This is a genomic window from Pelagibacterium sediminicola (genome assembly GCF_003390885.1).
Classification (GTDB): domain Bacteria; phylum Pseudomonadota; class Alphaproteobacteria; order Rhizobiales; family Devosiaceae; genus Pelagibacterium; species Pelagibacterium sediminicola.
In genome coordinates this window covers 113,856-164,019 of the sequence record NZ_QMEL01000006.1, presented here as the reverse complement: position 1 = coordinate 164,019, position 50,164 = coordinate 113,856, and the positions used below count along the sequence as shown (strand labels likewise).

Genomic DNA, 50,164 nt, shown 5'->3' with positions numbered 1-50,164 from the left:
TTTACCGCGGCGGAACAATGCACCCCGCGTTGGCCCCAAAGCCTCGTCCTGTACACTGGCAGGCTGTTTGCGCAGCCATTCTCCATACGTCATCGAGGCTGGGACCTGCCCGTTCATACTCGCCCGCGTCGATGGTTCGAGTTCGTCGATATCAAAGCCAAGCTCGCGCCAGCTCTTGGTGCGCGGAATCCTGATGCACCGACATCCGATGTGAAAGGGCTCTTTCGGCCCCTCACCTACCGGGAAGCGCTTTCCATCGAGCGCCTGGCACTGTGGGCAAGTCCGCGTGTCGAGTGTGGCGACGATCATTTCCTCGGCTATGAGAGCAGAATTGGCCTCGTAAAGCTCAGTCCGCGCCACTGCCGTTGTGTGCGAAACCGCCGTCCTCACCATCGCCTCGGCACCGCGGCGCGAAATCGCCATGACGCCATCGGCGTAGTTCTGTGCGCGCGTGCCCCTGATGCGACGAACGATCTGGTCAACCGTGTCACCCTGCACCACACCTAACCTCACGGCGTCCCGCACGCGACGGGCAGCATTGGCATCGAGATCGGTCAGCCACTCCTTGAGCAAACGCCCCTGAAACGGGCGGGCTTGCACCGCGGCGTAGAGCAGTTCCGTGCTCGGCGTTACCACGTCGAACGCAACGGGCATCGCGCCGGTCAAAAGCCTGCGCTGAAACTCTGCCTCGTAAGCTGCAAGGTTGCGCAGCTCGTCCCGCAGTTCGCGCCCAACAATCACATGCGCGTCGTGATTGATCCGCCGGATCGCATCAAGCAGCCTTTCAAGCCGCCTGGAGGTGAACGATCCCTCCAGAACGTCGCCTCTGGCCAAAAGCCTCGCGACAATCTCGGCGTCGGCGCGGTCGAGGATCGGCAGGAGCTTGCGCAGAATGCCGGTCCCAAGACGATGCACGCCGACCATGTGCCTGACCTCGAGGTCGGCAACCATGTCGTTGACGGACACCATCGGTTATTCCGTCACAACCGGGAGGCCGGGCTCGTCCTCGGCAATTTCCTCCTGCTCCTGCTCGAAGGGCTTCCCTTCCTGCACCACACCGCCCCGCTGGAGGTTCCAGTGCAGGGTGCGCTTGCTAAATGCAGCGCTCTGCCACGCTGCAACAAGCGCTGTAACATCCTGCGCCGAAAGCTCGTTCTCGAAGAAATCCAAATTCGGCGCGACCTTCACCTTATCAGGGTTCGCCCCGATCCAGATGGCCGCGTTCTTCAATGCCCGCTCAAGACCAGCCGCCGAGGTCATCGCAATGCCCTTCAACGTGCTGTGCTGGCTGTCGAGCCTCACCCGTTTGGCCTCGCCCGATTCCGCGGCGTTCGACCGATTGGTGAGGATTTGAGCACCGAACATCACCGCGTCGGCTTTCGCGTCCTCGATGGCCTTTTGTTGGGCCGAAAGCCCGGCGCCGGTAAACTCAAGCATCCCGGCCTGTGCGCCATCGGGCAGCACCCACAACCGCGCCGCGCCGATGGTAGAAGGCGGCTGGCGCGTGGCGTCCTGTTCATCGAAATGGCCCGATACCCAAGGCGTCGGCTCACTCGTCATGTAGAGGCCGGACTGGTAGTTCGCGTCCATGCGATAGATGCGCAGCGAAATCTTGGCCAGACCGAACAGCGGCACGTCATCGGGCGAAGGCGTCAGATCGGACGTGTTCACAAAGACAAAGGGTAGAAAATCAAGAGGTTTTTGCTTGCGGTCCCGCGCCTCGACCGGGTCCTCGGGCTGAAGACCTGTACCCGTATCGCTCCACACGCGCGCCGCGTACCGTCCATCCCCAACGAAGCATTCCCGATACTGCTTTACTTCATCCCAGGCGCCGGTCTCCCGATTGCGAACCTGCCCGCTCTCGTCCAGCACCACATAATCAGCGACCTGATCCGTCTCGTCCCAGTTGATGATCGATTCCGCAATGTAACCGGCGAGATACGGCGAGCCATCCTGCGCAATGCCCGGCAGGATGCCGTAACGCCCGGTCAGCATCAGCTCGGTAGCGATCCTGCGATGGAGCGCCTCGAGCGTCAGGCCGTCGCGCGTTGCCCGCTCCCGCAGTGGCTCAAGGTCTTTCGGCAGTTCGATATTGGCCGACTTATCGAGGATCGTCCCGACCGCGCCGCGCGTCGTAAGCGCCACGAGATCAGGAAATTCAGCATATTCCTTGTAAAAGTCATAGGCCCGCGCCTTGACGGCAGGGTCGTCAATCGCCGCGGTGCCCGGCTTCATCGGCAGATAGGTGACGCCCTTGGCCTTGATGTCATCCTCGCCATCGAACGAATCCCGCAGGAGCGTCCACGCGGGCAGGAAGGCGTCATAGAGAGGGTGATGGGCCTCGATATCAAATCCGCTCATACAAAGCCCCTGAGTTCTCTTTGGCCCGAAATACCCGGCTTCCTAATCGGGAAGCGATAGGCAATGAAGTAGCCACCGGCATCGTTGATATGATCGAGGCCAGCCGACTTATCCGGCTCGCCGTTCTTGTCGTAGGACTGCTTTTCGAGCGCTTCCACGAACATCGGGCAGCGATCGAGGTTTACGCCCAGGCCGTCGCGGGCCAGTAACTGGTTCACCGCAAGCACCCTGTCTTTCACCGCCGGGTTCACCGGGTTCACGCAAACCTGAAACCGAGCCTGCTTGAGCAATGCGATATCACTCTCGCTGGCGCTGTTTGACTTCCGGTTCTTTCCCGAAGCGTCGGGGTAGACCATAATCGAATGGCCCTCATGCCGCGCCTTGAGCAAGGCGATCATCGCCGGGGTGTCGAGGACATCGGTATATTCCTGCACGGCGTGCGGTTTGCCGCCTCTCAGTACAAAGACTACCGCGGCCATTCTCTGGACGTTGAAGTCCATGCCAATGTGGAGCGTATCGCCGGCCTGTATTGCCTCGGTGCTGGCGTGTTTCCCCCGATCAAACTCGGGATAGACTGACCCACTGGTCAGATTGACGAATTCGCCGTCGAGATAGGCCGCCAGCAAATTCGCCGGGTAGCTGTCCCGCAATGACTGGATATAGCCGTCCGGCAGGTTCTTGGCGTTGCTCTCGGTCGTCGCCTTGATGATCCGATAGCCCGGCGCCGGGTTCTTCTGCCAGCGCTCATAGACGAAGCGAAACCCTTCCGGCGTTGTGGCGACCGCGACCGTGTTCAGCGAGCCATCCGGCTTCTTCTGCCGATTACGGCTGATGATCTTGTTCCAGACCTCACGCGCCTTCTCTGTTGGCAGAGTGTCCAACTCGTCTACGAGACTATCGGCCACCTCATAACCAATGATGCGCTCGGGTGTATCCATCGTCCGGAAGATCACCCTGCCCCAGCCTCCACCCGGGCCTATTACAACATCCGCATCTGTCTTGTTGATTTTGTGCTGGATGCCCAGCCCGTCGAGTAGTTCGGCAAACCGGGGAAATCCGATATTCCGCACCAGATCATAGGTCGGCAGGTAATAGGCGACGTTCTGAGCCGGATACTGGAGTTTGCGTGCAATGGCTCGATAAACCGCCGCGTGTGTCTTGCCGGCCCCGAACCCCGCCACCATTGCCGGAAACTGATCGGCGGCGGCTGCGAATTCGTGCTGAGGTCCTGATAGGCTAACCTTCATCCTTGACGAACTGGATCACCGGCGGGGCAAGCGGCGCTCCATCCTTTCCGGTCAGTTCGTGACGATCCACCATGAAGCCGAGCATCTTGGCCAGATCGACCAGCGCGCCCTTCTTGTCATGGAGCTTGAACTTCACCCGGCGAACATCGCGGGCGTTCTCGCCGCGCCCGTCCTTGAAGTCCTCAACCGTCACCTCGCCAAGAGCCGCGGCCTGATCGCGGGTCAGTTCGGAAAAGTCGAGGTAAGGATCGCCATCCGGCCCGGCGCGCATGTAATCCTGCATGTTCGAGAAACCGATCTTTGCCAGTTCCTCGACAATGCGTTCCTTGGTGACTTCGAGCTTTTGAGCAGCCTTCGCCTGCCCCGTTTCGACGGCAGCGCGGACCTTAACATTTCTCAACAGGCGCGATGCCTGTTGCTCTGCGGTCTTTGCACTGTACCCGGCGCGGATCGCTGCCTGGGTGGCGTTGAGGTCGATGAGATATTCGTCGACAAACCGCTGTTGCTTGGGCGTAAGGGTCATGCGAAAAGTATCCGCCAAACAAAATGGAGGGGGCAATGTCCGACGAGATCAAACTAGGCGATGTGGTTCAATTGAAGTCCGGCGGTCCGAAAATGACCGTCGCTAACATCGACAGATATGGATACGATTCCACCGAAAGTGCGCGGTGCGACTGGTTCGTTGCGAATAAGGAACCATGGAAGAAAGAGGACGGAATTTTCCCACTTCACTCCCTGAAGAAGGTAGAATAGGCGACTATGAAGGATACCGGCGGTCAGTTTGAAGATCGATCGCCGGTACCCTTGCCGCCACACACCGTACGGCCATCCGCGTTACGGTTTCATTGCCCCGCCGCCCCGGCTCGTCATGGAAGGCGCTATGAACAGGCTACTTCCGCATCACCTGGAAAGGACGGGCGGCGATGAAGGGGTTAGGCGAACAGAATGGCGAGCCAAACCGCCTTGCAGATGATGTGGAGCACCTGATCGAGCGCGAACGAAGTCCAGCCGCGCACCTTCAATTCATCGATGATCGTATGCGCGACCCACTCCGCCAGCCCAAGCCAGACGCTTCCTGTGACCAGCGCGACCCCGCCTCCATGGATGCCAGCGTGGGCAACGAGGTGATAGACGCGCAGCGGGCCCTTCTGTTTAGCTTGCGCAAGGAAGTCGCCTTGCAACGGATAGTCTGCCACCCAATGCACCGCGAGCAGCATCAGAGTGAGTGTCAATGCTGCCTCCATCACCTTCTCCTGCGATTGGTTGTGAGGCATTGAGACGGACGCGGCTCAAGGGTTCACGCAATCGAACGATATGCGCCCGTCTCAAGAAAAAGCCCGCTGGCGTAACCGGCGGGCCAAAAAGACTAGTCGATAGGTCTGCGGATTAGCGCTTACGCAACTCAGCCAATTTGTCCGCCTGCGAAGCAGGAGCGGCCAAACGGAGCGCTTTCAGACGCGCGGTGTTTTCTCTTGTCCGCTGAAGCTCGGCATCAACTTCGCTCATTGCGGCCTCTTCCCGGCGGGTGATAGCGGCAAAGCGAGTTTCGGCAACTGCACGTAAAGTGCTAGTCATATGCATCCTTGGGTGGCGGTAGGGCCGCGCCGAAACGCGACCCGCCTAATCAGCTTGCGAGCTGAAGGTTGATCGCCGACTCGCGACCATCGCGGCCAGTCTCGACGTCATACGAAACCTTGTCGTTCTCGTAGAGACCGTTCATGCCCGAGTTCTGCACTGCCGAGACGTGGACAAAATGGTCTTTGCCGCCGTTGTCAGGCGTAATGAAGCCAAAGCCTTTAGACGCGTTGAAGAATTTTACGGTGCCATTAATCATAGGATAGTCCTTTGAATTGCTCGAACGATAAACGCGAGCAGTTATCCGCTCTGCAACAGCGCAGGTCGGAACGTTCGCAATTATCGAGGGGTAACTAAGCAATCCGGACTGGCCGGTGATCAGAAAGCCAAAGACGGCTGAAAACGTGGATCCACCCTACGCCTTCTTTCCTTCAATGGCAATCAGGAAACAAGAAAGCCCCGCGCTTGGCAGGGCTTTGATCTGGACGCAATGCGTCACCTTCATTTGCTATGCTCGGTGATTTGCTCGAATCTGTCAAGCCGCGCGCCTGCCGGTGATGCGATAGTGGCGGGCAAGAGCGTTGAGCGCTTCCCGCAAGTCACCGACAAGGTGATGCAGTTCCTGTTCCCGCTCCACCAGAAGGTTCATGGCGGCATAGAGGTTGCTGCGAAGCCCGATAGCGTCCTGCGCTTCTCTCAGTGCCTTCTTGCTGGCCTCGAAGCGTTCTACTGCCTTCTGGGTGCGGGCAACGTCCTCGCCATGGGTGCGGCCAGGCGCGCGGGTCAAATCGATCGCCTGATCGCCCGGCGGGCAATCGATGGCAAACTGATAGGCGTGGCGCTCTTCCATCCATTGCTCGGCAGCGGCCAGTTGCGCCTTGCTGATTTCGCCACCGAGGCAAAGACGCCCGACAAATGAGCCCGCGCGCTGGTCCATGGCCTTCTTGGGATCGATGCCGTGCTTGGTGACACGCGCTTCGAGATTGTTCATCAGGGTTTCCTTTTCCGCCGCTTCGTATTTTTTGCCCTCAAGGGCCCGCATAATGGCCTTCTGCTCTTGCTCGCGCGACAGGATGCCGGTCTTGGTGCGCTTGCCCTGCTTACGGTTATGTGCCGGCCTTCCGCGTCTTGCCATGTCTATTCGCCCTTGTTGGGAGGTTGGGGGAGGCCAGGGTCGGCACGAAGCTTTCTCAGCACCGAATAGGCGCGGAACAGGTCGTCGTCGTCGAATACCGAGTAATTGATTGTGACGTCGCCATTGTCATTGAACACGGCGGACGAGAACGGTTGCAGCGCCCGTTCCATGTCATCTATGGTCTTGTTCATCCGCTCTATGAGGTCGGCGGCTTGATCCATCAGCGCCGTGTCCTCGCCCCACCTGATCTTTTCGCCCATGTTGATCATGTTCGAGACGTGGCGCAGCCGCTGCACCAGTTCCTTGCTCACCCTGCTTTCCCTTCCTGCTTTATTGCCTTGCACACCGGCTTGCGCTCTTGAACGTCCCAGCCGCACCACCACCGGCCCGCATATCGCTTGTCACCAGATGAAAGCGCCCGGCGCAGATCAACGTCCTCACCGAAGTCAGCGCGTGCACCGCACCCTTCGCAGGTGGTGACGATGACACGATGGCCGGGGCTGCTTTCGACGGACTGGACGGGCATGTCATGCGAACTTCTTTTCCTGTTCGGCTCGATACTCTTGGATTTTCGCCAGCATCCTTTCCATATGGTCGATGACTTCCCGCAGTTCGTCGTCAAAAATCTCGGTGGAATGGTCCCGGCTATCGACCGCGTGCGCCAACTTCTCTTTGAGCCCGGCGATCACATCATCGGTAAAGCGCTCGCACCTCATCAGCGCCACTCCGGCGCGAACGGGATATTATCGTCCATGCCGCCGTCGCCCCCGCCAGGCGCCGGTTGTGGGCGCGATTGCTGGCGCTGATTGTCCTGTCGGGGCGGCATAAGCAGGAACGATAGTTCTGGCTGCCCGTCGCGCCCCAAGCGTGGGGCAGGCGTTGCTTCAAGCCGGATTTGCCAGCCGCCGCTTCTCGTGGCGAAAGCAACGCCGATCTTTGTGAAGGCGGTTTTCTTCTCGCCATTCACCTCGTATTCCCGCGCCATCACGGCGTCCATGCGGTCAGTCATGCTGACATCCTTTCGTGTTGGGAAAATTCAAGATATCGGCGCGACCCAAGAGGATCGTGCGATGAGCGGTAGCGGTAGCTTTCTTGATCGAACCAAAGGCCGACCTTGCCCTCGAAGTCGCCGTTTCGCTGCTTGGCAACGTTCATGATGACGCCGGGGCGCTCGTCGTAGATGCGGCGCTTTTCCGCATCGCTTTCGGCCTTCTGCACCGCGTCCTCGATGCTTCTGTCGCGGTAGACGGTGACGATATTGAAGGCGTTGGCGCCGATTTCCATTGCGCCTTTGATGTCCTCGGTTTCCGGGGCGGCGGTTGTCTTGTCGCCCTTGCGCGCATGGGCCACCAGATGCATGTGGACATTGTTCTTGATCGTCCAGTCCACCAGCTTGAACACAGCCTTTTCCTGCCCGTTGTAATCGTCGGAGGCGATGCCCAGCCGCATCAGGCTATCGATGACGAACTGGTCGCAGCCGTATTTGGCGCGGGCATAGTCGAACACCTCAAGAAGCGGCTCGACACCGGCCTTCCCCACGCGCTCGTAAAGCAAAATCCCATGATCGAGATATTCGAGGGTAGAGCGGATATAGGGTTCCGAGGGTCGATCTATGCCACCGGCCTGCTTCACCATACGCTTGAGAGTCTGACTGGCCTTCATCTCAAGGCTCGAAACGCAGATGCGGCTGCCCTGGCGAACCCAGTCAACCGAACAGTCCGAAAGAATCTGGCTCTTGCCCGCCCCGCTAGCGCCGCTCCAAAGTGTTACCTCTCCGGGGCGGAATGTCAGTTTGTCGCCCAGCTTGCGGTATGGCGTCGTGTATCCAACATGCGCACCCGGCTCGGGCCAGAACAGGTTTACCACCTCGTCGTGGTAATCCATCGCCCGGCGCAGCCCTTCGGGGTCAAGGGATTTGGCGTTGCGCAGGCAATCCATCATCTGGATCGCGCTAATGCCTTCCATCAAACACTCGTTGGCGTCCTTGTGAGGAAGCTCAACGCGAAGGCAGCGGTGCCGTCCAAGGCGGGCAATGATTTCCTGCGCGGCTTCCTCGCCCGGACCATCCATGTCCATCGAGACGTAGATGCGCTCGAACCGATCAAGACGGTCGTATTCGTTCTCGATCCACTTCTGTTTGGCACCCTTCCCCCCGCCATAGGGCACCGAAAGCGCCGGGACGCCGTAAGCGTACCAGCTCATTGCGTCGATCTCACCCTCGGTGAGAACGACCATCCGGCTTTCGTCAGGGATTGCCTGCCATCCAAACAGGACTGGCTCACAATTGGCGGCTGTCGGGCGCGGCGCTGCGCCGTCCTCGGCCTTCCGGGCCTTGGCCATCGCCAGTTCACCATCGGGCAGGATGAACGGGAAAATGATCGTGTCGCCGTCCTCGCCTACCCGGTAGGTATCCAGCACGGCATCAGGCAAATTCCGGTCCTCGGTGAGATAGTCGCGGACGCGGCCCTTGGGCTTGCCACAAACCGGCCTCGGCGGGCGCGTGTAGCTTGGCCGTGGGTCGCGGGCAGGCTGGGGTCGCTGGACACCGAGATAGGCCCGGATTTGCTCAAGGGCATCGGGCAGCGATACGCTTTTGGCAGCGCACCAAAGATCGATCAGGTCGCCGCGCTCGCCGGTGGCAAAGTCCGCCCAGATACCGGCCTTTTCGCCCGACAGGTGGACGCCAAGGCTTTCGCCCTTCTCGCCCGCCACAGAACCGGCACGCCACTCGTTGCCCAGCTTTGCCCCGCCCGGCAAAAGGTGTTCGGCGACCGCCTGGGCTTTGGCCGCCAGCATCCGCTTGAGTTCGGTTATCTCGGCCATCAGATGTCCACCCCGGCCCAAGTGGGGCTGTTCCGCCAATCGTCATCAGGGACGGGTTTGGCAGGATGGTGCGCTGGCTGATCGCCCCACCGATCCTGATTGAGCCACGTCGAGGGGTTGCACCACGGCCTGTCGTCGGTTTTCCCGGCATAGGCCCGCAACCCGGCCATGATGATCTCGAAGTCCGCTCGCTTCCTCGCCCTTCGCCACGCCTTCATGGCATCGCGTTTCCCCACCTTGTGCGGATAGGCCAGCCAGAACTCCTCGAACTTCCGATCAGCGGGGGAAGGACCGCGCGCATCGCGCGTTTCTTCTTCCCCTTCCTCTTCCATCTTCCCTCCTCCATCCTCCATCTGCGGCGCGATTTCGGAAGCGTTGGGGAAATGTTTCGGAATAGGTTCGGAAGGCACTACCTCTAAGCCCACGTAGATTCGGATTTCGTCGGGCATGGGGTGTATGTCGTTGGGGGATTTGGGGCGCTGGAACTTCCTGAAATTCCGAATGGCCCCGTACCTACGCCCGCCAACTTCGTAAGCGCAGATAGCGCCAATGCCCTCTAATTCGGAAAGAAGGTCATCAACCGACACGTTGTCGGCAGGAAATATCCGCATCTTGATGGTGAGCGGCTTCCACTCGAACGCCCCCTTGTCATCAGCCTCGACGCCCAGTCCGATGAACAAAAGGCGGGCCATGCCGGAGACTTGCACAAGGTCTTCATCGGTGAAGAAACCCGGATGGATTGATCGAATCCTGCTCATACTTCCTCTCCGTTTGCGCGCTTAATCTTTCTCCAGCAAATGCCGCAGAAGTAGGTGAAGCAGGGGTTTGGGCTGTGCTTCTTGTCTGCGGCGATCTCCATCGCTTCCAAGACGTCATAGAAGCTCAGGCGCTCAAGAAACATTCGGATACTGGATAGGCGCGAGCGAAGGATGCTGTCCTCGTTGAACCGCTCCATGAATATGTCGGCCACGGCCCAAAGCTCTTCGTCTTTGCGAGCCCGGCGCTGTTCCAGAACCTCGTAGTATGCTCGTATCTGGGCCTCACGCTCTTGCACGAGAGCCGCTTTCTCCTCAAGGGACTGCGGGACGGTCGTAAGAGGCTCCGCCCCCTTCCCTCGGTTGCAGGCGAAACAGGCGGTTACAAGATTATCTATGTCATTGGTTCCCCCCGCCGCGACTGGATGAACGTGGTCTACTTCGAGCAATACGCTCTCGCTTGGCGTGGCGCCGCAATAGACACACTGAAACTGGTCGCGCTTGAACACATCAAAGCGCAATTTCTTCCCGACAGTCTGCCTCATAGCTTCACCTCACCTTTCACAAGCGCCAACAGCTCGTCGTACGCCCGGACGGCGGCGCGGAAATTCTCAATGGTTGGATAGCCGGTCGCCACGGCATAGGCTTCTCGCGCATCCTCGAAGGCCGCTTCCTCGGCACTAGCTTTTGCGGCGCCACACAAGCGCGTAGCGTCGGGCAACTGGTCGAGCATTTCCATTGGCTGAACCTTCATCTAAGCGCCCCCTGCAATGCTTCGCCCAGGCTCTTGAACGTGCCCGCACCTTTGAGGGCCTTGGGGTTCTGTTGAAAAACGATGGCGGCGTGATCCGCACACCAGCTCTTGCCGGGCACGGTATCCTCGTTGCACCAGCTATGTGGATGCTGTCCGATAGCGTATTTGCATCCTGTCGCATCGATGATGCTGGCAACAGGGTTGGAACCAGGAAGCGGATCGCTGTAATTGTCTCGCGGTATGTGACGCGGTTCGACAGGCGGCGCGGTGAATTTGACTACGGGGGCGCGTCCGGGCTTATTGCGCTTGCGCACCGGCACGTTGGATCGCGGGGCGAGCTTGGGTGACAGGCGATCTGCGCGGCGCTCAATGGATTTGCGGACAGGCGTCCGGCGACCGCTCAAGCCGATACGATGCACCTTGCCAAGAACAGCGTTGCGGGTGCAACCCAGCCTTTGCCCGATCTCGGTTGCGGACAATCCCTCAAGCCATAGCTCGCGAAGGGTTGAAACGCGGTCCTTGGTCCATGAGTGTTTTTCCACCCGTGTCCTCATCGCCCTGCCCTTTCCTTGCTCTTGCCGATTGGCGTCCCAAGGCGCGCCAGCTTCTTGTCGCGAGTGCGCCTGCCGGGCTTCACGGCCTTTGCCCTTTCGTTTGCGGGGCGGCCGTTGGATTTGATGCGGATGGGCTTCATGCGGCGGCCCTCGAGGAAAGGTTCGCGAAACATTCCTGGGCTACTCTCACCTCAGAATTTGGGGGAGAGACATGAGTTGGGGCTTTGAAAAGGGGCGCGTCTACAACCGTCGCCAGGACATTCATGAAAGATTTGGCGGCGAGGGCAGCCGGCAAAGCGGCATCATCACTTTCGCCAGCCATCCACTTGTGATCGCCGTTTCCGGAGAAACGGGCAGCACGCACGGCTACGCTGATCGATGGAGACCGGACGGCGCGTTTGAGTATTTTGGTGCCGGCCAGATTGGTGACATGGAGATGAAGCGCGGCAATGCCGCGATAGCAAATCACTCCGCAGACGGGAAAAGCCTTCTGCTGTTCATCGACCTCGGCAAAGGCAAAGGACTTCGCTTCCACGGGGAAATGGTCTGCGAAGCTTATCACATCGAACGCGCGCCCGATCGGAACGGAGACGAACGAAATGCCATCGTTTTTGAGTTGCGCGACCTGGATTCGGTAGTTGAAGAGGTTGAGAACACAACTCCCGTTGCTGCTTCTCTCAACGTTTTGCGAGCACGTGCGCTCGCCGATGCCAAACTCGTCACCACTGTCCAAGGCGCGATCGTTAGAAATGTGTACGAGCGCAGCCGCGGCGTTCGCGACTATGTCTTGGCGCGCGCGGCCGGGCATTGCGAAGGATGCGGTACACCGGCTCCGTTCAAACGCAAGGATGGCTCCCCTTACTTGGAGCCCCATCATCTTCACCGCGTAAGCGACGGCGGCCCCGATCACCCGGCTCATGTGATCAGTCTTTGCCCGAACTGCCATCGACGCGTCCACGCGGGGCACGACGGAGCCGCATACAATAACGACCTGATCCGAAAGATGGCCGAAATCGACGTCGCTTAGCATCACGTCTTCCCCTTCTGGACGCGGGCGCGGTAGCCTTTGGCCTGCTGTTGCTGGGTCAAAAGGGCGAGCGTTTTGATCTGCCGCCTGATGCGCACTCGCTCGGTCGGGCCCTTGCCCTTGAGTAAGGCGGGGTCGACGTTGCGGACCTGATCAATGAGAAGCGCCGTCATGCTGCCCTCCCCGGCCCGTTATCAGGCCAGCCAAAGAACAGGCGGGCAGCACGGCGACCGGACGGGGTGAACACGTCCAGATCGATGGTGACGCGCGGGGCAGACTTCCGGCGCGTGCGCTCGATGAATGAAAGAAGCGTTCTCATTGCCCGGCCTTCCGGCGAAGCTGAGCCTCATAGCCCTGATATTCGGTAGCCTTGATTGCATCGAGTTCGAGCAGGTCGCCGCGCCGGGATTCGAGCGAGGCAATGCCCTCCGAATACCCCGCGTTCTCGGCCATGAGGGCCTTGATGCGCTTTTCGTTTGCCGCCACCTTGTCGCGCAGGGCCAGCATGTCGGCATTGACGGTTTCGAGCTCGTCGGCAATCGCGGCGCGCTGTTCTTCGCACGTCGCCTGGAAGATAGCCGCATCGACAACCGGGCGGTTTGGGATGCGGGCCGCCACGTCCTCTGCGGCATCGACGGGTTTGAATTTCAATGGTGCGTTCATGTGTCAGTCCTCCTTTGAAAGCGGCAGGCTGGACATCGCTTCGGCGTCATCCATCAGCCGCTTGGTTTCATTGATCCAGTGACGCGCGATGCGATCCCTCAACGCGCTCGGTAAGAAGCGCCTCAAGGCGAGCAACACGGTCCTGTAGGGCTTGGAATTCATGGATATTGGCCTCTTGAAGTGGAGTGAGTTTCAGTCCTTCAAGAGCAGCCATTTCGTCTGCTCGAACGCGGACACCCTGTTCGTTGTTGTAAAGCGAGCGCACACGCCGGAACCCCCAGCGCAGCGTTCCCGCGAGGCGACTGATGCGCCCCTTGTGATTGAGCGTCGGCCACCGGTCGGCGGCGTACTCACGCAATATGTTGTGTGCCGCAACGGTCATGTCGTCCCCGCTCCGGCTGGCTGACTTTTCCAATTTTCTGGCCTCGCTTGCAGATAGATTTTCACCCACTGCGTGAGGACAGAGAGAAGGGATTTGGGATGACCACTGACGCGAAACAGCTTGGCCAATGCTTGCCGGCAGACCTGCTGTTGCGCATGGAAAAGGAATTGATGGGCCAGCCCTGTTCGGCGGGAGGAGTTAACCGCAGGGCTGGCCCTATTCACGCGGGGGAGGAGGAAACCGCGCGAAATGTGATCGATATGATGGAGTGGAAGCGCCGTCATGCCGCCCGCTCCTCGCAGAAGATGCCGCACTCTACGTCCATTGATTTCAGAGGACGGCCTTGAGCCGTTGCGGGCAGCTCATGGAGAAAAATGCGCTTGCCGCGCCAGCGGACAAGGCGCACGCCAAGACGGCGGGATTGCACAGCACGGGCCGCGAACACTTCGGGTCGGGTGCGCCGCACCAGATTCCAATAGGTGGGACTGGTGGCCTTCACGCATCCGATGCAATTGGCGTTTGGATATCCCTCCGCATAGACGCGCGGCGGAAGTATGCCAGCGCTCAGCAGCCGATCCATGCAGTCCTGTTTCGACAGATTGGCGTCGATCAGAACCGGGAGGACATTGGCGCGCTCAGTGAGAACGAACCGCTCGAACCGCTTGCGCTCGTCTGCCGTGAAGCCGAGGACGTGCCAGTCGACAGGATGCTGGCGCTCATAGTCCTGCCGAGCCTCTTTCTTGAGGTGGACGGTGCAAGGTGCGCCATGCGGAAAAACCATCGCTCCGCGCTGGTCCCAGACGTCAACAGCGGAGGCGGAGGGATATTTCGGGTTCCGCCATTCGGTGAGGGGCTGGTCGAGCCACGCGGCAACGTCCCGCCCGAAACGATGATTGTCCTCGTCTTCTTCCGCCACCGGGTTGTTGACAGCGAGCACAATGCAGCGCCTGCCGTACTGCCGGAGCGTTTCCTGCCATGCTATTGCGCTGGCAGCCCCGTGGGAGAACCAGACGACGATAGTGTCACCATCGCGCGGCGCCATGTCACCAGCCCTCCCCGAGAAGCAGGACGAAGGCGGCAAACACTGCCAATGTCAGCCAGCCCCAAGGCCAGCCAGCGTGAAGGAAGCGGAACAGAAGCTGATTCATGCCATCGCCTCCGATGATAGATACCGCGCTCATGGCTCAATCGCCTCCCTTGCGGATGGCGGCGAGAATGTCGGCAACGCCCCAGCACAAGAATGCGGCGACCATCGCCCCGGCGATCTGCGCGTCCGTCTGGCGGTCGGTGAACATCGGCACTACGATCGCTGCGCCGAAGCAAAGGATAGCAAGGGCTCGCCAGCCCATTTCTTTCAACGCGCTCATGACGCCATAGCCCTCCCCTTCTTGGGGGCGGGGGTGGGGGAGCGTTGAGACCCCGGCTCATGGCGCCGAAGGAAGTCCTCGAACGTCAGTTCCGTACCCTGATCCGCTGCCTTCTGGATTATCTCGTCCCAATGATCGGTTGGGATACGCTCACGATCTTTCCAGCCCTGCACGGTGGTTACCGGCTTGCCCAGAGCGCGAGCGGTTGCGCTCAGCCCTCCAAAGAGATCGATCACGTATTCAGCAGAAGAAATCATGGGGCTTTGGCCCTGTTCATCGTTATCCACAAAATCACTGTACGTTTTTTGCGTACGATTTGTCAACGTGGAAAACGTATACGCGAAATGCGTTGATGCGCCATGGACACTTCGCCAGAATCAATTACTCGATATGTCAGGGACTTGCGGGAGCGGGCGGGACTGAGCATGGCCGCGATGGCCAAGGCGCTCGGATACAAGGCTGCCTCCAGTTACCAGCGGTACGAAGACGCCAATACCTACAAGGGCGGCCATCTCAAACGCGACCTTGTGGCGAAGATGGATCGCGCCCTGGCTGGCAAGGGCAATCCGCCAATTACCTCACACGAAATCTGGGAACTGGCCGGGCCTGAATTTGCCGAAGTCCGAGAATTGACCTACGAGCCAATCGACCCCGAAACCGGCGACGATGTGTGGGATGCCGACGCTTCGGGCTACACACGCGATCACTGGCGCCCCAAAACGCCCGGCGCAATTCCAGAACTCGATATTGCGGCTGGCGCGGGCGAAGGCGCGGTCGGTGAAGTGATCGTTCTACCCCTCGGCGGCGGGACAGTCTCCGCCCATGCCGTGGTCGAGGAATGGCCCCTGCCCCAGTCTTGGCTTCGTGAAGCGGTCGAGAGCCCCAAGGATACGCTGGTCGTCCCGATCATCGGGGATTCGATGGTGCCCAATTACATGCCGGGCGACCGCGTGATCGTGGATCTATCCCAAGACACGCTCCGGGCCGATGGCGTCTATCTCATCAGCTACGACATGGGCCCACCTCAGATAAAGCGGCTCCAGCGCATTCCGCTTACGGTCCCGCCCAAGGTTGCCGTCAAGAGCGACAACGAGAGTTACGACACGTTTGAGGTCGATCTGGACTTGCTCCGCATTCACGGTCGCGTCTGCGCATATGTGGGGCGGCGATGAAGCGCCTGGCAATCATCGCGGCAGCTTCACTTATCGCCACACCGGCCCTTGCCGCACTGGCCTCACCCTATCAGCGCGCAGCTGAGCTCAATGCAGTCATCGAAGCCGCCCGGCCCGCCTTTGGCGTCCGCGCAATCGAGCAGATCACCTTCGTGCATGTCGATGCGTACGAGGTTCGCTCGGCGCGGTGCTCGTTGATTGTGGAGATCGTGGATTTGGCGCAGGAGGGTGAGCCGATTACGATCGGGCGGCGGGAGTTCGAGGCGGTTGCGGGCGAACTGGAGTGCGAGGAATAGCCGTGAAGCGGGAGAGGTGAATGGACGAGGACGACTATCCCACTCTGTCGGAAGCGACGGCCGCATCTGACCTGGTGAACGGCGCCGTCATGGCCGCGCTGATGCAGGCGTTCATCAACAAAGGCATCTTCACGCCGGACGAGGTGGGCGAAATCTATGAGATGGCGCTTACCTTCATTGAGGAACAGCAAGGCTCAAGCGAGGGTGACAGTCCGATCTTCGATATGGCGCGGGACTTGATCGAGAGGCAATTGAAATAAGGGTGGAGCGGCAGGAGGGGGAGATGCCGGAGATAGCGTACTCGACGAGAGAGGCCCTCATTGACCTAAAGCGAATTAACATATATGTTTAGCTTCGCTGATGTTCAGGATTGTATTGATTATGGTCGGCTACTCGATTTCACTAGGCTGGCGGAAGGCCTGGAGCTTTTCGACCGCGATCAGGTGCCGAAGAGGTTCCTCCATATTTCCGTCGAGTGTTGGGACGAGGTGGAGGCCTGGTCGGAAGATTTGCACTCGGGCGCCATAGCCGAGCTGCTTAATTTTCTTCTCGGCGAAACCATGTCATGGGGGGACATGAGGGATGGCAACCACCTTAAGCCACTTAATCCGCAGACACGATGGGTCGAATTCAAGAATAGAACGTCCCCGCAAACTCGATTGTATGGCGGCTTCGTGGACATTGACCACTTTATCGTCATGCACGCATGCTTTCGCAACGATCAACCAGACTTAGACGTTTTTCTTGGTGAGCGATGGATAACGCTGTGGGGCCAGAACCTAGAACGCCTGCCCATTGAGGATCCATCGAGCGTCCTTACCAACTATATGACTGTGAGGTAGCACATGCTTGATCCAATTAATCAGAAGAAACTAGCCATTCTAAAGCGAAAGGCCCGCCTTGATGTCGTGGACGCGCTGCTCAAGGAGTATACGGCTGCCAGCGAAAAGTACGGAATGACACGCAAGCAGTTCGCCGAGCGCATTGGCATGAAGCCCTCACAGTTCTCCCGAATTCTGAGCGGCGCTCAGAACATCACGGTGGAGATGGCCGAGGTCATCGCGCGGTCTATGGATGCTCGGTTGTCGACCTCGATCGTCCCCCTAGAAGATATAAACCACGCTGATAGCAATAGGCTGGCACGGACGTCTTCCGGCCACAATTCATTTACGGCGTCCGGCGGAGAGAGGTCCGAAAAGAGGTCACCGCTGAACTACTCAGTGGAGTTCCATCTGTGACTTTACCCGTAAAACCGCTGAGGTGCCTAGTGTGCGACTATGCGGCAACGCAGGTAGATGGGAAATATACGTTTAGCGGCGTTTATTCGGATGACATTCAATTTGCGGGAAATGGACCGCTATCAGCTCTCACGGTTTACCTCTGCATTTTCGCTCAACCCTTAGTGCAAGCGGGAAAGTTAAGTATTGGATTTCGCACACCAGAAAAAATGAGCATTCAAAATGTTGAATTCTCATCCGATTCAAACGTAATTCCTACCGATCGCGATCGCATTGTCTTTATCACGCCAATCACTTTGAAAAGCCCGAAGCTTGGAAAACATGAAATTCTGCTAGGACCGCAAGACGGCGAACCAATTTCCATTCATGAGTTTTATCTATCAAAGATTGGACTTAACGAAACACTTCCAAACGATTGACCCCAGCCCCGCTCCAGCGGGGCTTTCTTTTGCCCTACATGAGTTGTAGCGCTTGAGCTCGCCAGTAGGGCCGACCCCGCTCCGTGGGGGACGGGCAGGATCGGCCCTTAGCCATCAGCGGGGAGGTCCGCCGCAACAGGCAACCATAGGCTTGTGAAGAAATGCGGCAGTCATGGGGCAATCAATGCAGCCCTGGCGTCAGCTCAAACTCCTTGAGCACTTCCTTGATGGCAGGGATAACCCAGGGCTCCAGCGGCTTGCACATATAGACCCGCTCTTTCCCGTCCCCTTTGTCCGCAAGCGTGCCGGTGACCGGGTAGACTGAAAACCCCTCATCATCCGCCAGCGGGCCAAATGCCTCGATGGCGAAATGGTAATCCGGGAACGAGCGCGCCAGCCGGCCCCTGATCCTGTCTTGTGCGTACTCGACCGCCTTCCCCATTGAGGCGGGCGCGACAATCACGAACGTCGATACCTCTTCCATCCCAATGTTCTCCTTTCGTTCTAATTGAAAGCAGAACGCAGGCGGGGAGTCGAGTCCCAGCCGTCAAATTATTTTACGTTTTATGCGTACGTTTTTGCTTGCAATGTACGTTTTATGCGTATACGTTTACCCCATCACCGAGGCACGACGCACACCCGCCGATCTGCCTCACACCAAGAGCGGGAAGCTCAAAGGAGATGGCAGTGATCTACCGCATCTACGTAAGCAACGGATACGACTTCGAGTGGACGCCCCACACAGTCGAGGCCCGCAGCGTATTCGAGGCGCGGAAGATTTGGGCCGGTAAAGGCGCCCCTTCAGAAACTTTGAAGTTCCGCGTCAGCCTAGAGCGCGAAGCCGCCTAACCCCTCAACCCAACGGGAGGCCGGATCATGGCTTTCACAGTCGATAAAGACGGACACGTCACCCACGAGCTTTCCAGCGTCTATGGGATGCTTGTGGTGGAGTTCGATGGGCAGGCGCAGTTCTGCACCAACAGCTTCGATGACCTGTTCGAGAACCTTGAAGGCATCCCCTACGCCAATTGCGGCAAGGTGAGGATCGTTCTGGTTTCGAGCGAGGACTGGTCGCGAGACGATGTGACTGACTTCGTCTGGGGCGAAATGGTCGAGCACTACGCTGGCGACTGCGCCCATGAAGCGCTCGATGACTGGGACGAGCATGTCGGCCACAAGATCGGCTTTTGCCGCTGGGGTTATGGCGAGTTCGACCCGCTTCAAGAGAGCCTGCGGCGTATGAGCGATGCCGAGAAGCGCGCCCGGTTCATCAGCGTTCCGCGCCCGGCATACGTCGATCCTGTTTATGACGAGCCGATGTGCTCGATTGCAGCCGAGTAACCGCCATGACCGCACAGAAGCATACTCCGGGGCCTTGGGTGGTTTCACCATTAAGCGAAATGATCTTCAGCGCATACATGGGCGATCACCAGAGACCTATCGGCTTCATCTACGGCCCAGCATTTGCCGAAAGGTCAGAAGTTGGCCGTACCGCCATAGCAAATGCAGTTCTCTGCGCCGCCGCCCCTAACATGCTGGAAGCGCTCTACGAGGCCGAGGAATATTTCGACAACCGAGCCGACGCTGACCATGACGGAACCGGCTTTGTCCCGAACGAGGAAATGAAGCTGTTGACGGTTGTTCGCGCCGCCATTGCCAAGGCGACCGGCCAATGACCTCGATCATCCACACCACCAAATGGACGTGTGATCGGGATGGCAACTGGCGTCGAGTGCCAGCGATCCTTGCCAAATTCGGCAGCGGATATGTCGAGGCCATTCCCGCCGCCCCTACCCCATCAGACCCTGAAATGAGGCCCGTCAACATCGACCGGCTGATCGAAGCAACGCGGGCAAAGAGCCTGCTCAAGGAGGACAGCCCCGATGCTTAGCGACACCGACCGCCTTTTCCTCTCCGAACTCATTCGCGGCCTGCCGACTGCATTGTGGGTTGGAGGGGTATCCTTTTGCCTTGGGTTTCAACTCCGGTTCGAGTGCTGGCCGTGGGAGGCACTGTGATGGACGCCCGCCGCTTCCGCAACATGTTCGCCATTCTTCACAACCTCGACCTTTGGGTTCTTGAAGAAGCTGGCGTTATCACCCCTGGCGCGAACGGAGGTTCGGACTGGACGCGCTTCAATCGCGACCTGACCACCTTCGTTCTCAAGCTCCCCGATGATCGCCTCGAAAAGCTCTTTGCGCTTGTCGAGAGCCGTCAGCCAAACCCCCAATCAATCGAAAGGGCACTCTAATGAGCGCAGTCCCGACTTACGACTATTGGCAGAACGCCTTGCAGGGCAATTTCGGCCCTGTCCATGACGGCGATGCGCAACCGGGATTTTACCGCCGCCGCTTGGTGCGGGGCGGACCATTCGTCCCGGTCGCGATCTGGCACGATGGCGACAAGATGGTGGCGCTGGTCGACGGCAAGCCCGCTGATCCAATCGACATCTGGACATGGGTTTGCCAAGCCCCGATCACCGAGCAGGCTTACCACAGGGCGATGGGTGGCGGCGGCTGGGCTGACGAGCCGCGCGCACCGGACGCGCCAGCATCCGGCAACATGCCTTCCGATCCGCACGAGGCCCTGACCGTTGAGTGGCAAGGCGAGAAGGAAGTGGGCGATGAAATCCTGTCCAAGCCCATCACAACGCAGGAGCAGGCGAACCAGGCCGCAGTCTACGCCAAGCGCGTTGCCGGTGTCGCCAAGAAAGCCGCTGACCACCACAAGGTGGAAAAGCAGCCGCACCTCGATGCTGGCCGTTCCGTCGATGACAAATGGCGCGACCTCAAGGAAGAGCCTGTCGACATGGGCAAGCGCGTGAAGCGTCACATGGACGCGTTTCTGATCGAGCAGCAGCGTATCGAGCGCGAACGGCAGGAAGCGGCGCGGCGCGAGGAAGAGCGATTGCGCCGGGAGGCGGAGGAAGCCGCACGTCAAGCCTCGCAGGCCGATGATGAGGCGGCAAAGGCCGAAGCCGAACGCTTGCAGCGCGAGGCTGATGCCAAGGCCAAGGAAGCCGAGGCCCGCAACGCCGCCGCCGGTCGTACCGGCGCAAAGGTTGCTTTGCGGACCTTCGTTTCGGCTGAAATCACCGATTACGACGCTTTGCTGTTGGCCCTCAAGGATCGGGCCGAAATCAAGGAAGTCGTCGTTTCTCTCGCTAACCGCGCCGCACGTTCGGGTGTCGATCTGCCCGGCATGAAGCGAATTGAAGAGCAGAGGGCAGCATGAGCAACGTCGCACCTATTCACCAGCAATCCGGCAACCTCCCCACGCTGCGCGGCGGCGGGCAGGTGACAGCGATCATCCCGCAGTCACTCGATGAAGTATTCCGGGTTGCCGGTGGCGTCCTGAAATCCGGCCTCGCGCCATACGCGCTAGTCGGCAAGAAATCCGACGAGGAAGCCAAGAGCGCCATTGCAATCGTCATCATGTCCGGTGCCGAGCTTGGCTTAAAGCCAATGGCTGCGCTTCGCAGCTTCACCGTCATCAACGGCAAGCCCGCGCTATACGGCGATGGTCTGATCAATGTCGTGCGGCAGTCTGGCCGGGTCGCGTATCTGCGCACCGGATGCGAGGAGCGCAACGGACAGCTTGTCGGGTACTGCGAGGCCAAGCGCTCCGACACGGGCGAGGAAAGCCGGGTCGAGTTCTCGCAGGACGACGCGGTGCGCGCCGGGCTTTGGCAGGATGAGCCATTCATTCGCAAGCAGGTTTGGGAGAACCGCCAACAGGTTTGGAAGGATAACGTCCCGAACGATAGCCCTTGGTTCAAGTACCCCAAGCGGATGCTGGCATGGCGTGCGGCTGGGTACTGCCTGCGCGAGTTGTTCGGTGACGTGCTGGGCGGCATCCGCGACGAGTTTGAGGCTCGCGAGATTGTTGATGCCGAGTTCGAGGAAGTGCAAAGCGCGCCGGTGCCGCCCTCGCCCCCTTCCCCGCCGTCGCCACCAGCGCCCAGCGATGCGCCGCGACCCGACGAACCCGCCGAGGCCGTGACCGGCGTTCATTTCGATCTCGAATCCTTCTTGGGCGAGCTTGAGGAAGTGCTGGCGGGCGCGGACAGCGAGGACATCGTGATCGAGGTTTGGGACAGCTTCGATGTTGAAGCGACCCTGACCGATGACGAGGACGCTTTGCAGCGCGCCTTCGACCTTCGGAACGCACGGCTCAAGGCAATCGGAGCCGCCTAATTCACCACGCCAAGGGACCGGGTACCCAACGGTTTAAAGCGCCGAACAAGCCGCCCGGATGGCGAGAAAGGAAAGAGACGATGGAATGGCGACCGATCGAAACAGCGCCGAGGGATGGAACGGTTATCCTGCTTTACGACAATGTTCCTGTCGTGGGCCAGTGGGTTCGCCATCGCGCCTACGCGCATTGCTGGGCATGGATGATGAAGCCGCTACCCAAAGCCGATCTCTTGATCGCACTTGAACCCACCCACTGGATGCCTCTGCCGACAGCCCCCGAACCCTCCCCGATCAAGCCCGCAAGGATGCCGCGATACTGACGCGCGCCCACCAGGCCGCCCGAGAGGTGCAGACCGAAGCCGAGGCAATGGAATGGCTGCACGAGCACTATTACCCGAACATCGAAAACGACGTGCTCCATGACGACCTTGACGCGATGCACCGGGCGATTGTCCTGCGCGTCACGGGCGCGGGAGGCGGCTAGGATGGTCACTCGCCCGGTCAAGAACGCGGACGATCTTGCGCTGCTCAAGGTCTACCTCGATGGCAGGAGGCGCCCGTTCACCGTCGAGATAACGGACGGTCGGAGCCGCACCACCGAACAGAATAAGCTCGCCTTCAAGTGGTACAAGGAAATCTCGGATCAGACCGGCGAGGACATCGAGGACGTGCGTGCCCGCTGCAAGCTGGAAATTGGCGTGCCGATCCTGCGTGAAGCGTCCGAAGCATTCCGCGCGACCTATGACCGGACGCTTCGCCCCCTCGATTATGAAATCAAGCTCACCGCGATCCGCGACATGGATATTCCAGTCACGCGGCTGATGAAGGTCGATCAGATGAGCCGGTACATGGACACGGTTTTCCGTCGCCATGCAGAGATTGGCATTGCGCTCACCATTCCGCCCGACCGCTTCGCATATGACCCGGAAAGGGCCGCCGCATGACCGACCACAACGCAATCATTCACCGCATCATCGAGAACATGGACGCGCCTGCCGACGAACTCATGTGGCACTACGTCCATGCCGCCTATCAGAGATACGGGACCATCATCGGCACGGCTCGAGCGCTTGGGATGCACAGACGGACAGTGCAGCGGCTCTTGAAGCGCCAGCCCAAGCCCAGGCGCTCGCCGTTCAATGTGGAAAGGATGGCAGCGTGATGCAGGTCATTCGTTCCAGCGCCATCACCAACCACGCCAAGGGCCAGCCCTGCGCGATCCGGCTGCCGGGCATTTGCTGGGGCGGAACGGAAACAACCGTGTTCTGCCACTTTAACAGCAGCGCGTTTGGCAAGGCTATGGCGCGGAAGGCCACGGACCTTGCCGGGTTTTTTGGCTGCATGGGCTGCCACGTCTACGTGGACACCGGCCATGGAACGAAGCCGCTTATGACCGATCTTGAGCTAGAGCGCGCCATGACGGTGGCGATGGTTCGGACATGGACAGTGCTGGTCAATGACAAGGTTATCGCCCTCCGCGTTGACCGACCCAAACAGCGCCACGTCAAGGCCCGGAAGCCCAAGGCCGCGCGCGCACCTATCCAGAGCCGAAACGAATGGCCCAAGGGTCGCAAGTTGCAATCCCGCCCGCTTTCCAAGCGCGTCGGACAATTCGGAGAACAGCAATGAAGATCAAAGATGAAGCCGTGGAGGCGGCTCTAAACGCTAAGCCCCACCATTCGACGGTGAGATTTTTTCTCAACCCTAACCATTATCTAGAGGAAGAGGACGTATGCGAGCTTATGCGCGCCGCCCTCGAAGCTGCCCTCCCCCATCTATCGCAGGGAGCGGTGAGGGTGAAGGCATTGGAGTGGTCAGTTGAGCGCCGCAGTGGCTTCAACATCCATGTAGGACGTGGGCTTGGACTTAAATATGAAGCGGCCATCAAGGCTTACAATCCCGGATGGATTGTGACGCTCGGTGAGAGCGATGTGGTGTTCGATAGCGCGGACGCCGACGAGGACAGCGCCAAAGCCGCCGCCCAAGCCGATTACGAGCGCCGCATCATGTCGGCCCTCTCCCCCGCCCCCGTCGGGGTGATGCCAACGCACCGCCACAAGAAGCGCGGCACCGAATATGTCTTGCTCGGCATTGGCAAGATGCAAGCCGAGTATTGGGAGGAACGAGAATACACGGCCACCGATGAGCCGGTAGCTGGCGTGTCGGTCGATATGCACGAGGTCGTCATCTATCGCAGCGTCGATGACGGCTCGCTCTGGGTTCGCCCTCGTGAAGAATTTGAGGATGGGCGTTTCGAGGGGGTTGATCATGACTGACCCCATTAAACTAGCAGAAACGCTTGAAGACTACGCCAAGTATGTGAGCAGGGCCTTGGACAAGAACATTGAGGCGAGCGATTTATGGCAAGCCGCCCGTACTTTACGCAAATATCATGCCGCCCTTGCCTCTCACGAACCAGCCCCCACCGACACACAAGAGGGGGTGAGTGAAGCGGGCGAGGTGGTGGCGTGGTTAGACCCTTGCGGCGACGTTGCTTGCATTAAAGTCACCAAGCGCCACGAACCCCTCGTCCGTCAATCCGCCCTCACTGCCTGCCAGCAAGAGGTGGAGTGGTTGCGGAAAGAGAGGGACGAAGAAGCGGCGCTTCGCGTCCGGGCGATCAGCAACATGAAAAAGGCCGAGATCGCCAACGAAGCCGCCGAAGCCCGCAACGCTGAACTGGTGAAGGCGCTGGACGGCGCGAGGCAGGTCCTCGCCAAATTGCTATCGGCTGGACACAACAGCCCCTCGGCTACCCCAGAAGAAATTGACGCGGCGTTCTGGTCTGTAGACGCCGCCCTCGGAGGGCAGAGCAATGAAGTCTGACACTCCGCTTGTCACAATGCGAGAAGACGAGCGCGTCTGTTTCGACCGCGCTATGGATCAATGGTTGGCGTCCACCAAGAGGCCCGATCTGTCAGAACAGGATAGGGTGAAAGGCGCTCTATTGGCCTATCAGCGCCAAGCGTTTGTCTTCCACGAGAAAGCCCTTCTCGAAGCCCACCAGCGGGGCCAACAGCGAGCCGTCGATTGGCACCGCAAGAACGCCCGTATTTGCCGAGAGATTGCACAGGACGACCCGCGCATCAATGAGACCGATCGCAAGCGCGCCGGGCAAGCTGCCATCCAGCATGACGCAAGCGCAACCGGTATCGAAGCAATGATGATCGAGGATCGCCGCGCCAAGGCCCAAGGGGCAGACCAATGACCTACAAGGCCATCATAGCAATCTCGATCGCCTGCGGGATCGCCTCGATAGGGATCACGATCTACTATGCCTTTGCGCCGCTCGTTCAGTGGCTAATGGGGTGGTGAGAATGGCGCTCTTGACACCAGCCCAAGTCCGGGCGGAACTTGGCATCTCGGATCGCCAGCTTCGCGATCTGACCGATGACGGTGCAATACCGTTCATCAATATTGGGAGGGGAAAGCGTCGAGCGGCCCGCTATGATCCGGCGGACATCGAGGCGTTCAAAGCGCGGCGGAAAAACCAGATATGTCGGTCTACAAGCGCAAGGGTTCGGAAACCTACTCGTACGACTTCCAGCTTGGGGGTGTTAGATTTTCAGGCCGAACGGAAGCGACTACGAAGCGAGCGGCAGAACGCATAGAGGCCCAGAAGCGCAAGGAAGCCGAGGCGCTGGTAGGTGAGGAACGCGCGCTCGACGCGCCGGCCACATGGGGCCAGGCCGTGACGCGATATTGGCGTGAAGTCGGCCAGCACCTCAAGAACGCGCCGACCGAGCTCGAATATCTCGCATGGCTTACAAACGAGATCGGCAAATCCCGCCCGCTGATCGAAGTCAATGACAACGTGGTCGCGTTTCTGGTCGCAAAGAAGCGCCAGCAGAAAGACAGCCGCTATTCAAAGCGCAAGAATGAAGCCCCGCTGATTGGCCCACGAGCGGTCAATGCCGCCGTCCCCGAGGCTATCCGCAAGGTTCTGACACGGGCCCGGAAGGTGTGGAAGGTGCGCGTGGCCGAGATCGATTGGTCGCAGCACATGCTAAAGCAGAACGAAGGGAGGGTGCGCGAGGCGTCAAAGGCCGAGGAAGGGGCTTTGCTTGGCAAGCTGAGCCGTGGCTATGACGTGGCGGTCAGGTTTGCAATTCTGACCGGGTGCCGGAGAATGGAAATTCTCGGGATGCGCTGGAAGGACGTGGATTTCTTCAACCGGCGCTTTACCGTAACGGGCAAGGGCTCAAAGAGCCGGGTCATACCGATGACCGTGCAGACCTACGATCTGTTATGGCACCTCAAGGATCATCACCCCGAAGTCGTGTTCACATACGAAGCCGCCCGGACGCGCAAGTATGGCGACAGGAAAGTCGAACGCGGGCGCCGATACCCGCTCACTGATTCCGGGCTCAAGTCTCAGTTCCGGCGCGCGCTCGGGAAAACCGACATCGAGGATTTCCACTTTCACGATACGCGCCACACGATGGCCAGCCGTGTCGCCCGCCGCACCAAAGACCTTCTATCTGTCCAAAAGCTGCTCGGGCATTCCCGCCTCACCACGACGCAAATCTACACCCACGCGATGGAGGAGGATCTACGCGCTGCACTGGAGGAAACAGAAAGTCCCACCGAAAACCCCACGATCGCCTTACAGGGTGCCGGTAAAGCGTTAGGAGCAAAGAAAGATCGGGGCTAAGCCTTGCTGTCTGGGGGACAAAGGGTCGTCGGTTCAAATCCGGCCGCTCCGACCATTCCATCTCGTAAGATTCCCGAGCACTTTCGTCCGCAACTGAACCATTCCAGTTGCGGCTTTTCGCTCGATGGATCATTTCAGGTTTTGATGGGAACGGCGTCCTCCGGGGAGGACATCGGCGGCTTTGGCCGATACCTGCTCCATTCCCGCTTGTCACCCCGGGATTCATTCCCCCGGTCCAGACCGAAGCCGCCCCAATCGCGAGAGCTCCGATCTTGCCGCGCAATCTCTCTGGACCCCTTCAGAAGTTGACGAAATCACAGACAATCGGGCGGGTTACTTTTGCGGTACGGCAGGAGAGCCACGCAGGCCTGCCCGGTGTCAGGCCGAGCATATGCTTTTGAGCAGCGATCCTTGCTCGCGATATGAGCGCAACATGCCAGATAGCGAAAAAGCCGACGACGCATCAGGACGATTCTGCTAGGAGGTCCGGCGGGGAGCAGAGAGGGCAGGATACGGCATGGCGGACTGGAACGGGGTGAGGACGGCCCTTTCGCTCTGGGATGGGCTTGCGGACGGCGAGCCGGTTCTGATCAATCTCTCGGAAAATCATACGTTCCGGGTCGACTGCCCCGACGGAAGACCGGCTGTTCTGCGCGTTCATCGGCCCCATTACCATTCACGCGCCTCGATCGAGAGCGAACTGGCGTGGATGCAGGCGCTGCGGGCCGAGGCAGGACTGTTCACGCCCCGGCCCATTGCGGGCCGCGATGGCGCGCTGGTTCAAACCGCGCCATTCGAGACAGAGAACGATATCCGCCACATGGTCCTGTTCCATTTCGAGGCGGGAGCCGAACCGGCGACGAGCGACGATCTATCGCCGGTGTTCAGGCAGTTGGGCGCGCTGGCCGCGCAATGCCATGCCCATGTGGAAACATGGACGCCCCCGGCCCTATTCGAGCGGCAGGTGTGGACCGCCGAGGCGATTCTCGATCCCGGCGCGATCTGGGGCGATTGGCGGGCGGCGCCTGGGGTCGAAGGCCCGGCGCGGGCCCAAATCGACCGGCTCGACCGGGCCCTGCGCGAAAGGCTTTCATCCTATAGCCGGACGCGCGACAGATTCGGGCTGATCCACGCCGACATGCGGCTGGCGAACCTTCTGGTCGAGGACGGGATCACCCGGATCATCGATTTCGACGATTGCGGGTTCTGCTGGTTCGGGTACGATTTCGCGGCTGCGGTATCGTTTTTCGAGGACAGCGATACGGTTCCCACTCTCAAAGCCGCATGGCTCGATGGCTACCGGCAGCACCGCGCATTTTCGGCTGAGCACGAAGCGATGCTCGATACGCTGGTCATGCTTCGCCGTATGGCGCTGTTGGCCTGGAGCGGGTCCCACGCCGAGACCGAACTGGCACGCAGCATCCATGGCAGCTATGCGGCGGGGACAGCGGACCTTGCGGAACGGTATCTTCGGACCGGTTCGATAGACCTGTAGGCTGTGTCGGCAACCCGGAGCCCGGGGAAGCATCGCGCCCCCCTCACCCCCAACCCCTCTCCCGCAAGGGGAGAGGGGGGCTCGTAAGCTGCGACATTCACGGAGTCCCCTTCTCCCCTTGCGGGAGAAGGTGGCCGGAGCGAAGCGGAGGTCGGATGAGGGGTGCTGCGATGTGACCTAGCTCTCAATCGTAGAACAGCGAAATCCTCTGTCCGCCGATCTCGTGGACATTGATGTCCATGTCGTAGATGGCCTTGAGGGCTTCGGGGTTGATGATATCTTCGGTCGAGCCCTGCCGGACGACTTTGCCGTCGCGCATGGCGACGATGTGGTCGGAGTACCAGGAGGCGAAATTGATGTCGTGCAGGACGAGCACGAACGTCTTGCCCAGTTCGCGGGCGGCCTTCTGCATGAGCTTCATCATGCCCATGGCGTGTTTCATGTCGAGATTGTTGAGCGGCTCGTCGAGCAGCACGTAGTCGGTATCCTGACACAGCACCATGGCAACGAACGCCCGCTGGCGCTGGCCGCCGGAAAGCTCGTCGAGGAAGCGGTGGGACAGTTCGGTCAGGTTGAGATAATCGAGCGAGCGGTCGATATGGTCCTTGTCCTCGATGGTGAGGCGGCCCTTGGAATAGGGGTAGCGCCCGAAGGACACCAGATCATGCACCGTAAGGCGCGCGGTCATGTGATTGTCTTGACGCAGGATCGAAAGGCGGCGGGCCAGCACGTCGCTGGGCGTGGTCGATATATCGAGATTGTCGACTACGACCGAACCGGCATCCATGCCGAGCAGGCGGCTGATGATGGACAGCAGCGTGGACTTCCCTGCCCCGTTGGGGCCGATGATCGAGGTAATGCCGCCGCGCGGCAGGGAGATGCTGACATCGTCCACCACGGCGTTTTCGCCGTAAAACTTTCTGATGCCGCTTGCGATGATCATCTGGCAGCTCCCCGGATGACGAGAATGATGAAGACAAGGCCTCCCATGAACTCGATGATGATCGAGAGCGCCGTGTCGAAGGCAAAGACGCGCTCGAACAATGTCTGTCCGCCCACAAGGCAGATCACCGCCAGAAGCGCGGCGGTGGGCAGGATGTAGCGGTGCCGGCTGTTGCCCACCAGCCCGTGCGCGAGACTGGCGACCAAAAGGCCGAAGAAGGTGATCGGGCCCACCAGCGCCGTGGATACCGCAACGAGCACGGAAACCATGACGAGGATAATGACCACCGTCCGCTTGTAGTTGACCCCGAGATTGACGGCATGCGCGCGCCCCAGCGTCAACACGTCAAATGTATGCCCCATCCGCCAGAGTACAAGGGTAACGATGGCCGCAATCGCAAAGGCCACCCCGAGCAGGGTGCTGTCGATGGTGGAGAAGCTGGCGAACAGCGTATCCTGAAGGACCTGGAAGGCGTTGGGATCGAGCAGGCGCTGCATGAAATTGGAGAGCGAGCGGAAAAAGATGCCAAAGACGATCCCCACCAGCACCAGCAGGTGCAGGCTGCGCTCCTCACCCAGGAACAGCCAGTAGAACAAGATCCACGAGAATCCGATCATCAACACCAGTTCCATGCCGAACTGGAAGTGCGGATCGATGAGCGTGAGCATCATCGGCCCGAAAAAGAAAACGATTGACGTCTGGACCAGCACGTAGAGCGCATCGAACCCCATGATGGAAGGCGTAAGGATGCGGTTGTTGGTGACGGTCTGGAACAGTACCGTCGATATGGCGATGGAATAGGCGACAAGCAGCAGGCCGAGCAGCTTGCGGCCCCGAAAGGGAATGACGAAACTCCAGTTGCCGCGCGAGCCCAGCGTCATGAAGCAGACGATGGAGACCAGCGCCAGAACGACGAGAATGACGAGGACGATGGCCGGTCGGCTCCAGCGGATTTTAAGCTCCATTCTGGCGTTTCCTCAGGAGCAGATACAGGAACAGGAAACTGCCGATGACGCCGACAACCACGCTGATCGGAATTTCGTAAGGGTAACGGATGACACGTCCCAGAATGTCGCACGCAAGGACGAAACCGGCCCCCAGAACCGCGACCCATGGCACGGTCCTGCGCATGTTGTCGCCGATCATCAGACTCACGACATTAGGTACGATCAATCCGAGGAACGGAATGGAGCCGACGGATACGAGGCAGACCGCCGCAACCACGGAAACGATAACCAGCCCCAGCCTCATCACCAGCTTGTAGTCAAGGCCCAGATTGGTGGTGAAATCCTGCCCCATGCCCGCAACCGTGAACCGGTCGGCGGCGACATAGGCCATGACGGTGCCGGCGAGCCCGAACCACAGCAATTCGTAGCGCCCGCGCAAGACGCCCGAGAAATCCCCCATGTTCCAGGCCAGAAGCGAGGGGAGCAGGTTGAACCGGTAGCCGAAGAACGTCGTTATCGCCCCGATGACGCTGCCGAGCATGATGCCCACTAGTGGCACCAGCATCACGTCGCGCACCGGCACGAATCTCAAAAGACGGATAAAGAGCGCCGTACCGCCAAGCGCAAAGGCCGCCGAGACCAGCATCTTGACCATCAGCGGCAAGCCTGGCGCCAGGAGCGTCACGACGAGAAAACCCAGAGTTGCGGATTCCGTGGTGCCCGCTGTCGAAGGCTCGACGAACCTGTTGCGCACGATCATCTGCATGAGCAGCCCGGCGATGGCCAGCGATGAGCCCGCCAGGATAATCGCGAGCGTGCGGGGAATGCGGCTGATGAGCAGGACCTGCGTGGCCCTCTCCGCGGGATCGGGGGCGAAAATCGCCGACAGGGATACGTCGCTGACCCCGATGAACAGGCTGATGATGGCGAGGACGATTGTCACCGCTATGCCGACGCCAAGAAATCGCAACCCGTCACTACCCGTACTGAACATAAAAGAGCGGCCCGGCGGAAAACCGCCGGGCCGGCAGCAGATATACAGTTTTACTGCGCGGAACCAAAGCCCTCGATGATCTGATCGAGCATCAGCATCAGGCCCGAATAGCCGTGCATGGTGATATAGGCGGCCTGCGGGTCGAGATAGATGATCTGGTCGTTCTGCCAGAAGGTTGTCTGATGGATCAATTCGTTGTCGAGAAGCTGACGCGCCGCGCCTTCATTGCCGACACCCGCGTCGCGATCGACGACGAACAGCCAGTCGGGGTTATTCTCGAGCAGGTATTCGAACGAAATGGCATCGCCGCCATGGTCGCGGTCGTCTACCTCGTCGAAGACGGAGGGGATACCGAGCTCGTTATAAACCCAGGCGACACGGGAATCGGGGCCGTAGATCCCCAGATTGCCGGCGTTCGTCACGATGACGAGGCCGGTGCCCTCATCGGCGGCCAGATCGCGCGCTTCGGCAACCTTGGCGTCAAGTGCGGCGATCAGTTTATCGGCTTTGGCCTCGACGCTGAAAATTTCGCCCAGCGTCTCGAGATTACCCTTTACGCCATCCACGATGCCCTCAACATTGCTTACCGACATGTCGATGGTCGGGGCGATTTCCGAAACGGTCGGATAGGTCGCGGCAGAGCGGCCCGCAACGATGACCAGATCAGGCTGCTCGGCAGCGATAGCCTCGAAATCGGGCTCGAAGAGCGAGCCGACATTGACAAGACCGGAGGGAATGCTGCCGGCGAGATAACCAGGCGCATTGGAGCCAGGCGCTCCGGCAACCTCGACGCCCAGCGCGGTCAGGTTGTCGAACGCGGCCCAGTCGATGACAAATACCTTTTCGGGCACGCCGTTGATCGTTGTTTCGCCTTGCGGGTGCGTGATGGTGACGTCCTGCGCCATGGCTCCAGCGGTGAGGGCGAGCGACACGGCGGCGGCGGACAAAAGTGCGGGCAAGTGGAAGGAATTGGTGATGTTCACGGAAATATCCAATCATCCAGAATGGGAAAATGCCGCAATCAGGAAAACCTAACCACGACAGTCAGGTTTCCTAAAGCGCCTTAACGCCGGCGTCAATAATATATGACTGCAAACCTCACGATAATGAGGCCATGGGCAGATGAAAGGATCAGTCGCCCCGCGCGCGGTCGAGTGTGGCGCGGCATTCAAGGAGGAGTTCAAGCGCACTTGCGAGGCGTTCGCGCTGGTCGGCACGCAGCCCGGCCGGGGCGAGCGCTTGTTCCGTATCGGGTGCGGTTTCGACAAACTCGATGCTCTCGACACCTTCGGCATCCACGATGGGCTGGTGTTGAGGCTGCGGGGGCATGGGCCCCACGGCCCCGTTTTCCCCAATAGCGACCACATGACGCGCGCCCTGCTCCTTGAGGATGCGCTGGACGCCCTTGATGGTGAACCCCTGATCGTAGAGCAGATGGCGGATGCCCTTGAGGAGTTGTACGTCATCGGGGCGGTAATAACGCCGCCCGCCGCCGCGCTTGAGCGGCTTGATCTGCGTGAACCGCGTTTCCCAGAAACGCAGCACATGCTGTGGTAGGTCGAGTTCGTCCGCCGCTTCGGATATTGTCCGGAAGGCGTCTGGTGATTTGTCCAACGCAGTGCCCCGGTTACGAAAAAGTCCTTAAATTCAGGAGCGAACCATAGATTTGTTGATCTTGGTTTTCAAGACGTTGGACGGTTTGAACACAAGAACCTGCCGGGGCAGAATCGGCACTTCCTCGCCCGTCTTGGGATTCCGGCCTATTCGCTCGTTCTTGGAGCGGACCTGAAACGACCCGAAAGACGAAAGTTTCACATTATCGCCCGACGCCAGCGCGTCGGAAACGATCTGGAGCACTCGTTCAACGAGTTCCGATGATTCGGTGCGCGACAGCCCCACCGCCTGATAGACGGCTTCGGCCAGATCGGCGCGTGTTACGGTCTTACCGGACATTGATCTCCCCTCACCCCGCAGGATGGAACCGATCCCCTACAATTCAAATACTTAACGAGGAAACCGGCCCGGGGTCAACGCCTACCAGCGAATGAGGGCGGCCCCCCAGGTGAAGCCGCCGCCCATGGCTTCGATCATCACGAGGTCTCCGGGTTTGATGCGGCCATCCTCGATGGCCACCCAGAGCGCGAGCGGTACGGAGGCGGCGGAGGTGTTGGCGTGGCGGTCGACGGTCACGATGGTTTTTTGCTCGGGAATACCGAGTTTCCTGCCTGCCCCGTCGATAATACGCTTGTTGGCCTGATGGGGGATAAACCAGTCGAGATCGGAGGTGGCCTTACCTGTCTTTTCCAGCACATCCTCGACGACGTCCGAGATCATGCCCACGGCATGCTTGAAAACTTCCCTGCCCTCCATGCGCACATAGCCGACCGACTGCGTGGCGGATGGGCCGCCATCGACGTAGAGTTTGTCCCAGTGGCTTCCGTCGGTGCGCAGGCTCGAGACAAGAACGCCTTTTTCGGGCGCGTCATTGGCCACTTCCTGCGCCTCCAGGATCATCGCCCCCGCCCCGTCTCCGAACAGCACGCAGGTCGTGCGGTCGGTCCAGTCCAGCAGCCGCGAAAAGGTTTCGGCCCCAACGACGAGGGCGCGCTTGGCCATACGGCTCTTGAGGTAGCTGTCGGCGGTCGCAACGGCAAAGACGAAACCCGAGCAGACCGCCTGGACGTCGAAGGCAACGCCATGGCTGATGCCAAGCTTGCGCTGCAGCAGGGCGGCGGTTGCGGGAAAAGTGTGGTCGGGAGTGGTGGTACCGACGATGATCAGGTCAATGTCCGCGGGCTCGAGCCCAGCCTTTTCAAGCGCCATGCGCGAGGCATGGAGCGCAAGGTCCGAGGTCATCTCACCCTCGGCGGCCACATGACGCTGGCGGATGCCGGTCCGCTGCACGATCCACTCGTCGGAGGTGTCAACGGTCTTTGAAAGCTCGTCATTGGAAATGACACGCTCGGGCAGGTAGCCGCCCACGCCGCGAACGACGGATTGGATCTTGGTCACGCTGAGGGTGCCTCCGATTCTTCCTGTGGGGCCGGGACGGCGCCCGGCTTCATGTGCTCGAGCCCTTCGCCGATCTTCTCGATCAGATCGTTGCGGGCCATGTCATAGGCAAGGGCAAGGGCACTCTTGTATCCGATTTCATCGGTCCCACCATGACTCTTGATGACGACGCCATTGAGGCCGAGAAATACGCCCCCGTTGACGGTGCGGGGGTCCATCTTGCTCTTGAGGGCGGACAGCGCCTGCCAGGCCAGCATGGCGCCCAACCGGGAAAGGAAATTCGCCTTGAGCGCGTTGCGCAGATAGGTGGCGACCTGCCGGGCGGTGCCTTCGGCGGTCTTGAGCGCGATGTTGCCGGTGAATCCCTCGGTCACCACGACGTCGACCGTGCCCTTGCCCAGATCGTCGCCCTCGACGAAGCCGTGATATTTGAAGCCCGCGCCGCTGGTTTCGGAAAGGCTCCTGGCGGCGTCCTTCACCCACTCATTGCCCTTGGCATCCTCGACGCCGACATTGAGCAGGCCAACCGTGGGATTATCCATATCGAACAGGGCCCGGGCAAGCGCGGCACCCAGGATCGAGAAATCGACGAGCTGTTCGGCGTCGGCGCCGATGGTCGCGCCGACATCGAGAACGACGATATCCGAGCGCAGGGTAGGCCAGATCGCGGCAATGGCCGGGCGGGAGATGCCCTCCATGGGCCGGAGGCAGAAGGTTGCCATGGCCATCAGCGCACCGGTATTGCCGCCCGAGATCGCCACCTGCGCCTCGCCATCCTTGACCGACTGGATGGCGGCCCACATCGAAGAGTTGCCCTTACCCTTGCGCAGCGCCTGGCTGGGCTTTTCCTCCATGGTGACGACATTTTCCGAATGGCGGATTTCCGAAACGGCGCGCAGTTCGGGAAATTCGGCCAGCAGCGGCTCGATGGCGTCGGAGCGTCCGTGAAAGATGAAGCGCGCATCGGGGCGTTCGCGCAGCAGCAGCTTGGCGCCATGCAACGGGGCGCGTGGCGCAAGGTCTCCGCCCATGACGTCAACGGAGATCGTGATTGTCCCACTCATAGTCTGCCTGTCCGTCTGCCCAAATCTTGTGCGCGGGCGCCACCCGGGGGGTCACATTACCCATGGAAATCAGCCGTGCAAGCGGATTACGCCCGGCGCTCAGTCCTTTTTGAATGCCTTGAGCGCCGCGAAAGGAGAAAGTTCGGCCGGGTCGTCGCCTGCACCTTCCTCGGGCAACGCGGCACCGGGTGCGCGGGGATATAGATCGATCGCGAGGGCGAAAACCTCCATCACGAGATCGGCAAGATCGATCTCGTCGCCCTCGAAATAATCGGGAAAATCATCGTCTTCGAGATTGACGAATACCTCGGCGCCCGCGCCGCGTTCGAGCGCCTCGTCGCGGCCCGGCAGATAAACACGGTCGATGGGTTCCCGGATCTTCTGCTCGACCGGTTCGCCGGTGACGACGCAGGTCTGGACAACCGCGCCCCAGACTTCGCCCTCGGCACGGACGCCGCCCCGGAAGCGCTTGGCCGTGACCCTGGCCGCGAACGCCTCGACGGCATCGACCCTGAAGCGCCCGGCGAGGACTTCGCGCTGCTCCTCGTCGGTCGCGATGTCGACGACGCGGCCCGTTGCGGGGATCTTGTCGACGCGGACGCGGGCATCGAGATCGAATGTGTCGTTGCGGCGCATCACCTGGGATTTCCGAATTCTACCTTGCCGGCCATGATGTCCTTTATGGACTGGGTGGACAGCATATCGTCATTGAGCAGGATATAGTCAACAAACGCAGCCTGCGCGGGATGCTCCCCGCCTTCGTGGAAGTTGCGCGACACGACGCCTTCGAGCGCCGCGCGCTCGCCGCTGTCGAGGGCGAACGAGAGGTTCGAGAGCATACCATAAAAAAGCGCGCCCATCTTTTCGATGCGCTTGGGGACCGAGAGGTCGCCGACGCCCATTTCGCGCAGCGAGCGGTCCATGTCGTGAAAAAAGCAATCAAAGACGCTCTGGGAGAACGCCTTGGTGAGTTTTTCGGCGGAGCGCAGGCGGCGGAAAACCAGCGCGGCGTGGAGCGAGATCATGTCGAACCGGCCGGTAAGCGTGTCGGGCACACCCCATTCGGCATAGAAAATCTCGCGCCGGGATTGCGCCACAATGGCATTGTAGACGGCATAAACCGGTTCGGAGAGCGTTGATTTTCTAAAAAATGGAAGGATCATGCCCTCAACCCCGGTTCTGGGTGGCGGCAAGGCAGAGGATATGGCAATTTCGTTTGCTCGCTTGCCAGACCTGCGTCCGGACAGGTAAACAACACCTCGCCCCCGGCCTCACGTCGCGTGGCTATAGTCGAGAGCCAAGAGGAAAGTCAATTCCATGACCTTGCGTAAAGCCGTCGTCCGTCTGTCTCCTATTGCCGCAGCGCTCGCCCTTGGTCTTACGCTTTCGGCATGTTCGGGCACGGGCCTCATCTCGACGCGCACGCAGGGCTATTCCATTCCCGCCGACGCCGTACAGCAGATCCGGCCTGGCTCCAGCGCCGCGCTGGTGACCGCGGTGCTCGGTTCGCCCCAGACCACGAGCACGTTCGGCAAGGAAACCGCCTGGTACTATATCGAGACCAAGGTCAACCAGACCGCGTTCGGGCTGACCACCATCCAGGAGCGCACGGTCCTTGCGGTCTATTTCGACAACAACAACCGGGTCATCGACCGGGCGGTCTATACGCTCCAGGATGGCCGCGTGATTGCGATCGAGCAGCGCCGTACGCCGTCCTTCGGCGAAGACCGGACCTTCGTGCAGCAGCTTCTTGGGTCGGTCATCTCGTCCTAGCGAGATCCGGCGCCCGGCGGCGGCGCAAATCGTCCCAGACCAAAAGCACCAGCATGGCCGTGATGACCGGCATGACCATCATGTTGATCGCCTCCCAGCCGAAGGTGTTGAGCAGCACGCCCGCGCCGATCGAGGCCAGCGCCATGACGCCGAACACCATCTGTTCGTTGAGCGCCTGAACCTTGGCGCCCTCCTCGGGGCGGTAGGCCCGGGTCAGCATGACGGTCGAGCCGATAAAGCCGAAATTCCAGCCTACGCCCAGAAGCATCAGCCCGATATCGAAATGCAGCGTCGTCGTGCCTGAAAGGGCGATGGCGGCGCTGGCGAGGATGAGCAGCAGGCCCATGGCCGCCGTCAGGTGCGTGCCGATGCGGTTGATGATCGAGCCGGTGACAAAGCTGGGGGCGAACATGGAGACGATGTGCCACTGGATGGTATTGGCGGCATCGCCCGTCGAATGGCCGCAGATGAAGACCATGGCCAAAGGTGCGGCGACCATGACGAAGGTCATCAGTGCGTAGCTTGCCATGCCGGTAAGGACGGGCACGAAAACATCGGGCTCGCGGATCAGCACTTTGAGCGGCCGGCCGGTCTGGCTGGCGGGGCGTTTGGGCTCGCCCTTGGGCAGCCGGGTGAAAACCAGAAACATGACCGAGACGCAGCAGACCCCTGCCAGCGCGATGAACGACCCCGCATAGGGCGCTCCAGCGATGACATCGGCGGTCATCGCGGCGAGGCGCGGGCCGAGAAATCCGGCAAGCACGCCCCCCAGCATGACCCATGAAACCGCACGCGCCTTCATGTCCGGCGGCACGCTGTCGGCGGCGGCGAAGCGGTATTGCTGGCCGAACGCCCCGGCGGCGCCGATGAGCAGCATGGCGCCGGAAAAGACCAAAAAGCTCTGGAGATAAAGACCGAACGCCGCAAGAAGCCCCCCGGCGGCGGCTATGCCTGCGCCCAGCACGAACCCCCTCGTCCGCCCGACTCTGTGCAGGATGAGGGCGGCGGGCCCGGCCATGAGCGCGACGCCGATGATCATGATCGTGGTGGGAACGGTGGCAAAGGCCGGATCGATGGAAAGCGAGGCTCCTGCAAGGGCGCCGACCGCCATGACCATACCCTGCGCCGATCCCGCAATGGCCTGAGCGCCGGAGAGAAGAGCGATGTTGCGGTAGTGAGACATTGGGGATTTTCCCGATGCTTAACTGAACGGATTGAACGGATTGCGTTCAATTCGTTCAGTTATAATTTCTGGGTCCGGCGATTCCGAGATGTTACGGATTTCGCACAGGCTCCATCCTACGCCTATCGCGGGAAGGGTGAACAGGTTTGTAATGCGGCATTTTTGGCTGGCGCTAATACCCATCCAAGCAGGACTATCGCATATGCTTCGGCTTGCGCCGAATCCCCCCTCCCAACCTCCCCCACAAGGGGGGAGGTGCTGGCCTTGTGCGATAGGAGACAACAAGGAAAAGGATACACCCTCCCCTTGATGGGGAGGCTGGGGAGGGGTGAAGCCACACGGGCGAATCTATGCGATAGCGCTGCCCGGGAGGCGACGGGAGAGTTAGGGATAGCTGAGGGGAAGAGGGTTGCGGGGCCTCAGCCCTTTGCCGTCCCCTCGTAGTCTTCGGAATATTTCCGCGCCACGGCGTCAAGGACGCCGTTGACCATGCCGGGGACTTCGTCCTCGTAAAAGGCGAGGGCCACGTCTACATATTCGCGGATGACCACCTTGAAGGGAATATCCTTGCGCTGGGTGAGCTCGAAGACGGCAGCGCGGAAGAGGGCGCGCAGGGTTGCGTCGATGCGGGTCATCGGCCAGCCACCCTGGAGGGTGCTGTCGATGATGGGGTCGAGTTTTAGCTGCTGCTCGACGACGCCGCGCACGATATGGCGGAAATAGTCGGCGTCGGCGGGCAGGTACTGCTCGCCCTCGACCTCGCGGCCGAGATGGAAGCTCTCGAACTGGCTCAGCGTGTCTTCGAGCGATTGCTGGCCGATATCCATCTGGTAGAGGGCCTGTACGGCGGCGAGGCGGGCGGAGCCGCGCTGGTTGGCCTGCCGGATTTCGCGGGGATCGGCCATCGTCAGCCTTCCAACATCTTTTTGAGCGCGGCCATGGTCATGGCGGCGATCGCCGCGCCACCGCCCTTGTCGAGATCGGACTTGCGGGCCCGAGCCCAGGCCTGCTCCTCGTTCTCGACGGTCAGGATGCCGTTGCCCAGCGCGATGCCATCGGCGACCGAAAGGTCCATCAGGGCGCGGGCGCTTTCATTGGAGACGATCTCGTAATGGGTGGTTTCGCCGCGGATGACGCAGCCGAGCGCCACGTAGCCATCGTAGCGCGGGCCCTTCAATTCGCTGGCCATGGCGATAGCGGCGGGGATTTCGAGCGCGCCGGGAACGGTGACTGTTTCCCATGTGGCGCCGGCGGCCTGAAAGGCGCTGGCCGCGCCCTCGAGGAGCGCGTCGGCGAGGTCGTTGTAAAAGCGGGCTTCCACGATCAGATAATGCTGGCCGGAAGCCGCGCCGGGCTTGATGGAAAGGGCGTCGCCGTGAGAGGCCATCAGTTCGTCCTTGTTTCGAGCAGGCGCGCGGCATAGCGCGCCATGAGGTCCACTTCAAGGTTTACCACGTCCCCCGCCTTGTAGTCCGGCCAGTTTGTCGCGGTCAGCGTGTGGGGGATGAGGTGCACCGAAAATCTGTTGCCTTCAACGGAATTGACGGTCAGCGAGGTTCCGTTGAGCGCGACCGAGCCCTTTTTGGCGATGAAGCGGGCAAGATCGGCGGGCGCTTCGAGGACGAAGGTAATCTGGTCGCCGATGTCCTTGCGCTCGACGATCGTGGCAAGGCCATCGACGTGACCGGAAACGATATGGCCGCCCAGTTCGTCACCGGCCTTGAGGGAGCGTTCGAGGTTGATGCGGCGGTCGACAGTCCAGTCCCCTACCCGCGTCACATCGAGGGTTTCGCGGGCGGCGAAGACGTCGAACCAGTTGGTTCCGGCGTCGGTGCCCTTGTCGGTGACAGTGAGGCAAATTCCTTCGCACATGATCGAGGCGCCAAGATCGATGGTCTGGGGGTCATAGACCGTGCCGATGCGAATGCGGCGACCGTCATTGCGGTCGTCGATTTCGAGGATTTTGCCGATGTCGGTGATGATGCCGGTGAACATGGGTTGGGTTGTTCTCTTGGTTGCGGCGTTTGCAGAAGCATCGCGCCCCCTCACCCCCAACCCCTCTCCCACGAGGGGAGAGGGGGGCTCGTATGGTTGCCCCATGGCTCCCCTTCTCCCCTCGTGGGAGAAGGTGGGCTTTCGCGTAGCGAAAGGTCGGATGAGGGGGCCAGCGATGTAAAAACGCGCCTATTGATCCTGCTTGTTTTCAAACGTGGTCAGTCTATCGCACCCAAGCATGCGGTTATCAACCGGGGCGAAGCCGAGTTGGGTCAAACGGTGTGGCAAGGAAGGGTGAACAGTGGCGGGGACGCCATGGGGGCCGATTTCGATTTTGCTTTCGAGGAGGTGGAAGCGGTCGATGAGGCCGGCGTCGAGCAAGGCGTCGTTGAGCCTGGCGCCGCCTTCGACGAGAACGGTGGAGATGCCGCGTTGGCCGAGTTTTTCAAGGCCCGCCAGAAGGTTAGGCCGGCCATCGTCAGAGGGTGATTCAATGATGTCGGAAACCGATTCAACGGCTTCATGCCGATGAGAAACTGATTCAGGTTCACCATTTTCAATAATGAATACAGTGCCTTGAGTATCAAGGTTGGCAATATGATTCATCTGCTCCCTCGCCAGCACGATAACGCGCAGGGGCTTGCGGTCTTCCAGTCCCGGCAGGCGGACGTTAAGGCGCGGGTGGTCGAGGATGGCGGTGTGGCCGCCCACCATCACGGCGTTGGAGAGGGCGCGCTGCATGTGGGTCCAGCGTCGGGCCGCCGCGCCGGTGATGGGGACGTTGCCCTTGTCGGCTAGGCCGATCATGCCATCGGCGGAGACGGCGAGCTTGGCGGTGACGAAGGGTCGGCCGCGCTGGATGCGGGAAAAAAAGCCCTCGTGAAGTTCCTGGCTGGGGGCATGGCGGTCAGCAACGGTTACGGGAATTCCGGCGGCGCGGAGTCTTTGGATGCCCTCTCCGGCGGTGCGGGGGTCGGGGTCGGTGGCGCCGACGACAACGCGCCCAACGCCCGATGCGATCACGGCATCGACGCAAGGAGGGGTCCGGCCATAATGGTTGCAGGGCTCGAGGGTGACATAGAGCGTTGCCCCCCTCGCCTTTTCACCGGCCATGGCCAGCGCCTGCGGTTCGGCGTGCGGGCGGCCGCCGGGGGCGGTGACGCCACGGCCCAGCATGACGCCATCGGGCGAAACGATAATGGCGCCGACAGTGGGATTTTCGCCCGTCGTGCCGCGATAGGGAAGAGCGATGCGGGCGGCGGCATCGAGCCAGCGCAGGTCATCGCCCGAAAGGGGGATCACCCCGCGTCCTCATCGAGCGTCTTGAGAAAGGACTGGAAATCCTCGGTCTTGGCGAAATTCTTGTAAACACTGGCGAAGCGGACGAAGGCGACGTGGTCGAGGCCCTTCAACCCTTCCATGACGTATTCCCCGATCTGGTCGGAGGTGACTTCGATCTCACCGAGGCTTTCAAGCTGGCGCACGACGCCCGAAATCATGCGTTCGATGATCTCGGGATCGACCTGGCGCTTGCGCAGTGCGGTATAGACCGAGCGCGAGAGCTTTTCGCGGTCGAAGGGCACCCTGCGGCCCGACTTCTTGACGACGATGAGATCGCGGAGCTGGACGCGCTCGAAGGTCGTGAACCGTCCGCCACAGCCGCTGCAAACGCGGCGGCGGCGGATGGCGTTGGAATCCTCGGTGGGCCGGGAATCCTTGACCTGCGTATCGTCGTTTCCGCAATAGGGACAACGCATGGACCGGACCGCCTGTTAAACCGGGTAGATCGGGAAGCGATCGGTCAGGGCCTTGACCTTTTTACGCACGGCGGCCTCGACAACGGCATTGCCATCATCGGAATTCGCCTCGCGCAGCCCATCCAGCACCTCGACGATATATTCGCCGATCTCGCGGTATTCGGCCTCGCCGAAGCCGCGAGAGGTGCCAGCGGGGGTGCCCAGACGAATGCCGGAGGTGACGAAAGGCTTTTCGGGATCGAAGGGGATGCCGTTCTTGTTGCAGGTGATCCAGGCGCGGCCCAATCCCTGCTCGGCGCGCTTGCCGGTGGCGTTCTTCTTGCGCAGATCGACCAGCATCAGGTGGTTGTCGGTGCCGCCCGAGACGACATCGAGCCCGTTTTCCATGAGCGTTGCGGCCAGCGCGCGGGCGTTGGCGACGACCTGCCCGGCATAGGTCCTGAACTCAGGGGTCAACGCCTCGCCCAGCGCCACGGCCTTGGCGGCGATGACGTGCATCAGCGGGCCGCCCTGGAGGCCGGGGAAGACGGCGGAGTTGATCTTCTTGGCGATCTCTTCGTCGTTGGAGAGGATGAGGCCGCCGCGCGGGCCGCGCAGGGATTTGTGGGTCGTGGTGGTGACGACATGGGCGTGCGGGACCGGGGAGGGATGAACCCCGCCCGCGACCAGCCCCGCGATGTGGGCCATATCGACCATGAGCCAGGCGCCGATGGAATCGGCGATCTCGCGGAAGCGCTTCCAGTCCCAGACGCGCGAATAGGCAGTGCCGCCCGCAACGATGAGCTTGGGTCTGGTTTCGTGGGCCTTGCGCTCGATCTCGTCCATGTCGAGCAGATGGTCGTCGCGGCGCACACCGTAGGAAACGACATTGAACCACTTTCCACTCATGTTGACGGGCGAGCCGTGGGTGAGGTGGCCGCCGGAATTGAGATCGAGGCCCATGAAGGTATCCCCCGGCTGGAGCAGCGCGAGGAACACGGCCTGATTCATCTGCGAGCCGGAATTGGGCTGGACGTTGGCGAAATTGGCGCCGAACAGTTCCTTGGCCCGGTCGATGGCGAGGTTCTCGACGACATCGACATACTGGCAACCGCCGTAATATCGCTTGCCGGGATAACCCTCGGCGTACTTGTTCGTCATCACCGAGCCCTGCGCCTCGAGGACGGCTTTCGAGACGATGTTCTCGGAAGCGATCAGCTCGATCTCGTGCTGCTGGCGATCACGTTCATCCGCGATGGCCTGCGCGACGACGGGATCGTGGTCGGCGATGGTGCGGGTGAAGAAATCGGGAAAAAGCGGGGTTGTCCCGGTGGCGCTCATTGGCGGACCCTCGACCTTTGAGAATTGCAGAGAATGGCAAGCAAGCGCGCCCCGATTAGCACAAGGGGGGCGGCAATTCCAAGCAAAGATAAAACGGTCAGGCTTTATCGCCCTGCTGGTCCAGCCGGCGGCGCAGCTTGGCGAGCGCAACGGTCTTCATCTGCGCCTGGGATGTATTCACGGGGGCGATGACGATGACTTCGATGCCGGTCGTCGCATCGATGGCCGCCACGCGGATCTGATTGCCCGCGGGGCGGAACTCGAAGAGGACTTCGCGGCGTTCACCGGGCATGCGCAATCATGCCTCTGCCCCGACAATCAGGCGATCTCGGGGAAGTCTGTCTTGCCGGTCTTGTCAAACTCGTAAACGTCATCGCGGAAGCTTACGACACCGTTGCGGTTCGCCCAAGCGGTAAAGTACGTGGTGAAGATCGGGATCGGATTGCGTACAGAAACGTCGAGCCGCTCGCCGGAAGCGAACGCTGCATTGACCGCGACGATGTCATAGCCATTGTCACGCAGGACCCACGAGACGAATTCGTCAACCTGGGAAACGCGGACACAGCCCGATGAATGGAAACGCTGATTCTCCGAGAAGATGCCCTTGTCGGGCGTGTCGTGGAGATAGACCGCGTGGGGATTGTGGAAGTTGATCTTGACGTGCCCCATCGAATTTTCCGAACCGGGGTCCTGGCGGAGCGTGTAGCGGACCGCCTCGTCGGTCGACCAGTCGATCTCGGAGGGCTGCTTTTCGTTGCCGTACCCGTCGAAGATGCGGATGTTATAGGTGGTGAGATATTCGGGGTCCTCGTTCATCAGCGCGATGATATCGCGCTGGATGATCGATTTGGGCACCGTCCAGTAGGGATTGAAATTGATCTCGTGGATGCGGCTGCGCAGGATCGGAGTCTGGCGGTCAATGCGGCCCACGACTGCGGTGTGGCGCTGGTGGATCTGCTTGCCCTCGACCGCCTCGATGGTTGCGGCGGGGATGTTGACGTTGACGTAGCGGTCGGTGAGCTTGCCTTCCAGCCCCCGGACACGCTCGAGGTTGAGCTCGATCTGGCGCAGGCGCTCGGCGGTCGGCACCGTCATCGTCCAGTAGGTGATCTCGTCCACCTTGCCGTTGATCTGCAGGCCGTGGCGGGCCTGAAAACCCCGGACGGCGGCATCGACCTGGGAATCGAACATGTTGCTGACCCCGGCCTCGCGGGGAAGGTCGCCGGTGTAGATCAGATATTCGCGCAGGTCGCGGACCTGGCTGCGGTTGTTGCCGAGCACGAGGTTGTAGACGCTGGTGGGGGGCTCGGGCCAGCCGCCCATCGCGGTCAGCCGCTGATAATATTCGGCGACGCGCTGGAGGTTATATTCGGTATCGAGCGAAACGATGGGATCGGGACCGCCGATGGCGTCCATCGCGATGCGGGAATTGGCCTCGCGGTCGGTATCGCGCAGCACGCGGCTGGAGGCAAAGGATTCCAGAAGACCTTCCTGCGCGATCGCCGGCATCGGAAAGGCCGCGGCGGCCGCAAGGCCCGCAATGGTCTTGAGCGCGGTGCGCCGGTTGGTCTTGGAAAAGTCACCCATTGGTATTCTTGCCCTGTCGCATCGGTTCGGTGCAGCACGATGAGTTGTGCACCAGGTTTGATCTGATCTCAACGCCGCTCACCGTCCTGTGACCCGAACGCAAACTCGTTAAAGATCCATGAGAAGCGGAGCTATTTATACGGTCAATGGCGGGGCTAAAACGGGTTTACGGCGCAAATAAGAAACGCCGGCGCAAAGGCCGGCGTTTGCTGGACGAATGTGGCAGACTTGCCACATAGGCATGGCCCTGAATCAGAGCTTGTAGAGGATCTGGTCGACCCAGAAGCGCTCGAGGCGCGAGAGGGCAGTGTTGAGGCCCGAAAAATCGTCCTGGCCAAGACCGCCGACCTTCTCGATGGACTTGAGGTGACGCTCATAAAGATCGTCGATCACCTCGGCCACTTCCTCTCCCTTGGGGGTCAGGCGGATGCGCACGGAGCGGCGATCGGTGCGCGAACGTTCCTGGAAGATATAGCCGGTCTCGACCAGCTTCTTCAAATTGTAGGAAACGTTCGAGCCCAGATAGTAGCCACGGGTGCGCAACTCTCCTGCCGTCAGCTCGCTGTCCCCGATGTTGAACATCAGGAGCGCCTGGACCGGGTTGATGTCGTCCCAGCCCATGCGGTCGAACTCGTCCTTGATAAGATCGAGCAGGCGGCGGTGGAGCCGTTCGACCCGCGACACCGCTTCGAGATAGGCCGGCTTCAGGCTGCGATGCTGTTCGGCCGGTTCTGCCTTTGCGGCGGAGAGATTGGTAGCCATTGGTTCTGCCTCACTGTCGTATTTTTTAAGCACGGTTTTCCGTGTCTGTGAGGGCAAACTACCGTCCGCGCCATAAGATCGGTTTAAGAGACAGGCTTAACTTTATCTTACGGAGAAACTTGGGTTTTTTTGGTTTTTGCTTTCTTACACCGGTTGTGAAAACCGTAACCTTTACGGATCGTCAACAGGGGCCGCGTTGCGGGGAAAGCCGTTTGTGCCAAGGGCTCCGGCGCGGCCGGCGGGGTGGAAAAACTGTGGATAGCGGAGGGGCCGGTTTGTCCCCTGAAGGGGCTCGACGGTCAGTCGGCGGCGTGCCTGCGGGTCATAAACCAGCTCATGGCGAGCAGCGCAAAGGTTGCCAGCAAGACAGCAAGTTTGAAGATAAAGCTGTACAAAGTCATGGTAACAAGGCCGTTGCCCAGAAGGACCGCACCCAGTTCGACAACCAGCGCCGCGGCCAGAAGGACCGCTCCCCATTGCACCTGCAGCCAGAGCCCGAGCGCGGCAAAGAGCCGGGCGGCGGCCAGAATGGCGAGCAGCGCAAAGCCGGTGACGCCAAAGGCGGTGAGCGGGCTTTGCGGGCCGCTCCACACGCCTAAAAGATGCGCGGCATCGCCCAGCCCCATCACGAGGCTGAGGATGGCGAGTATCCGGGCGGCGAGCCCGGCCGGTTCGATTGCCAAGTCCATATCGCAGAATCCCCCGAGGAAGACTGTGCTAACGCGAATGGCGGTGGGGGAGCAAGTGCGGGCGATGCTTGGACTGTCGGCATCGGCGTTTACCGCTGGCATCGCACCCCCTCACCCCCAGCCCCTCTCCCACAGGGGGAGAGGGGGCTCAAGAGTCGAGACATCCACGAAACCCCCTTCTCCCCTCATGGGAGAAGGTGCCCCGAAGGGGCGGATGAGGGGGCCAGCAATACCAGCGGCAAACGCCGGCGTGCACCTTTTGCCGCTTTGCGCCTTGTACGCGCCGCTGGTAAACAGGGGCCAGCCAACAGCATGGGACCACGGCATGAGCGGGAACGGACAAAAATACGATCTGGACTTTCTGGGCGGCAGGCGGCTGCGGCGGCCGCGCATGACGGGATGGAGCCGCGATCTCGTGCGCGAGAACGTGCTGACGCCGGGGGACCTGATCTGGCCGATCTTCGTCATCGAAGGGCAGAACGAACAGCAGCCGGTAAAGACGATGCCGGGGGTCAGCCGCATGAGCATCGACCTGGCGGTCGAGGCGGCAAAGGCGGCACGGGCCGAGGGCATTCCAGCCGTGGCGCTGTTTCCCAATACGGCGGCAGACAAGCGCAGTGAGGATGGCAAGGAAGCGCTCAACCGCGATAACCTCGTGTGCCGGGCGCTCTCGGCCATCAAGGATGCGGTGCCGGAAATCGGGCTGGTGGCCGATGTGGCGCTCGATCCCTACACCACCCACGGGCATGACGGGGTGATGGCGGGCGAGGAAATCCTCAACGACGAGACGGTCGAGATCCTTACCCGGCAGGCGCTGGTGCAGGCGCAGTCCGGCGCCGACGTCATCGCACCCTCGGACATGATGGATGGGCGGATCGGGGCGATCCGCGCGGTGCTGGACGGGGAAGGACTGGAGAGGACGATCGTCCTTTCCTACGCCGCCAAATACGCTTCGGCGTTCTATGGGCCGTTCCGCGACGCGGTCGGCTCGGGCGCGCGGCTAAGGGGCTCCAAGCTCACCTACCAGATGGACCCGGCCAACGCCGAAGACGCTATCCGCGAAGTGGAGCAGGATCTTGCTGAAGGCGCGGACTGGATCATGGTCAAGCCCGGCATGCCCTATCTCGACATCTGCCGGCTGATAAAGGACCGGTTCGACGTGCCGGTCTTTGCCTATCAGGTGAGCGGGGAGTACGCCATGATCGCTATTGCTGCCGAGGCCGGTGCGATCGACCGCGAGGCGGCGATGGCCGAAAGCCTCATGGCATTCAAGCGGGCGGGGTGTTCGGGGATATTGACGTATTTCGCGCTGGAGATGGCGCGGAAGTTGAACGGGTAGGCTTGAGGACGGGGTTGCGGCAGCATCGCTGCCCCCTCACCCCCAGCCCCTCTCCCACGAGGGGAGAGGGGGGCTCAAGAGCCGAAACACCCACGGAGTACCCTTCTCCCCCTCGTGGGAGAAGGTGGGCTTTCGCGCAAGCGAAAGGTCGGATGAGGGGGCAGCGGTGTTCGCCACTTGCCTTAAGGGAATTTGCACCCCTCCCCTTGTCATCGCCCAGGCCAATCACGATCTCCGTGGAGAATTGGGGAGCACCGGCCATGGCCACTGATTTCTTTGGACGCATTGTGCGTGACGATCTGCCCAATCCGGCGGCTTCGCCGGAGTTGTTCGAGTCGATCCTGACGCGGCGGGTGCTGGCGTTTGTGATCGATTGCGTCGTCATGTCGATCCTGATCGTCGTGCTTTCGATCGTCGCGGGCGTTCTGGGAATCTTCACGCTCGGCCTGGCGTGGCTCAGTATTCCGGTGATGGTTCCCGTGGTGTTCATCGCCTATTACGCGGTGACTCTGGGCTCGCCCTCCCGGGCGACGCTTGGGATGCGGGCCATGGATATCGTCCTCACGCCCACCCGCGACGCGCCGCTCGACGGCTGGATGGCGATGCTGCATGTGGTGGCGTTCTGGGCGACCTGCTCGCTGCTGACCCCATTCATTCTGGCCGTGGGTCTCATCACCAACCGGCGGCAATTGCTCCACGATATTCTTTTGGGCGTGCTGATGGTACGACGCTCGCCGATGGAGCGGCACTGGCGCCACCATCGTGTCCAGAACGCTTGAAGCGAGCGCGTTGCACACGTCCCATGGCAAGGATACACTCGGCATGCGCCGGAGCCCGCGCAGCCCTGTGAGTGAGCCCTTATGGACCATACGCCAGAAAGTGCCCAGTTCTTCCTGACCGCGCCTTCGCCCTGCCCCTATCTCGAGGGGCGGCAGGAGCGAAAACTCTTTACCCATCTTTCGGGCCGCCGCGCGGGGGCGCTGCACCAGCTATTGTCCGATCACGGGTTCAGGCGCAGCCAGAACCTCATCTATCGCCCCGCGTGTCTCGATTGCGACGCATGCCAGTCCATCCGCGTGGTCGCGGCGCGCTTTACGCCTTCGGAGCGGTACAGGCGCATCCTGCGGCGCAATGCCGATGTGCGCGCCGAAGCGGTCCCGCCGATTGCGACCTCCGAACAGTACGGGCTTTTCCGGCGCTATCTCGATGCGCGGCACGCCGATGGCGGGATGACGCAGATGAGCTATCTCGACTATGAATTCATGGTCGAGGACACGCCCGTGCAGACCCAGCTTGTGGAATACCGGCTGTCCGAAAACGGGCCCGATGGCGATGCGGGGCAACTGGTGGCGGCGGTTCTGACCGATGTGCTGCCCGACGGGCTCTCCATGGTTTACAGCTTTTACGATCCGGCGCTGCCCAGGCGCGGGCTGGGCAATTTCATGATCCTCGATCACATCGCGCGAGTCAGCGCGGACAATGGCTATCTCTATCTGGGATATTGGGTGCACAATTCGCCCAAGATGGCCTACAAGGCCAGCTTCCAACCGCTCGAAGTACAACGCGGCGCGCGCGGGTGGATCGCGCTCGATGCTCCAGCCGGGCCGGGCGACGGCGGCGCGTGAGGCGACGGGAGACGTCATTGCTGCCGGGGATCGTTGCGGGGCTTTATTTCACCGGATGCCTGTTGCTGGGCGCCATGGCCGTTACGGCCGTGCTGGGCTTTGCCCATCCGGTTGCCGATCTTTTCAACCACGCCCAGCCGGTGCTGTTCTACGGTTTGCTGGCCGCGATGCTGTTTTGCGGCTTTTTCGTCCGGACCCGCCTTCTGCGGCCGCTGACGCTGGCGATTGCGGCGACCGGGTTCGCGGCCTCGGCGATGACCTATGTGCCAGAATTCGTCGACGGATTCGCCGTGCGCCACGCGCCGCTGCCCGTCGATCGGCCAGTCTATTCCCTAATGACGTTCAACGTCTTCGGGCGCAATTCCGAGCCCGATGTGCTGGCCGATTATATCATCGCGACCGATGCCGATATCGTGGCGCTGCAGGAATACAGCCCCGAGGTGCGGCGCGCCATTCACCCGGCACTGGCCGGGCATTACGTCCATTTCCAGTATTGCGCGGGCGGGCAGCGGGCCTTCGTGGGGCTATACAGCAAGTTCGCCTTCGAGCCGCTGAGCGAGGATGCGTGTTCGCCCAGCATTGCCAACCCGGAACGGATCGCGCGGATCGTCGTGGGGTTCGCGCCCGAGGACGGCGCGCCCTTCGCGCTGGCGACCACCCATCATGACTGGCCCGCGCCGGTGACCCGGCAGGCCGAACAGTTCGCCTCGTTGCGCGATGCGCTTTCAACCGTGGCACTGCCGCTGATGCTGGTGGGCGATTTCAACTCGACGCCATGGTCCTACGCCTTGCGCCGGTTCGTCACCGAGGCCGGGCTGACGCGGCACACCTTCAACCTGCCGACCTTTCCAAAGCTCTGGTACTATCTGCGCGGCTGGCGCTGGACCCCGGCCTTCCTGCCCATCGACCATGTGATGAGCCGGGGCGGGATATCTGTGCACGAGATCGAGCGCGGCGAGCCGAGCGGGTCGGATCATTTGCCGATTATTTTGCGGTTTTCGGTGGGGGATGTTTAGGTGCGGAGGCTGCTACTGGCATCGCTGCCCCCTCACCCCCAACCC

76 protein-coding genes (1 of these 76 running past the window's edge) are annotated in these 50,164 nt (G+C 60.8%); 29 read left to right on the top strand and 47 right to left on the bottom strand.

Annotated elements, in window-relative coordinates; genetic code table 11:
• The 4 genes in view from DQG18_RS11535 to DQG18_RS11520 are tightly spaced (at most 3 nt apart) and all read right to left on the bottom strand, a layout consistent with a single transcriptional unit that may run on beyond the window.
• Positions 1 to 969: the 5' portion of a phage minor head protein gene (locus DQG18_RS11535; protein ID WP_116654414.1), read on the bottom strand. 105 nt of this gene lie to the left of the window's left edge; only the first 969 of its 1,074 coding nucleotides appear in the window; the start codon lies at positions 967 to 969; its stop codon lies off the left edge, out of view.
• A gap of 3 nt (positions 970 to 972) precedes the next feature.
• Positions 973 to 2,361 (bottom strand): DUF4055 domain-containing protein, encoded by a 1,389-nt coding sequence (locus DQG18_RS11530; RefSeq protein ID WP_116654413.1) that lies wholly within the window; start codon positions 2,359 to 2,361, stop codon positions 973 to 975.
• Positions 2,358 to 3,608, bottom strand: a complete 1,251-nt coding sequence (locus tag DQG18_RS11525) for a phage terminase large subunit (RefSeq protein WP_116654412.1) — start codon at positions 3,606 to 3,608, stop codon at positions 2,358 to 2,360. Before DQG18_RS11525 ends, DQG18_RS11530 begins: the two co-directional genes overlap by 4 nt.
• Positions 3,598 to 4,131 carry a terminase small subunit gene (locus DQG18_RS11520; protein ID WP_116654411.1) on the bottom strand — a complete coding sequence of 178 codons (534 nt, stop codon included), beginning with the start codon at positions 4,129 to 4,131 and terminating at the stop codon, positions 3,598 to 3,600. Before DQG18_RS11520 ends, DQG18_RS11525 begins: the two co-directional genes overlap by 11 nt.
• Before the next feature lie 35 nt (positions 4,132 to 4,166).
• Between DQG18_RS11520 and DQG18_RS11515 the strand changes: the two genes are divergently transcribed.
• A complete protein-coding gene (locus DQG18_RS11515; RefSeq protein WP_116654463.1) occupies positions 4,167 to 4,361 on the top strand; it encodes a YodC family protein in 195 nt (64 codons plus the stop codon).
• A gap of 179 nt (positions 4,362 to 4,540) precedes the next feature.
• On the opposite strand, the gene DQG18_RS11510 is transcribed toward DQG18_RS11515, so the two are convergent.
• The 12 genes from DQG18_RS11510 to DQG18_RS11460 form a co-directional block, all read right to left on the bottom strand.
• The gene (locus tag DQG18_RS11510; RefSeq protein WP_245958447.1) at positions 4,541 to 4,840 is read right to left on the bottom strand and encodes a DUF3307 domain-containing protein; all 300 of its coding nucleotides are present in this window, start codon (positions 4,838 to 4,840) and stop codon (positions 4,541 to 4,543) included.
• Between the two features lie 392 nt (positions 4,841 to 5,232).
• Complete coding sequence (locus DQG18_RS11505; protein WP_116654410.1) at positions 5,233 to 5,442, bottom strand: cold-shock protein; 210 nt, start codon at positions 5,440 to 5,442, stop codon at positions 5,233 to 5,235.
• 276 nt (positions 5,443 to 5,718) lie between these two features.
• Positions 5,719 to 6,318: a hypothetical protein gene (locus DQG18_RS11500; protein WP_116654409.1), complete on the bottom strand. Its 600-nt coding sequence runs from the start codon at positions 6,316 to 6,318 to the stop codon at positions 5,719 to 5,721.
• 2 nt (positions 6,319 to 6,320) lie between these two features.
• On the bottom strand, positions 6,321 to 6,629 hold the full coding sequence (locus DQG18_RS11495) for a hypothetical protein (RefSeq protein WP_157970132.1): 309 nt from the start codon (positions 6,627 to 6,629) through the stop codon (positions 6,321 to 6,323).
• Positions 6,626 to 6,844 carry a hypothetical protein gene (locus DQG18_RS16155; protein WP_157970131.1) on the bottom strand — a complete coding sequence of 73 codons (219 nt, stop codon included), beginning with the start codon at positions 6,842 to 6,844 and terminating at the stop codon, positions 6,626 to 6,628. The genes DQG18_RS11495 and DQG18_RS16155 overlap by 4 nt, the downstream gene beginning before the upstream one ends.
• 1 nt (position 6,845) lies before the next feature.
• The gene (locus DQG18_RS11490; protein ID WP_116654407.1) at positions 6,846 to 7,034 is read right to left on the bottom strand and encodes a hypothetical protein; all 189 of its coding nucleotides are present in this window, start codon (positions 7,032 to 7,034) and stop codon (positions 6,846 to 6,848) included.
• Positions 7,034 to 7,327 carry a hypothetical protein gene (locus DQG18_RS11485; RefSeq protein WP_116654406.1) on the bottom strand — a complete coding sequence of 98 codons (294 nt, stop codon included), beginning with the start codon at positions 7,325 to 7,327 and terminating at the stop codon, positions 7,034 to 7,036. Before DQG18_RS11485 ends, DQG18_RS11490 begins: the two co-directional genes overlap by 1 nt.
• Positions 7,324 to 9,141, bottom strand: a complete 1,818-nt coding sequence (locus DQG18_RS11480; protein ID WP_116654405.1) for a toprim domain-containing protein — start codon at positions 9,139 to 9,141, stop codon at positions 7,324 to 7,326. The genes DQG18_RS11485 and DQG18_RS11480 overlap by 4 nt, the downstream gene beginning before the upstream one ends.
• The gene (locus DQG18_RS11475; protein ID WP_116654404.1) at positions 9,141 to 9,899 is read right to left on the bottom strand and encodes a hypothetical protein; all 759 of its coding nucleotides are present in this window, start codon (positions 9,897 to 9,899) and stop codon (positions 9,141 to 9,143) included. Before DQG18_RS11475 ends, DQG18_RS11480 begins: the two co-directional genes overlap by 1 nt.
• Positions 9,896 to 10,441 carry an HNH endonuclease gene (locus tag DQG18_RS11470; protein WP_116654403.1) on the bottom strand — a complete coding sequence of 182 codons (546 nt, stop codon included), beginning with the start codon at positions 10,439 to 10,441 and terminating at the stop codon, positions 9,896 to 9,898. The genes DQG18_RS11475 and DQG18_RS11470 overlap by 4 nt, the downstream gene beginning before the upstream one ends.
• Positions 10,438 to 10,650, bottom strand: coding sequence for a hypothetical protein (locus tag DQG18_RS11465; RefSeq protein ID WP_116654402.1), 213 nt, complete (start codon positions 10,648 to 10,650; stop codon positions 10,438 to 10,440). Before DQG18_RS11465 ends, DQG18_RS11470 begins: the two co-directional genes overlap by 4 nt.
• Positions 10,647 to 11,204 (bottom strand): GcrA family cell cycle regulator, encoded by a 558-nt coding sequence (locus DQG18_RS11460; RefSeq protein ID WP_116654401.1) that lies wholly within the window; start codon positions 11,202 to 11,204, stop codon positions 10,647 to 10,649. The genes DQG18_RS11465 and DQG18_RS11460 overlap by 4 nt, the downstream gene beginning before the upstream one ends.
• Positions 11,205 to 11,415: 211 nt before the next feature.
• On the opposite strand from DQG18_RS11460, the gene DQG18_RS11455 reads away from it, so the two are divergent.
• A complete protein-coding gene (locus DQG18_RS11455; protein WP_116654400.1) occupies positions 11,416 to 12,231 on the top strand; it encodes an HNH endonuclease in 816 nt (271 codons plus the stop codon).
• 2 nt (positions 12,232 to 12,233) lie between these two features.
• Here DQG18_RS11455 and DQG18_RS16150 read toward each other — a convergent pair whose 3' ends face one another.
• The 8 genes from DQG18_RS16150 to DQG18_RS16740 form a co-directional block, all read right to left on the bottom strand.
• Positions 12,234 to 12,404 (bottom strand): hypothetical protein, encoded by a 171-nt coding sequence (locus tag DQG18_RS16150; protein WP_157970130.1) that lies wholly within the window; start codon positions 12,402 to 12,404, stop codon positions 12,234 to 12,236.
• Positions 12,401 to 12,550, bottom strand: coding sequence for a hypothetical protein (locus tag DQG18_RS16145; RefSeq protein WP_157970129.1), 150 nt, complete (start codon positions 12,548 to 12,550; stop codon positions 12,401 to 12,403). The genes DQG18_RS16150 and DQG18_RS16145 overlap by 4 nt, the downstream gene beginning before the upstream one ends.
• Positions 12,547 to 12,894 (bottom strand): hypothetical protein, encoded by a 348-nt coding sequence (locus DQG18_RS11450; protein WP_157970128.1) that lies wholly within the window; start codon positions 12,892 to 12,894, stop codon positions 12,547 to 12,549. The genes DQG18_RS16145 and DQG18_RS11450 overlap by 4 nt, the downstream gene beginning before the upstream one ends.
• Positions 12,895 to 12,961: 67 nt before the next feature.
• Positions 12,962 to 13,276, bottom strand: a complete 315-nt coding sequence (locus DQG18_RS16140) for a hypothetical protein (protein ID WP_157970127.1) — start codon at positions 13,274 to 13,276, stop codon at positions 12,962 to 12,964.
• 280 nt (positions 13,277 to 13,556) lie between these two features.
• The gene (locus DQG18_RS11445; protein WP_116654398.1) at positions 13,557 to 14,318 is read right to left on the bottom strand and encodes a hypothetical protein; all 762 of its coding nucleotides are present in this window, start codon (positions 14,316 to 14,318) and stop codon (positions 13,557 to 13,559) included.
• A gap of 1 nt (position 14,319) precedes the next feature.
• The gene (locus tag DQG18_RS16135; RefSeq protein WP_157970126.1) at positions 14,320 to 14,457 is read right to left on the bottom strand and encodes a hypothetical protein; all 138 of its coding nucleotides are present in this window, start codon (positions 14,455 to 14,457) and stop codon (positions 14,320 to 14,322) included.
• A 3-nt stretch (positions 14,458 to 14,460) separates the two neighbouring features.
• The gene (locus DQG18_RS16130) at positions 14,461 to 14,643 is read right to left on the bottom strand and encodes a hypothetical protein (RefSeq protein ID WP_157970125.1); all 183 of its coding nucleotides are present in this window, start codon (positions 14,641 to 14,643) and stop codon (positions 14,461 to 14,463) included.
• The gene (locus tag DQG18_RS16740; RefSeq protein ID WP_116654397.1) at positions 14,640 to 14,900 is read right to left on the bottom strand and encodes a carph-isopro domain-containing protein; all 261 of its coding nucleotides are present in this window, start codon (positions 14,898 to 14,900) and stop codon (positions 14,640 to 14,642) included. The genes DQG18_RS16130 and DQG18_RS16740 overlap by 4 nt, the downstream gene beginning before the upstream one ends.
• Before the next feature lie 102 nt (positions 14,901 to 15,002).
• Between DQG18_RS16740 and DQG18_RS11435 the strand changes: the two genes are divergently transcribed.
• The 6 genes from DQG18_RS11435 to DQG18_RS16120 all read left to right on the top strand — a co-directional run bounded on the left by DQG18_RS11435 (position 15,003) and on the right by DQG18_RS16120 (position 17,768).
• A complete protein-coding gene (locus tag DQG18_RS11435; protein ID WP_116654396.1) occupies positions 15,003 to 15,815 on the top strand; it encodes a S24 family peptidase in 813 nt (270 codons plus the stop codon).
• Positions 15,812 to 16,111 carry a hypothetical protein gene (locus DQG18_RS11430; RefSeq protein WP_116654395.1) on the top strand — a complete coding sequence of 100 codons (300 nt, stop codon included), beginning with the start codon at positions 15,812 to 15,814 and terminating at the stop codon, positions 16,109 to 16,111. The genes DQG18_RS11435 and DQG18_RS11430 overlap by 4 nt, the downstream gene beginning before the upstream one ends.
• 20 nt (positions 16,112 to 16,131) lie before the next feature.
• Positions 16,132 to 16,371, top strand: coding sequence for a hypothetical protein (locus DQG18_RS11425; protein ID WP_116654394.1), 240 nt, complete (start codon positions 16,132 to 16,134; stop codon positions 16,369 to 16,371).
• A gap of 84 nt (positions 16,372 to 16,455) precedes the next feature.
• Positions 16,456 to 16,953, top strand: coding sequence for a hypothetical protein (locus DQG18_RS11420; protein WP_116654393.1), 498 nt, complete (start codon positions 16,456 to 16,458; stop codon positions 16,951 to 16,953).
• A gap of 3 nt (positions 16,954 to 16,956) precedes the next feature.
• Positions 16,957 to 17,349, top strand: coding sequence for a helix-turn-helix transcriptional regulator (locus DQG18_RS11415; RefSeq protein ID WP_116654392.1), 393 nt, complete (start codon positions 16,957 to 16,959; stop codon positions 17,347 to 17,349).
• 29 nt (positions 17,350 to 17,378) lie between these two features.
• On the top strand, positions 17,379 to 17,768 hold the full coding sequence (locus tag DQG18_RS16120; protein WP_157970122.1) for a hypothetical protein: 390 nt from the start codon (positions 17,379 to 17,381) through the stop codon (positions 17,766 to 17,768).
• Between the two features lie 181 nt (positions 17,769 to 17,949).
• On the opposite strand, the gene DQG18_RS11410 is transcribed toward DQG18_RS16120, so the two are convergent.
• Complete coding sequence (locus DQG18_RS11410) at positions 17,950 to 18,252, bottom strand: hypothetical protein (protein ID WP_116654391.1); 303 nt, start codon at positions 18,250 to 18,252, stop codon at positions 17,950 to 17,952.
• 203 nt (positions 18,253 to 18,455) lie between these two features.
• Between DQG18_RS11410 and DQG18_RS16115 the strand changes: the two genes are divergently transcribed.
• From DQG18_RS16115 to DQG18_RS11385, 7 genes are all read left to right on the top strand, one after another.
• On the top strand, positions 18,456 to 18,617 hold the full coding sequence (locus DQG18_RS16115; RefSeq protein ID WP_157970121.1) for a hypothetical protein: 162 nt from the start codon (positions 18,456 to 18,458) through the stop codon (positions 18,615 to 18,617).
• Positions 18,618 to 18,644: 27 nt separating this feature from the next.
• On the top strand, positions 18,645 to 19,109 hold the full coding sequence (locus DQG18_RS11405; protein WP_157970120.1) for a hypothetical protein: 465 nt from the start codon (positions 18,645 to 18,647) through the stop codon (positions 19,107 to 19,109).
• Between the two features lie 5 nt (positions 19,110 to 19,114).
• Positions 19,115 to 19,444: a hypothetical protein gene (locus DQG18_RS11400; protein ID WP_157970119.1), complete on the top strand. Its 330-nt coding sequence runs from the start codon at positions 19,115 to 19,117 to the stop codon at positions 19,442 to 19,444.
• Positions 19,441 to 19,659, top strand: coding sequence for a hypothetical protein (locus DQG18_RS16110; protein WP_157970118.1), 219 nt, complete (start codon positions 19,441 to 19,443; stop codon positions 19,657 to 19,659). Before DQG18_RS11400 ends, DQG18_RS16110 begins: the two co-directional genes overlap by 4 nt.
• A gap of 126 nt (positions 19,660 to 19,785) precedes the next feature.
• Positions 19,786 to 20,019 carry a hypothetical protein gene (locus DQG18_RS11395; protein ID WP_116654388.1) on the top strand — a complete coding sequence of 78 codons (234 nt, stop codon included), beginning with the start codon at positions 19,786 to 19,788 and terminating at the stop codon, positions 20,017 to 20,019.
• Positions 20,019 to 21,002, top strand: coding sequence for a hypothetical protein (locus tag DQG18_RS11390; RefSeq protein WP_116654387.1), 984 nt, complete (start codon positions 20,019 to 20,021; stop codon positions 21,000 to 21,002). The genes DQG18_RS11395 and DQG18_RS11390 overlap by 1 nt, the downstream gene beginning before the upstream one ends.
• Positions 20,999 to 21,964, top strand: a complete 966-nt coding sequence (locus tag DQG18_RS11385) for a recombinase family protein (RefSeq protein ID WP_116654386.1) — start codon at positions 20,999 to 21,001, stop codon at positions 21,962 to 21,964. Before DQG18_RS11390 ends, DQG18_RS11385 begins: the two co-directional genes overlap by 4 nt.
• Positions 21,965 to 22,142: 178 nt before the next feature.
• Here DQG18_RS11385 and DQG18_RS11380 read toward each other — a convergent pair whose 3' ends face one another.
• On the bottom strand, positions 22,143 to 22,457 hold the full coding sequence (locus DQG18_RS11380; RefSeq protein ID WP_157970117.1) for a hypothetical protein: 315 nt from the start codon (positions 22,455 to 22,457) through the stop codon (positions 22,143 to 22,145).
• Here DQG18_RS11380 and DQG18_RS11375 point away from each other — a divergent pair.
• From DQG18_RS11375 to DQG18_RS11340, 9 genes are all read left to right on the top strand, one after another.
• Entirely contained in the window at positions 22,450 to 22,908 is a 459-nt protein-coding gene (locus DQG18_RS11375; protein WP_116654384.1) for a NinB/YbcN family protein, read from the top strand. The genes DQG18_RS11380 and DQG18_RS11375 overlap by 8 nt on opposite strands.
• Positions 22,905 to 23,126, top strand: a complete 222-nt coding sequence (locus tag DQG18_RS16105; RefSeq protein WP_157970116.1) for a hypothetical protein — start codon at positions 22,905 to 22,907, stop codon at positions 23,124 to 23,126. The genes DQG18_RS11375 and DQG18_RS16105 overlap by 4 nt, the downstream gene beginning before the upstream one ends.
• Positions 23,126 to 23,593 carry a nuclease domain-containing protein gene (locus tag DQG18_RS16100; protein WP_245958448.1) on the top strand — a complete coding sequence of 156 codons (468 nt, stop codon included), beginning with the start codon at positions 23,126 to 23,128 and terminating at the stop codon, positions 23,591 to 23,593. The genes DQG18_RS16105 and DQG18_RS16100 overlap by 1 nt, the downstream gene beginning before the upstream one ends.
• A complete protein-coding gene (locus DQG18_RS16335) occupies positions 23,590 to 24,240 on the top strand; it encodes a hypothetical protein (protein WP_198669747.1) in 651 nt (216 codons plus the stop codon). Before DQG18_RS16100 ends, DQG18_RS16335 begins: the two co-directional genes overlap by 4 nt.
• Positions 24,233 to 24,790: a hypothetical protein gene (locus DQG18_RS11360; protein ID WP_116654382.1), complete on the top strand. Its 558-nt coding sequence runs from the start codon at positions 24,233 to 24,235 to the stop codon at positions 24,788 to 24,790. The genes DQG18_RS16335 and DQG18_RS11360 overlap by 8 nt, the downstream gene beginning before the upstream one ends.
• Positions 24,780 to 25,172: a hypothetical protein gene (locus DQG18_RS16095; RefSeq protein ID WP_157970114.1), complete on the top strand. Its 393-nt coding sequence runs from the start codon at positions 24,780 to 24,782 to the stop codon at positions 25,170 to 25,172. Before DQG18_RS11360 ends, DQG18_RS16095 begins: the two co-directional genes overlap by 11 nt.
• Positions 25,173 to 25,281: 109 nt before the next feature.
• The gene (locus DQG18_RS16735) at positions 25,282 to 25,575 is read left to right on the top strand and encodes a helix-turn-helix domain-containing protein (RefSeq protein WP_116654380.1); all 294 of its coding nucleotides are present in this window, start codon (positions 25,282 to 25,284) and stop codon (positions 25,573 to 25,575) included.
• Positions 25,461 to 26,618 carry a tyrosine-type recombinase/integrase gene (locus DQG18_RS11345; protein ID WP_116654379.1) on the top strand — a complete coding sequence of 386 codons (1,158 nt, stop codon included), beginning with the start codon at positions 25,461 to 25,463 and terminating at the stop codon, positions 26,616 to 26,618. The genes DQG18_RS16735 and DQG18_RS11345 overlap by 115 nt, the downstream gene beginning before the upstream one ends.
• Positions 26,619 to 27,135: 517 nt before the next feature.
• Positions 27,136 to 28,113 carry a phosphotransferase enzyme family protein gene (locus DQG18_RS11340; protein WP_116654378.1) on the top strand — a complete coding sequence of 326 codons (978 nt, stop codon included), beginning with the start codon at positions 27,136 to 27,138 and terminating at the stop codon, positions 28,111 to 28,113.
• 184 nt (positions 28,114 to 28,297) lie between these two features.
• Here DQG18_RS11340 and DQG18_RS11335 read toward each other — a convergent pair whose 3' ends face one another.
• The 10 genes from DQG18_RS11335 to DQG18_RS11290 form a co-directional block, all read right to left on the bottom strand.
• Positions 28,298 to 29,056, bottom strand: coding sequence for an iron ABC transporter ATP-binding protein (locus DQG18_RS11335; protein ID WP_116654377.1), 759 nt, complete (start codon positions 29,054 to 29,056; stop codon positions 28,298 to 28,300).
• Positions 29,053 to 30,021, bottom strand: coding sequence for an iron chelate uptake ABC transporter family permease subunit (locus DQG18_RS11330; protein ID WP_116654376.1), 969 nt, complete (start codon positions 30,019 to 30,021; stop codon positions 29,053 to 29,055). The genes DQG18_RS11335 and DQG18_RS11330 overlap by 4 nt, the downstream gene beginning before the upstream one ends.
• Positions 30,011 to 30,997: an ABC transporter permease gene (locus DQG18_RS11325; protein WP_116654375.1), complete on the bottom strand. Its 987-nt coding sequence runs from the start codon at positions 30,995 to 30,997 to the stop codon at positions 30,011 to 30,013. Before DQG18_RS11325 ends, DQG18_RS11330 begins: the two co-directional genes overlap by 11 nt.
• A gap of 50 nt (positions 30,998 to 31,047) precedes the next feature.
• Positions 31,048 to 31,980, bottom strand: coding sequence for a siderophore ABC transporter substrate-binding protein (locus DQG18_RS11320; RefSeq protein WP_245958446.1), 933 nt, complete (start codon positions 31,978 to 31,980; stop codon positions 31,048 to 31,050).
• A 148-nt stretch (positions 31,981 to 32,128) separates the two neighbouring features.
• Entirely contained in the window at positions 32,129 to 32,611 is a 483-nt protein-coding gene (locus DQG18_RS11315; RefSeq protein WP_116654374.1) for a MerR family transcriptional regulator, read from the bottom strand.
• Positions 32,612 to 32,644: 33 nt separating this feature from the next.
• A complete protein-coding gene (locus tag DQG18_RS11310; RefSeq protein ID WP_116654373.1) occupies positions 32,645 to 32,950 on the bottom strand; it encodes an integration host factor subunit alpha in 306 nt (101 codons plus the stop codon).
• An 81-nt stretch (positions 32,951 to 33,031) separates the two neighbouring features.
• Entirely contained in the window at positions 33,032 to 34,009 is a 978-nt protein-coding gene (locus DQG18_RS11305) for a beta-ketoacyl-ACP synthase III (RefSeq protein WP_116654372.1), read from the bottom strand.
• On the bottom strand, positions 34,006 to 35,073 hold the full coding sequence (gene plsX, locus DQG18_RS11300) for a phosphate acyltransferase PlsX (protein WP_116654371.1): 1,068 nt from the start codon (positions 35,071 to 35,073) through the stop codon (positions 34,006 to 34,008). Before plsX ends, DQG18_RS11305 begins: the two co-directional genes overlap by 4 nt.
• A gap of 99 nt (positions 35,074 to 35,172) precedes the next feature.
• Positions 35,173 to 35,709, bottom strand: coding sequence for a YceD family protein (locus DQG18_RS11295; RefSeq protein WP_116654370.1), 537 nt, complete (start codon positions 35,707 to 35,709; stop codon positions 35,173 to 35,175).
• On the bottom strand, positions 35,709 to 36,236 hold the full coding sequence (locus tag DQG18_RS11290; protein WP_116654369.1) for a ubiquinol-cytochrome C chaperone family protein: 528 nt from the start codon (positions 36,234 to 36,236) through the stop codon (positions 35,709 to 35,711). Before DQG18_RS11290 ends, DQG18_RS11295 begins: the two co-directional genes overlap by 1 nt.
• Before the next feature lie 154 nt (positions 36,237 to 36,390).
• Here DQG18_RS11290 and DQG18_RS11285 point away from each other — a divergent pair, with 154 nt between their 5' ends.
• Positions 36,391 to 36,846, top strand: a complete 456-nt coding sequence (locus tag DQG18_RS11285) for an outer membrane protein assembly factor BamE (RefSeq protein ID WP_116654368.1) — start codon at positions 36,391 to 36,393, stop codon at positions 36,844 to 36,846.
• Here the strand turns inward: DQG18_RS11285 and DQG18_RS11280 are convergent.
• From DQG18_RS11280 to DQG18_RS11230, 11 genes are all read right to left on the bottom strand, one after another.
• Positions 36,833 to 38,029, bottom strand: coding sequence for an MFS transporter (locus DQG18_RS11280; protein WP_116654367.1), 1,197 nt, complete (start codon positions 38,027 to 38,029; stop codon positions 36,833 to 36,835). The two genes, DQG18_RS11285 and DQG18_RS11280, sit on opposite strands and share 14 nt — an antisense overlap.
• Before the next feature lie 419 nt (positions 38,030 to 38,448).
• Positions 38,449 to 38,934, bottom strand: coding sequence for a transcription antitermination factor NusB (nusB, locus tag DQG18_RS11275; RefSeq protein WP_116654366.1), 486 nt, complete (start codon positions 38,932 to 38,934; stop codon positions 38,449 to 38,451).
• A 2-nt stretch (positions 38,935 to 38,936) separates the two neighbouring features.
• Complete coding sequence (locus tag DQG18_RS11270) at positions 38,937 to 39,416, bottom strand: 6,7-dimethyl-8-ribityllumazine synthase (RefSeq protein WP_116654365.1); 480 nt, start codon at positions 39,414 to 39,416, stop codon at positions 38,937 to 38,939.
• A complete protein-coding gene (locus DQG18_RS11265; RefSeq protein WP_116654364.1) occupies positions 39,416 to 40,024 on the bottom strand; it encodes a riboflavin synthase in 609 nt (202 codons plus the stop codon). The genes DQG18_RS11270 and DQG18_RS11265 overlap by 1 nt, the downstream gene beginning before the upstream one ends.
• Before the next feature lie 189 nt (positions 40,025 to 40,213).
• Complete coding sequence (ribD, locus tag DQG18_RS11260; RefSeq protein ID WP_116654363.1) at positions 40,214 to 41,326, bottom strand: bifunctional diaminohydroxyphosphoribosylaminopyrimidine deaminase/5-amino-6-(5-phosphoribosylamino)uracil reductase RibD; 1,113 nt, start codon at positions 41,324 to 41,326, stop codon at positions 40,214 to 40,216.
• On the bottom strand, positions 41,323 to 41,781 hold the full coding sequence (nrdR, locus tag DQG18_RS11255) for a transcriptional regulator NrdR (RefSeq protein ID WP_116654362.1): 459 nt from the start codon (positions 41,779 to 41,781) through the stop codon (positions 41,323 to 41,325). The genes ribD and nrdR overlap by 4 nt, the downstream gene beginning before the upstream one ends.
• A 15-nt stretch (positions 41,782 to 41,796) precedes the next feature.
• Positions 41,797 to 43,101, bottom strand: coding sequence for a serine hydroxymethyltransferase (glyA, locus tag DQG18_RS11250; protein WP_116654361.1), 1,305 nt, complete (start codon positions 43,099 to 43,101; stop codon positions 41,797 to 41,799).
• A 97-nt stretch (positions 43,102 to 43,198) separates the two neighbouring features.
• A complete protein-coding gene (locus DQG18_RS11245; RefSeq protein ID WP_116654360.1) occupies positions 43,199 to 43,393 on the bottom strand; it encodes a DUF6898 family protein in 195 nt (64 codons plus the stop codon).
• A gap of 26 nt (positions 43,394 to 43,419) precedes the next feature.
• The gene (locus tag DQG18_RS11240; protein ID WP_116654359.1) at positions 43,420 to 44,688 is read right to left on the bottom strand and encodes a L,D-transpeptidase family protein; all 1,269 of its coding nucleotides are present in this window, start codon (positions 44,686 to 44,688) and stop codon (positions 43,420 to 43,422) included.
• Between the two features lie 252 nt (positions 44,689 to 44,940).
• Complete coding sequence (gene ldtR / locus DQG18_RS11235) at positions 44,941 to 45,450, bottom strand: transcriptional regulator LdtR (protein WP_116654358.1); 510 nt, start codon at positions 45,448 to 45,450, stop codon at positions 44,941 to 44,943.
• Between the two features lie 299 nt (positions 45,451 to 45,749).
• Positions 45,750 to 46,139, bottom strand: coding sequence for a DUF6163 family protein (locus DQG18_RS11230; RefSeq protein WP_116654357.1), 390 nt, complete (start codon positions 46,137 to 46,139; stop codon positions 45,750 to 45,752).
• 325 nt (positions 46,140 to 46,464) lie between these two features.
• Here DQG18_RS11230 and hemB point away from each other — a divergent pair, with 325 nt between their 5' ends.
• From hemB to DQG18_RS11210, 4 genes are all read left to right on the top strand, one after another.
• Complete coding sequence (gene hemB, locus DQG18_RS11225) at positions 46,465 to 47,478, top strand: porphobilinogen synthase (protein WP_116654356.1); 1,014 nt, start codon at positions 46,465 to 46,467, stop codon at positions 47,476 to 47,478.
• 260 nt (positions 47,479 to 47,738) lie between these two features.
• On the top strand, positions 47,739 to 48,257 hold the full coding sequence (locus tag DQG18_RS11220; RefSeq protein ID WP_157970113.1) for an RDD family protein: 519 nt from the start codon (positions 47,739 to 47,741) through the stop codon (positions 48,255 to 48,257).
• A gap of 81 nt (positions 48,258 to 48,338) precedes the next feature.
• Positions 48,339 to 49,103: an arginyltransferase gene (locus tag DQG18_RS11215; protein WP_116654354.1), complete on the top strand. Its 765-nt coding sequence runs from the start codon at positions 48,339 to 48,341 to the stop codon at positions 49,101 to 49,103.
• A 17-nt stretch (positions 49,104 to 49,120) separates the two neighbouring features.
• Positions 49,121 to 50,119: an endonuclease/exonuclease/phosphatase family protein gene (locus tag DQG18_RS11210; RefSeq protein ID WP_116654353.1), complete on the top strand. Its 999-nt coding sequence runs from the start codon at positions 49,121 to 49,123 to the stop codon at positions 50,117 to 50,119.
• Positions 50,120 to 50,164: the final 45 nt, after the last annotated feature.

Coding starts and splice junctions, on each gene's coding strand:
- DQG18_RS11530 (WP_116654413.1), bottom strand. CDS start 2,361: ATGAGCGGATTTGATATCGAGGCCCATCACCCTCTCTATGACGCCTTC.
- DQG18_RS11525 (WP_116654412.1), bottom strand. CDS start 3,608: ATGAAGGTTAGCCTATCAGGACCTCAGCACGAATTCGCAGCCGCCGCC.
- DQG18_RS11520 (WP_116654411.1), bottom strand. CDS start 4,131: ATGACCCTTACGCCCAAGCAACAGCGGTTTGTCGACGAATATCTCATC.
- DQG18_RS11515 (WP_116654463.1), top strand. CDS start 4,167: ATGTCCGACGAGATCAAACTAGGCGATGTGGTTCAATTGAAGTCCGGC.
- DQG18_RS11505 (WP_116654410.1), bottom strand. CDS start 5,442: ATGATTAATGGCACCGTAAAATTCTTCAACGCGTCTAAAGGCTTTGGC.
- DQG18_RS11500 (WP_116654409.1), bottom strand. CDS start 6,318: ATGGCAAGACGCGGAAGGCCGGCACATAACCGTAAGCAGGGCAAGCGC.
- DQG18_RS16155 (WP_157970131.1), bottom strand. CDS start 6,844: ATGCCCGTCCAGTCCGTCGAAAGCAGCCCCGGCCATCGTGTCATCGTC.
- DQG18_RS11490 (WP_116654407.1), bottom strand. CDS start 7,034: ATGAGGTGCGAGCGCTTTACCGATGATGTGATCGCCGGGCTCAAAGAG.
- DQG18_RS11485 (WP_116654406.1), bottom strand. CDS start 7,327: ATGACTGACCGCATGGACGCCGTGATGGCGCGGGAATACGAGGTGAAT.
- DQG18_RS11480 (WP_116654405.1), bottom strand. CDS start 9,141: ATGGCCGAGATAACCGAACTCAAGCGGATGCTGGCGGCCAAAGCCCAG.
- DQG18_RS11475 (WP_116654404.1), bottom strand. CDS start 9,899: ATGAGCAGGATTCGATCAATCCATCCGGGTTTCTTCACCGATGAAGAC.
- DQG18_RS11470 (WP_116654403.1), bottom strand. CDS start 10,441: ATGAGGCAGACTGTCGGGAAGAAATTGCGCTTTGATGTGTTCAAGCGC.
- DQG18_RS11465 (WP_116654402.1), bottom strand. CDS start 10,650: ATGAAGGTTCAGCCAATGGAAATGCTCGACCAGTTGCCCGACGCTACG.
- DQG18_RS11460 (WP_116654401.1), bottom strand. CDS start 11,204: ATGAGGACACGGGTGGAAAAACACTCATGGACCAAGGACCGCGTTTCA.
- DQG18_RS11455 (WP_116654400.1), top strand. CDS start 11,416: ATGAGTTGGGGCTTTGAAAAGGGGCGCGTCTACAACCGTCGCCAGGAC.
- DQG18_RS16150 (WP_157970130.1), bottom strand. CDS start 12,404: ATGACGGCGCTTCTCATTGATCAGGTCCGCAACGTCGACCCCGCCTTA.
- DQG18_RS16145 (WP_157970129.1), bottom strand. CDS start 12,550: ATGAGAACGCTTCTTTCATTCATCGAGCGCACGCGCCGGAAGTCTGCC.
- DQG18_RS11450 (WP_157970128.1), bottom strand. CDS start 12,894: ATGAACGCACCATTGAAATTCAAACCCGTCGATGCCGCAGAGGACGTG.
- DQG18_RS16140 (WP_157970127.1), bottom strand. CDS start 13,276: ATGACCGTTGCGGCACACAACATATTGCGTGAGTACGCCGCCGACCGG.
- DQG18_RS11445 (WP_116654398.1), bottom strand. CDS start 14,318: ATGGCGCCGCGCGATGGTGACACTATCGTCGTCTGGTTCTCCCACGGG.
- DQG18_RS16135 (WP_157970126.1), bottom strand. CDS start 14,457: ATGAGCGCGGTATCTATCATCGGAGGCGATGGCATGAATCAGCTTCTG.
- DQG18_RS16130 (WP_157970125.1), bottom strand. CDS start 14,643: ATGAGCGCGTTGAAAGAAATGGGCTGGCGAGCCCTTGCTATCCTTTGC.
- DQG18_RS16740 (WP_116654397.1), bottom strand. CDS start 14,900: ATGATTTCTTCTGCTGAATACGTGATCGATCTCTTTGGAGGGCTGAGC.
- DQG18_RS11435 (WP_116654396.1), top strand. CDS start 15,003: ATGGACACTTCGCCAGAATCAATTACTCGATATGTCAGGGACTTGCGG.
- DQG18_RS11430 (WP_116654395.1), top strand. CDS start 15,812: ATGAAGCGCCTGGCAATCATCGCGGCAGCTTCACTTATCGCCACACCG.
- DQG18_RS11425 (WP_116654394.1), top strand. CDS start 16,132: ATGGACGAGGACGACTATCCCACTCTGTCGGAAGCGACGGCCGCATCT.
- DQG18_RS11420 (WP_116654393.1), top strand. CDS start 16,456: ATGTTTAGCTTCGCTGATGTTCAGGATTGTATTGATTATGGTCGGCTA.
- DQG18_RS11415 (WP_116654392.1), top strand. CDS start 16,957: ATGCTTGATCCAATTAATCAGAAGAAACTAGCCATTCTAAAGCGAAAG.
- DQG18_RS11410 (WP_116654391.1), bottom strand. CDS start 18,252: ATGGAAGAGGTATCGACGTTCGTGATTGTCGCGCCCGCCTCAATGGGG.
- DQG18_RS11405 (WP_157970120.1), top strand. CDS start 18,645: ATGGCTTTCACAGTCGATAAAGACGGACACGTCACCCACGAGCTTTCC.
- DQG18_RS11400 (WP_157970119.1), top strand. CDS start 19,115: ATGACCGCACAGAAGCATACTCCGGGGCCTTGGGTGGTTTCACCATTA.
- DQG18_RS16110 (WP_157970118.1), top strand. CDS start 19,441: ATGACCTCGATCATCCACACCACCAAATGGACGTGTGATCGGGATGGC.
- DQG18_RS11395 (WP_116654388.1), top strand. CDS start 19,786: ATGGACGCCCGCCGCTTCCGCAACATGTTCGCCATTCTTCACAACCTC.
- DQG18_RS11390 (WP_116654387.1), top strand. CDS start 20,019: ATGAGCGCAGTCCCGACTTACGACTATTGGCAGAACGCCTTGCAGGGC.
- DQG18_RS11385 (WP_116654386.1), top strand. CDS start 20,999: ATGAGCAACGTCGCACCTATTCACCAGCAATCCGGCAACCTCCCCACG.
- DQG18_RS11375 (WP_116654384.1), top strand. CDS start 22,450: ATGGTCACTCGCCCGGTCAAGAACGCGGACGATCTTGCGCTGCTCAAG.
- DQG18_RS16105 (WP_157970116.1), top strand. CDS start 22,905: ATGACCGACCACAACGCAATCATTCACCGCATCATCGAGAACATGGAC.
- DQG18_RS16100 (WP_245958448.1), top strand. CDS start 23,126: ATGCAGGTCATTCGTTCCAGCGCCATCACCAACCACGCCAAGGGCCAG.
- DQG18_RS16335 (WP_198669747.1), top strand. CDS start 23,590: ATGAAGATCAAAGATGAAGCCGTGGAGGCGGCTCTAAACGCTAAGCCC.
- DQG18_RS11360 (WP_116654382.1), top strand. CDS start 24,233: ATGACTGACCCCATTAAACTAGCAGAAACGCTTGAAGACTACGCCAAG.
- DQG18_RS16095 (WP_157970114.1), top strand. CDS start 24,780: ATGAAGTCTGACACTCCGCTTGTCACAATGCGAGAAGACGAGCGCGTC.
- DQG18_RS16735 (WP_116654380.1), top strand. CDS start 25,282: ATGGCGCTCTTGACACCAGCCCAAGTCCGGGCGGAACTTGGCATCTCG.
- DQG18_RS11345 (WP_116654379.1), top strand. CDS start 25,461: ATGTCGGTCTACAAGCGCAAGGGTTCGGAAACCTACTCGTACGACTTC.
- DQG18_RS11340 (WP_116654378.1), top strand. CDS start 27,136: ATGGCGGACTGGAACGGGGTGAGGACGGCCCTTTCGCTCTGGGATGGG.
- DQG18_RS11335 (WP_116654377.1), bottom strand. CDS start 29,056: ATGATCATCGCAAGCGGCATCAGAAAGTTTTACGGCGAAAACGCCGTG.
- DQG18_RS11330 (WP_116654376.1), bottom strand. CDS start 30,021: ATGGAGCTTAAAATCCGCTGGAGCCGACCGGCCATCGTCCTCGTCATT.
- DQG18_RS11325 (WP_116654375.1), bottom strand. CDS start 30,997: ATGTTCAGTACGGGTAGTGACGGGTTGCGATTTCTTGGCGTCGGCATA.
- DQG18_RS11310 (WP_116654373.1), bottom strand. CDS start 32,950: ATGTCCGGTAAGACCGTAACACGCGCCGATCTGGCCGAAGCCGTCTAT.
- plsX (WP_116654371.1), bottom strand. CDS start 35,073: ATGAGTGGGACAATCACGATCTCCGTTGACGTCATGGGCGGAGACCTT.
- DQG18_RS11295 (WP_116654370.1), bottom strand. CDS start 35,709: ATGCGCCGCAACGACACATTCGATCTCGATGCCCGCGTCCGCGTCGAC.
- DQG18_RS11290 (WP_116654369.1), bottom strand. CDS start 36,236: ATGATCCTTCCATTTTTTAGAAAATCAACGCTCTCCGAACCGGTTTAT.
- DQG18_RS11285 (WP_116654368.1), top strand. CDS start 36,391: ATGACCTTGCGTAAAGCCGTCGTCCGTCTGTCTCCTATTGCCGCAGCG.
- DQG18_RS11280 (WP_116654367.1), bottom strand. CDS start 38,029: ATGTCTCACTACCGCAACATCGCTCTTCTCTCCGGCGCTCAGGCCATT.
- nusB (WP_116654366.1), bottom strand. CDS start 38,934: ATGGCCGATCCCCGCGAAATCCGGCAGGCCAACCAGCGCGGCTCCGCC.
- DQG18_RS11270 (WP_116654365.1), bottom strand. CDS start 39,416: ATGGCCTCTCACGGCGACGCCCTTTCCATCAAGCCCGGCGCGGCTTCC.
- DQG18_RS11265 (WP_116654364.1), bottom strand. CDS start 40,024: ATGTTCACCGGCATCATCACCGACATCGGCAAAATCCTCGAAATCGAC.
- nrdR (WP_116654362.1), bottom strand. CDS start 41,781: ATGCGTTGTCCCTATTGCGGAAACGACGATACGCAGGTCAAGGATTCC.
- glyA (WP_116654361.1), bottom strand. CDS start 43,101: ATGAGCGCCACCGGGACAACCCCGCTTTTTCCCGATTTCTTCACCCGC.
- DQG18_RS11245 (WP_116654360.1), bottom strand. CDS start 43,393: ATGCCCGGTGAACGCCGCGAAGTCCTCTTCGAGTTCCGCCCCGCGGGC.
- DQG18_RS11240 (WP_116654359.1), bottom strand. CDS start 44,688: ATGGGTGACTTTTCCAAGACCAACCGGCGCACCGCGCTCAAGACCATT.
- ldtR (WP_116654358.1), bottom strand. CDS start 45,450: ATGGCTACCAATCTCTCCGCCGCAAAGGCAGAACCGGCCGAACAGCAT.
- DQG18_RS11230 (WP_116654357.1), bottom strand. CDS start 46,139: ATGGACTTGGCAATCGAACCGGCCGGGCTCGCCGCCCGGATACTCGCC.
- hemB (WP_116654356.1), top strand. CDS start 46,465: ATGAGCGGGAACGGACAAAAATACGATCTGGACTTTCTGGGCGGCAGG.
- DQG18_RS11220 (WP_157970113.1), top strand. CDS start 47,739: ATGGCCACTGATTTCTTTGGACGCATTGTGCGTGACGATCTGCCCAAT.
- DQG18_RS11215 (WP_116654354.1), top strand. CDS start 48,339: ATGGACCATACGCCAGAAAGTGCCCAGTTCTTCCTGACCGCGCCTTCG.